Source organism: Chlamydia abortus, assembly GCF_002895085.1.
In the GTDB taxonomy this organism is placed as follows: domain Bacteria; phylum Chlamydiota; class Chlamydiia; order Chlamydiales; family Chlamydiaceae; genus Chlamydia; species Chlamydia abortus.
Window position 1 is genome coordinate 346,029 of sequence record NZ_CP024084.1, and the last position, 57,671, is coordinate 403,699.

Genomic DNA, 57,671 nt, shown 5'->3' on the forward strand with positions numbered 1-57,671 from the left:
GTCAAAAGCAATGTGATTGAAAATCAATAAGATGAAGATCTTTTGTTATTCGTTGTTTAAATTGAAATCAAATTAATTAGAATTATAGCTTTATATATAAGTAATTTAATAAAAATTGAACGATAAAATCATATTAAAAGTACATTTTTTGATCTAAAATGGAGTATAGATTTTTGGTTTTTTTATTTTATCATGTCGCAGCCGCTATATACGAACAGACTTATTACTGAAAAATCACCGTATTTGCTTCTTTATGCACATACGCCGGTCAATTGGTATCCTTGGTGTAGCGAGGCTTTTGACCTGGCTATGAAAGAAGATAAGCCGATTTTCCTTTCTATTGGTTGTGCACATTCTCGATGGTGTCAGGTTATGCTTCAGGAAAGCTTCGAAAATCCTGAAATCGCGGCCATACTCAACGAACATTTTATTAATATTAAGGTGGATAAAGAAGAATTACCTCATGTGGCGAACCTGTATTTTGATCTCGCACAAATGCTGTCGATATCAGAAGAGCATCAAAGTTCTCCTTCTTGGCCATTAAATGTATTTTTAACTCCAGATCTCCTGCCTTTTTTCTCCGCAAATTATTTGGCAGCAGAAGGAAAATTAGGGCTACCGTCGTTTTCACAAACGATAGAGAGGCTCCATTTGATGTGGAAGAACCCCGAAGAAAGAGATGTGCTGGTTCGTCAAGCGCATAAGATTCTTGAGATTGCTTCGTTTATAGAGAGATGCGCAAGAAAAGAAATGTTAGAAGAGGGTATCCTCCGAAAAACAGTCGAGGCCATATATCATGATATCGATCCCCATTATGGAGGAGTAAAAGCGTTTCCCAAAACCCCACCAGCTTTGTTGAGCCAGTTTCTCTTGCGTTATGGTGTAGAGTACCAAGATAATAGAAGTTTATTTTTTGTCGATCGTTCTTTGCACATGATGGCACAAGGGGGGATTTTCGATCATTTGGGCGGGGGATTTTATTGCTACACCATTGATGATAAATGGTTAATTCCCTGTTTTGAAAAACGTCTGATCGATAACTCTTTCTTGTTACTAGATTATTTGGATGCTTGGGTCTGTATGAACAAACCTGAGTATCGTTCTATAGCTAAGCAAACGCTCCATTATATTCTTTCTGAACTCTATGATCCTGAGGTGGGGGCCTTCTATACTTCAGAACATGGAGAACGTTGGGGGGATACTGAGGGAAGATACGCCACCTGGTCCGGAGAGGAAATCCGCGAAGTGCTGGGAGAAAATGCCGAGATCTTTTGTGAATACTACGGGATTTCTAGAGAAGGGTTTTGTAATGGAAGAAACATTCTTCATATTCCTTCGCATATTGATATCGAAGAAATTACGGATAAGTATGGTTGCACAATAGAAGAATTCCACGAGATTATCGATAGGCTTAAAGAAAAATTGCTCCTACATAGAAAGAAAAAAGCACGGCCTTTCAAAGATGACCAATCTCTTGCTTTTCAAAATGGTTGGATGGTTTACACACTAGCGTATACCGGGAGAATCCTCGGTGATTTCTCTTACATCGGTGTTGCTCAAAAGTGTGGCGAGTTTATTTGTAAAAATTTATGCAAACACTCCATGTTATTGCGTAGGTGGCGCGATGGCGACGCCAAATACTCCGGAGGATTGGAAGATTACGCCGGGGTGATTCTAGGAGCCCTAGCTCTTTACGAAACCGGTTGTGGAGCTCGGTGGTTATTACTAGCTGAAGATCTTATGAAAGAGGTCATCGTATCCTTTCGTTCGGAAAGTGGAGGATTTTACACCACAGATGGTAGAGACTCGGCATTACTGTTAAAACAGGAAAATCTCTCTGATGGTGAAGCCATTTCGGGAAATGCTCTTGTTTGCCAGGCTTTGATCAAATTGCATATGCTTACAGAAAAGAAGCATTACCTTACCTATGCGGAAGATATCCTACAAATTGCCCAAGCCCGATGGCATACCCATAAGTTTTCTTCTTTAGGGAATCTCATGGCCGCACAAGCATATTTTTCGCGTAATCATCAAAAAATCCTTATTTCTTTAGCTAATGAACAGGATCGTGAGAAAATTTTATCCTGCTTAGCAGGATTGTTCCTGCCCCATATCTCTATTGTTTGGATGCGGGAAAAAGAGCGTGAATCATTAGAAGAGATTCTTCCTGCATATGAACACTGTCTGATCCCTAAAGAAGGGCAAACATCCACAGTGATTTGCTTATTAGAATCGGGGGTAGGGAGAAAATTCTCCAACATTGAAGAGTTTCGCACCTATATGAATTCAAAATAATTCTTTGTCTTTCATTTATTTGTGAGAAGATTTCTTCTCGAAGTGGTCAAAATTTGGTCAATTTCTTATAGTTAGTCCCTAGACATGTCAACTAGTAGGGAGTAGCAAATCATGAAGAACAAAACACACAGCGTTTTCTCTTTGGTCGGTTTGGTGTGTTTACCGGGATGTTTACTAGGGTATGAAGGCTCCCTTCCTACTAACCAGCGCGAGTATCCCTACCATAATGAAAAGATCCTTGAGGAGCCTGCAGGAATAGCTATTCATGATCGTGTGTTATTTAAAATCGATGACGATACCGTTGTCACGACTTTAGATGTTATCCAGAAATTAAATCTTCTTTTTGCTTCTTCCTACCCGCAACTTCTAGAGTCCTACCCCGCACGTTCGCAGTACTACACAGCTATGTGGCCGGTAGTTTTAGAATCTGTCATTGACGAATTTCTTATGGTTGCCGACGCTAAAGCGAAAAAAATCCAAGTTGACCCTACTACAGTCAATCAGGAAATCGAAGCGATGTTTGGTAGAGATTTATCTTTCTTTTACGTGCATTTCGATATGACTCCTGAAGATATATTTAAAGTCGTGCATCGTACATTGATAGCTCAAAGAGTGATGGGCATGATGGTGCGCTCTAAGGTCATGTTGAAAGTGACTCCAGGGAAAATCCGGGAGCATTACAACCAGTTGGCTGAAGAAGCGGCAAAAACTACACTATGGAAATACCGCGTAGTCACGATTAAAGCCGCGACAGAATCCTTATCTAGTCAAATTGCCGATAGGATATGCGCACGGTTAAATGAAACACAAAGTTGGAATAAAGAGCGCTTATCTGCTCTAGCTCTATCTCAGGGGGGACAATTTGTCTGTTCCGAAGAGTTTATACGTAATGATAAAGAGTTGTCAGATGCTCATAAAATGGAATTATCTAGTGTGAACTATCCCTTGGCTATCTGTAGTCAACCGAAAGCTCATAAATCAGGGCATAAGCTCTATGTGCTTCTTGAGAAGTCAACACTGCCTATGCAGCCTTTGGAAGAAATAGAAACTCAGATTAAGCAAACGTTATTTATGCATTATGCTGAGACTATAGAAAGTCAGTATAAAAAGAAATTGCGTGCGCGCTACGGCTTTGACTCATCGATGATTGCTAAGTTGCTTTCTGAAGAAGCTCCACCTCTATTTTCATTACTTTAGGAGATCATTTGTCACGCAGTTCTCCTGAACAACTTAGCCGCTTTTTAGCTGAAGTTCATGGCCGTCCGAAAAAAGGCCTGTCACAGAACTTTTTGATAGATGGGAATATTCTAAGGAAGATCCTTGCTGTTTCTTGTGTACAGGCTGGGGATTGGGTCTTGGAAATCGGCCCCGGATTTGGAGCTCTTACCGAAGTCCTCGTGAATCAAGGAGCTCATGTCGTTGCTTTAGAAAAGGATTCTATGTTGGAGGAAACATTAAAGCAACTTCCCATACATCTAGAAATCACAGATGCTTGTAAATATCCTTTATCACAACTTCAAGATCAGGGCTGGCAAGGAAAAGGACGGGTTGTTGCTAACCTGCCCTATCATATTACCACACCTTTATTAAGAAAATTATTTTTAGAAGCTCCTAACCAGTGGAAAACGGTTACGGTCATGATCCAAGATGAAGTCGCGCGACGTATCACAGCGCAACCCGGAGGTAAAGAATACGGATCATTAACTATCTTTTTACAATTTTTTGTTGATGTGCACTACGCTTTTAAAGTGAGCCCAGGATGCTTTTTACCTAAACCGCAGGTAGCCTCCGCGGTTGTTCATATGACAGTAAAAGAGAACTTTCCTCTTGAAGAACCTCTCCGTACGAAATTCTTTTCTTTAACTCGAGCTGCATTTGGGCAGAGACGAAAACTCTTAGCGAATGCTCTTAAAGATCTTTATCCTAAAGAACGTGTTTTTGAGGCTTTAAGCCAACTACATTTTTCTGACAAAACTCGTCCAGAGACCCTGTCTCTCGATGACTATCTCAAACTCTTTTATCTTCTCTCCTTGCCTGCCTAAGTGCACCTCAGGTTAGTGTTAAAGCAGACTTTTTCTATACAAGAGAAAATATAAATTAAATGCAGAAGATTTTAATTTATCTTTTTTATAGGAGATTTTTTATTTTTATAAAGGCGTTTTTTTTAATAAAAAAACAAGAAATTGAAAGTCTAATATGGTATTATTTCTCGTCAAGATTCACAGAAGAGAGGGGGATTCCCTGCAATTCTATGGGTCAGCAAATATTTAGAATACATACTCTAGGAATCTTTCATGGAGACTTGGTTATACTATTGCAAAGTGCGTACACGTAATTATATTCCTTGCCTTCCGGTGTTGTCGCCAGTCATTTTGCAAGCGGATCAGTGTCTTCCTACGTTATACCTATCACCGTTTAGCCGCTGCTGCAAGGAAACTAAATTCGTCGCTTCTGTCACAGGTTAAGTAAGGAAAAAATCACACATCATCCCTTGGAAGGACTAGACAATACTCAACTTGTTAGACGGAGCCTTCTTTGTACGGAAGTTAAAGTACGTGAGAATCCGTTTAACCATACTGTCTACATCGAGTCCTACTCTTTGTAATAAGTTCTCTTTATCTCCATGAGAAAAGATACTATCGGGAATCCCAAAGTGTAAGACGTCCACTTTGAAGTTATAAGTAGCTAGAAAATCGTTAAATTCTGACGCCAAACCTCCACGAATAGAATGTTCTTCTATAATGATCACTTTGGAATGGTGCATCAATAAGATGCTAAAGAGATTGTTATCAAATGGCTTAATGAATATAGGATCTACGACAGTAGCAGAAATTCCATGGCTAAGTAACTGCAATTTTATAGATAACGCCGCGCTACACATGTGCCCCAGACCTACGATCAAAACATCTTCACCCTGACTTAAGATTTCTCCTAATCCTGGATCACGATACAGGTTGATATCAGTAGCGATAGGGTCACCTTGCAGTGCTGGAATGTTGGGGTAACGAATCGCGGAAGGCCGTTGCCAATGTAGAGAAGATTGTAGCAGTTGTTGGAACACTATAGAGCTTCTCGGCTGACAGATAATCATGTTGGGCATAGCACGAAGAAAACTCAAATCATAAATACCATGGTGGCTACAACCATCTCCATAGGCTAAACCTGCACGATCTATACCAAAGATCACCGGGAGATTTTGTAAACATACATCGTGAAAAACGTTATCCATAGCACGATGCAAAAATGTCGAATAAATCGAACAAATGACAGGAGTATTCGCTTTCGCAATTCCCGCTGAAAACGTCACAGCATGACCTTCAGCAATGCCTACATCGATAAAACGCTCTGGAAATGTTCCTTTAAACGTTTCTAACCGTGATCCTAAGGACATCGCCGGTGTAACCACATGTAAATTCGGAGAGATTTCTCCAAGTTTGCATACAGTTTTCCCAAAAATATCAGGATAAGTCAGCTGCGGTTGAATCGTCGGAAGTAACTTATCTTCCGCTGTAAGTTTGAAATTCGCCTTGACTCCATGGTATTTTGTAGGATTTTCCTGAGCTATCTCTAAACCTTTTCCTTTTTTTGTACAGACATGGATAAGAATAGGGAAGGGTAAGTCACGTACCTTCTGAAATAAAGAGACTAATGCTTTTATGTCGTGACCGTCCACAGGACCCATATACGCTAAGTTAAACTGCTCAAAAATAGGAATCGGACAAACTAAAGACCTTAAACACGTGGAAATCTTATGCGAGCACTTAGCGATACTTTTGCCGTAGCGGGGAATCTTGGATAATGATCTTTCTAGTTTGCGCGAAAGCAAACTAAATTTAGGGTGGTGAATCCATTGTGATAAGCTTTTGGACATGACACCCACGTTTTTAGAAATCGACATGTTATTGTCATTTAAAATGACAATAAATTTAGATAGATCCGTATGAATATTATTTAAAGCTTCGAAGGTTAATCCACAGGAAAAAGCTGCGTCACCAAGAATAGGAAGCACGTGTGTTCGAGATTTCTCAGTAGCTTTTGCCATGCCTAAAGCTAAAGATAAAGCGTTGCCTGCATGACCAGAAAAGAATAAATCGTGAGCACTTTCTAAAGGCGAGGTAAATCCACTTAATCCTCCATCATGACGAATACGCTCGAATTCTTCTATGTTTCTCCCTGTAAGCAGTTTGTGCGTGTATGTTTGATGCCCAACGTCAAAGATAAATTTATCTTCTGGAGAAGAAAAGACATAATGTAAAGCTATCGTTAATTCAATAATTCCTAAATTAGAAGCTAAATGTCCTCCTGTTTTAATAAGGACAGAAATAATTTTATGACGTATTTGCTCAGCAAGAAGAGAAAGCTCAGAACAAGAAAGCTTCTTAAGATCTTCTGGAGAAGAAATTTGACTTAAAATAGAGGAAGTATAAGAAGTCATGGTTGTGTAGTCATAGAAAATGTTTGTAGAACAGGTTCATCTAATGCATCTTTTAGAAGAGTTCCATTAGGCTGAACAGAAAGGAGATAACATTGTTGATCTTTGACTAAGATCTCATCTAAACCCTGATGTATCAGGGAAAACATTTTTTCATATACAACTAAAATAGTATCAAGAGAGTCGAGAGTGCTTAAATGATCTTGTAACGAACTTAGCTCTTGAATTAGGGTATCTACATCATTACAAGGCATCGCTCTCTCTACAGTTAGTGTACGAAAGACTCTTCTTCTGAAAGAAAATCTTCATTTCGTTTTTCAGACAACTCACGTACACGCTCTTCCGCTTTACGGATCCGTGATTCACATATACGCATTAGGGCATCTGCTTCTTCATAAAATTTTAAAGAAGCATCTAAAGATGTCGAAGGTTGATTCATGAGATCTACGATCTCTTCTAACCTTTCCATAGCCTTTTCAAAGGTAATTTCTTCCATAGTCTAAAACTCTTGAGTTTCAAAGTTCTGAACATCCGTCACAGTAAGAGTGGCTTCTCCATCTTGTAGTCTTACCCTTACACAACTATGTTTATGTAAACTTTTGGCCGAAATGATAGCCGAATTTTCATTAAAGTCAAAGAGCATAGCATACCCGCGTTTTAAAACATTTTTAGGATTTAATGAAATTAACTGTTGGGAAACAGTGTGGTATTTTGCTCGATGTCTTTCCACAAGATGGTTGAGGGAAAGGAAGAGATTTTCTTTAGCGTATAAAAAATGCTCCCTACGTTCGCATACTGTATAAACGAAAGCTTTATTTAACCGTTTTTTTAAGAGGTTAAGGGCAGATGTTTCTTTTATAAATAATTGATTAATTTTGGTTGTAAAATGTTTTAATAACGTTTGCTTGTGAGCTAAAGATTGCTGAAAATATCCTAAACGCTGAGATAAAGCTCTGTGAATTTGATCTCTACAAGGATCGAATCTCTGCCTATACTGCTGCGTGTTGTGAATAACAAGATTTTTTTTAATATGCACACAGTGGTGTTTTAAAGCCAGCAAACGATTTTGGAAAGCGAGATTGATCATTTTCCAAAGATCTTGGAGACGGTACGTCATACGTTGTAAAATATCACTTTGCAACCAGCGCGTATATTGCCTATAGCGTTGCTTGCTTTGTGAAAGTGTTGTTTGTATTGACCGTTCTATAGAGACACGAAGATAGTCTAAAGATTGATGGGGAGGACGGAAAAAATCTACGTGATCTAAGTACCGCTTCCATTGCTGAATTTGCTTTGCTTTCCCTGCAAGCAGTTGCTGTGCATGAGCATTCAAATAGCGTAAATGACTTTTAAATATTTGAATTTGTTCTTGACTACTTTGACAGACAATTTCTCCAGCAGCTGAAGGGGTGGGCGCACGTACGTCAGCAGCAAAATCACATAATGTATAATCTGTTTCATGTCCAACAGCAGAAATAATAGGGATTGTGCTGGCGTCTATGGCCTTGACAATGATTTCTTCGTTAAAAGCCCAAAGATCTTCAATACTGCCACCACCGCGAGCTATGACAAGAACATCAACAAGCTTATCTCTATTCATTACTTCAATCGCTTGAGATATTTCTTTTGCTGCTGTAGCTCCTTGTACTGTCACAGGATAAATTAGGACCTTATACTGATAACAACGACGAGAAAGAATACGTAAAATGTCTTGAATTACGGCTCCTGTGGGGCTGGTAATCACGCCAATACATTTTGGAATTCTCGGAAGGGGTTGTTTTTTTTCTATAGAGAAGTACCCTTCGGCTGCAAGACGCTTCTTAGTTTCTTCGAATTTTTGTAAGAGATCACCTTCCCCAGCATAAACTAAGGCGTGGGCTACGATTTGGTATTGACCTCTCGGTGCATAAACGGTAAGTTTCCCGTGAATGATCACCGAGTCACCATCTTTAGGGCGACGGTCAAAATACTTACTTTTAAAATGAAAAAAAGCACCGTTTAAAAAAGATTTACTATCTTTAATACCAAAATAGAGATGCCCGCTCGGCTGTAAAGAGACGTTACTTAATTCTCCTTTAACCACAATATGGCAAAAATTTGACTCGAGTAGATTTTTTATAGATTCGGTAAGAGTCGTTACCGCTTGAGGAGGAGATGAAGTTGCCATGCCCTAGAATACAGAAAGGTTTCAAGTTCTATTATTTTAAAATAAAGCACCTTCCTAGTAAAAAACTAGCAAGAATCGTGAAATCATGTCTATAGTGGGAGATGAACGAGCTAACAAATAGAGGACGTAGATGGAACGTAAGCGTTATATTTTCGGTAATTGGAAAATGCATAAGACAGCTAAAGAGGCTAAAGATTATTTGTCTGTTTTCTGCCCTCTCCTTGAAGAAGTTGCTCCTGTATCTTGTGTGGGTATCACCCCCGCATTCACAGCGTTACATGCTTGCTGTGAATCTATAAAATTTTTTCACAGTCCTCTGTGGCTGGGAGCGCAAAATGTACATCAGGATACCTCGGGAGCCTTTACAGGTGAAATTTCCTTGCCTATGCTCAAAGAATTTGATGTCAATTTTGTACTTTTAGGTCACTCCGAATGCCGTCATATTTTTCATGAAGAAGATACGACCATTGCGCTTAAGGTTGGTGCCGCAGCTCGTGAAGGCATTATTCCCGTTCTGTGTATCGGAGAAACTCTAGAAGTTAGAGAAAAAGGCGCGACGGAAGCTATGTTATCTAACCAGTTGATGTTGGGGCTTGCGCAACTTCCGGAAACTGCCTCTGTAATCATTGCTTATGAACCCGTATGGGCAATTGGTACGGGTAAAGTAGCTTCAGCGGTTGATGTGCAAGAGGCACATGCCTTTTGTCGAGAGGTGCTTGCGAATATATTTTCCAAAGAGAAAGCTGAGGAGATTTCCATTCTTTATGGGGGATCTGTAAAGGCAGATAATGCTGAAGGATTTGCTCGTTGTCCTGATGTAGACGGGTTGTTAGTAGGGGGCGCTTCCTTAGATCCTAAAGTTTTTGCCGATGTTGTCGCGAATTTTCATCGTTAGCTAGTAAAAATTATATTAGCTTTTTGGCCATGTTGTGTGAAATATTTTCATAGAATTTACACCAAGGTTTTGTTTGAGAACAGTGTTCCAAATCAATAAAATGTTTTTCAATATGGTGATTAATTTAGTTTTATATGAGAATACTTCCAGGGCCTTTTTAGGGATTTTTACAGTTTATAGAGACACTGGCTTAGAAAGAAATTTTTAAGATCCTAATGAATTAAAGGGCTAGGAATTCACCTCAGATAGGTTTTTTGATTTAGGAGAAGCATTGTGACCGCCTTGTTTTATTCGTTTTTATTTATCTTTCTTCTTTTGTGCGTAATTCTTTGCGGACTGATTTTGATTCAAGAAAGCAAGAGTATGGGACTCGGTTCTTCTTTTGGCGTGGATTCAGGAGATTCCGTTTTTGGTGTATCTACCCCGGATATTTTAAAGAAAGTCACTGCTTGGTTGGCAGTAGTTTTCTGCTTTAGTTGTTTGTTTCTATCTTTTGCGACAACATACTTGGGGAAAAATTCTCAAGAACCTCCTGTACATGTTCTAGAACAAGTTTCTTCAGATGGAGAAGAAATCTCTAGCGAATAGAAAGCTTCGCTAGAGGTTATCGACTTTTACCTAAAGCACATTATCTATTTTTAGGAAGTAAAATTAAAACAGTCACTATCTTATGAAAAAAGTCTTTTATATATTTTGTCTCTATGGTCTACTACCTGGCTCTACAATATTTTCAGTAGAAAAAGTTCAAAAAGAGATGGAGAACCCTTCGCCGTTGCCTACAGTCTGTCCCTTTTATTTAATAGAAGATGCGAATGAGTAGCCAATCTGCGGGGTGATATAAATCATGATTAGAGAATTAGAATATTACGGTAGCCCTACGTTACGTAGAAAGGCGGAGGCTATTCTTGAAATTACTGATGAGATTCGTCAGTTGGCTCAAGATATGTATGAGACTATGGTCGCTCATAAGGGAGTGGGTTTAGCAGCTCCTCAGGTAGGGGAAAGCGTAAGTCTTTTTGTTATGTGTGTTGAGGGAGAAACAGAGGATGGGGATCTGATTTTTTGTGACTTCCCCAAGGTATATATTAATCCTGTACTTTCTAATGTTTCCGAGGATCTTGTTTTAGGTAGGGAAGGATGTTTATCAATTCCCGGGTTGCGCGCTGATGTCTATCGTCCGCGTTCCATTACCGTAAAAGCGATCAATCTCGATGGTCAAGAATTCACGGAACATTTAGAAGGGTTTCCTGCGCGTATTGTCATGCATGAAAATGACCATCTCAATGGAATTTTATACATTGATAAGATGGAAGAACCTAAGGATTATAAGAAGTTTAAGTCTGCCTTAGAAAAAATTCGCCGTCGTTATAATAATCATATCACAGATAAAGCTTCTTAGTGGTATCGTCTCAAGCTTGCTTGTCTTATTGATTTCTCCAAGTGCAAAAGAAGCCGTAAACCCTTTGAGCACAGGATTACTGGTGGCTTAGGTGTTTGGGCTTATCTAGTTTCAGGTAAAAGAAGAAGCGGTTATCCGCTTCTCTTTTCTCATATACCGAGTATAGCTGCCAGTGTTCAAAGAGTTTGGTGCCTAAAACCATTTGATATTCGAGATAGCTAGGTGTCTGGGCTCTATGCCAGCCGTAGCGTAGTGTCAGATGATAGTTCCAACAGGGATGCGGACGAATAAAGACCTTCCCTAAAATGAGATTCCGACGATCTGATAAAGGAGAATTGAAAAGTTCTTCAGGAGAGCGACTAACATCTAGGATATAGTTTTCCTTATCACATTTAAGAAGGCTATACTTGCTTCTATGCAGGAATTCTAATGTTAAACCGATATTATCACTCCCTACCCATTGCCACAGCAGATTCATATGATCCCAGCAATATTTTTTCCATATCCATTCGGCATCTAGAGATAAGGTATTCTTCCGATCCAAAGGTAAGGAAATCACGCATGTTGTTTTGGGAAATGTCGATCTTGCAAATGTATTTTTAAAAATTTGTGTTGTCCAGACTTTGGCGGAAGCTCGTGGAGCACTAGGAGACACACGATTGAATATGAAAGATTCCATACCTATCTTACACAAATGTAGAGAAGAGAAAGCATCGTTAATAGAAAAGATATAGTGTTCGTGGTTCTTTGCTAATGGATGTGTGGCCGATGTAAATGAAATAAAAGGCTCTACAATATGCTTAGTGTGTAGATAATTCTTATACGCCGAAAAACGATAATCTATATTTATTTGCGCAGAAGCTTGGCAATGACGTTGGGAGGTTTTGGGGACGTTGCTGTAATAAATCGCTGATGCGGATACCGTGGGTGTTAACGTCCCTATAAGTAAGGGAATAGCACGGTATACCTTAGGAGAGGCCGCTGCCCTCAGGGAAGAAAAATTGGAACCCGCAATGTTATTGCTAAAAGCAAAGTTTAAATAACCACATTCAAACAGATTCTCAATGAAAATCCCCGTATTTTTAATATTCACAGGGTGTTGTTTCAAAGAAAGATAGGGAAGTTCTTGATTCACATTCTGGAACGGATTTACCTTCACAGAAGAAGAGAGTCGGCCGTCTACTAACGCATCATGCCAGGTAAGGCGAACTTGTGTGGGACCCGTATTTTTTAAAGAGAAATTATTAGGAAAGATGTCAGCAACCGTTTCCCAGCTGTCGCTTAAATGATATTCCCCGGATAATGTTGTCTGTTTATGTGCTAGAGAAAAATCTCCATGGAAGCGGTAGCGATCTCGAGGTTCTGCCATATCAATCGCTAAGCGGTGGGCATAGTAACTTTTCATATTAAAGACATTTTCAGGTTTCTCTTTCTGAGAAAAGTGCATGTTATAGCCAACCCCGATACCATGCTTGAAAAAGCTATCTAAAAAAAACGTAGATGAAAAATGCTTTTTAGAAATAGGTGAGTAACTAATCCCTAAATACGAACCTAAAAATCCTCCTGTACCTCCTCGGAAATTAATCGGAGGTTTAGGAATTTCCATGGGCATAATAGAAAATTTCGGGAGGAATAATATAGGAACATTGCAAATACTGAATGTTGTTTTCCCTATAGAAAGTACACTGTCGGAAGAGTATTCTAAGTAGTCTCCAGAAAGACAAATATGTTTTTTAGGGCCTTCTGAGGTAGATATGTAGCCTTTGTGGATAATTAAGGTTTCAGGAGTCAACGTCATCATAGACCCACCTAAAAACCAAGGATACATGGCAAATCTACCATTGGTCAAAAGACACGAATCCGTATCTTCATAGTATTCTAAGTAGTCGCAAACTAATGTCTTTCCTCGGTAATTGACCATGACATTTCCATGAGCAATTAATTTCATACCCCGTTCGGGAACATTCTCTACGTAGGCACGATTTGCTTGTATGCGCAGATTATTATGAATATTGAGGACGCCATCTTCGATATCTAAAGTTCCGGATAACCCTTTAAAATGGCTGAGGTAGGATACCTTTTTCTTTGCAGCTTCTTTATGAGTTAACGCTTCTGAAGAAAATGAACACGACAGTAGTGCTGATAGAAGGAAGTAGGGGAAACAACGTTTCATATCTCTTCCACTATTCTATCATTTTCATTAATAACCCAGCTAAGATATGACAATTTTTTGCTTTTGTTTGTGTCATTAGCTGAATAAGTAAACGAATATCCTCATGTGTCTTTGATACCACAAGAGTTTCAAGAATATCTAACATGAGTTTTGCTCGTATTTCTGGAGTAATTTGATAACGAAGATAAGGAGAATCCGGGTGGGGTTGTCTATCTTCTGTATCAATAAACAATAACGTTTCTTGGATGAGCTCCTGAGCATAACGATGTAGGGATAATTTTTTCTCAGGATCTTTAGTCAGGTTGTATAATGCTAAATCGGCATAAGCACGGATCACAGGCTCCCCAGGAAGTTGGGACGCTCGTGAAAGGATATCTAAAGCTTGTTGATGAGAAGAATGGGCTAAAAACGAGATGGCTTTGGAAGCCAGCGCGGTTTTCTGACTTAAGAGTATTTTCTCGATATAAGGGAGATACGCTTCTTTAGGTAGTTGTAAAAGAGAAACAAGGATCTGTTCTTCAGTATGTTGCATAGCGGATAAGGCTTTAGCACGCTCTGTAGGATTTTGAGGGAGGATCACTGCTCGGCATTTCCACGCTTGTGTCGCACGCCCTTTAGAAAATGCGGGTACTAATGCTCGGGTATACTGTCGCTGAACTAACCATTCTGTAATGTATTCAAGAAGTTCTGGATGATCACAACCTAAATGGATCAAAGCTAGAGCAGCATTTAACTTGGCTTCACTGTTTTGAGTATGTAAAAATACAGGAAGTACTAAGGGAATCCCTATCTCTTTAGAGAGTAATCGTGCTGTGTATAAAGCTCTAGAATGTTCTTCTTGTATCTGCTTTTCGAAAATAGGAAGCGCATCCTCTTCTTTACCAATAGCCAGCAACGCTTGAGCCGAGGCTAACGATAAATCGGGATCATGTTGCTCGGAAAGCTTTTTTATAGCGTTATAACTCTGACCATCTTTTAACATTCCTAAAGCATATACGGCAGCTTCACGATCTAAAGGGGAAGCACTTGTTAATAAATGCCGGAGTGTCGGTAAGAACCGTTTTTGTTGGTATTCCCCTATCAACAGAGCGGCATAGTTTCTTGTAGTACTTTTTGTTGAAGAGAGCAGCTGACGGATATACGTATCCGCTTCTTCAGTTTCTAATCTTAGGAAAATCGCAGCCGAGAGACACTGGATTTCTTCAGGAAGCTTATAAATAAAAGAATGAAGATGATCGATGACTTTAATATTTTTTAATCCCGCCAAACGGTAAGCAGCTTCTAAACGAATTACAGGATAGGCCGAGGTCAGAGCTTTGAATAACAGTTCGTCAGAGCTTTTCCCTAAATGTGAAGATGACGCGGATAATACCAACAATTGTTGCAAAGGATCGTTAGTTTCCATGGCTTGCGAGAGAATCTCGAATGCTTCTGCAGAACCTACAATACCCGCGCCAATAATCGTGCTTTTTCGAATATAGGGATCATCAGAGCGTAATCCCTGTTTTAAACAGTTCTCAGAGATTTTTCTTAATAACGCAAAGTCATGGTCTCCTTGCGTTTCTAAGGCCTCGAGATAGGCGGTAAGAGCTTGTTCTACAGATTTTTGGCTGGTATAAAGGATCTTATGACTTACAGGATCAGGGAAACTACTAAAAACCAAACTAGGAAAACTTAAACATAGCCCTAGAGGGATGATTAAACGAGATAATCCCATAAGTCAACGTTGAACTCCAACAAGAGATGTTTCAGTGTTTTAATCGGAAGACCTTGGACATTATATGCACATCCTTGGATATTATGAATAATCAAGCTGCCGCCTTCTTGAATACTGTAGGCTCCACATTTGTCTAGGGTAGAAAATGCTTTGATATACCTTCCCAGGTACGCCTCGGGTAGTTGGGTAAATGTTACCTGTGTGGTCTCTTCTCCGGTTACTAATTTCCTATCTTGCAAAAGCGCGATACTTGTAATTACGGCATGGGTTTGACCGCTTAATGTTTTTAACATTTCAATAGCCTCATCATAAGAACCCGGCTTATTGAAAATTTTCCCCTGATACGCCACAACGGTATCCGCAGTAAGAATGAGACCTTCAGGATTGTGGTCCTTGACTATAGACTCGGCTTTACCTATAGCCAATTCTTGAGAATACGCTACAGGATCACCATGATAGGGAACCGAATGTTCTTCAAAATTCGAGGGAATACAGGTAAAAGGAATACGAAAGTATTCTAATATCAATTTTCTTCGTGGAGAAGAAGAACCCAGGATGAACTTTGGTTCCATACGCCCTCAATACAATATATCCTAGACTTACACGACTTAGGCTACAGCTTGCTGCTGCTTGTATAGTCCGCCATTGTCCCGTCAAAGAAAGTAATCTTACCTTTTTCAAAAATCAATAGTTTCGTTGCGCATTCTTCGATGAGGGTTCTGTCATGAGAAACAAATATGGCTGTCCCTTTGTAATCATTGATAGCCCAAGCGAGTGCAGAAACAGACTCTAAATCTAAATGGTTATTGGCTTCGTCAAGAATCAGCGTGTTGTGGTTTTCCAACATCATTCCCGCCATAAGCAAACGAGCTGTTTCCCCTCCGGATAAAGCCTTAATCTGCTTGAAAGCGTCATCACCACCAAATAACATCTTACCTAAAACACTACGGATCTCTTGGTCGTTAATTCCCGTTTTACGATTACGTAACCATTCGAACAGAGTTTCATCTCCACAATCTTTTAAGACGTCAGAGTGATTTTGAGGAAAATAGGAATAAGCAACTTGATGACCAGTCTTTATCGATCCTTGCGTAGGGGACTCTACACCGGCTAACAGTTTCATTAATGTTGTTTTCCCCAGGCCATTGTTCCCAATAATGCCTAACTTATCTCCTTGATATATCTCTAAAGAGAAAGGCTGAAATAGGGGAGTTTCATCATTGTAACTTTTCGTAATACCTTCGAGAGAAAAGACAATCTTACCAGAAGCTTTTTCTGATAAAGGGAAACGTATGTAAGGGCGCTGAATATTGGATTTCTTTAATTCTTGAGGCTGGAGCTTTTTAATTTCTCGTAAGCGTGATTGCACTTGACTTGCACGAGAACCCGCTCCGAATTTAGCCACAAACTCTTTCAGCTGGGCGATTTTCTTTTCTTTGGATTTGATATCAGCTTTCTCTTGATCTCGAGAAGCTGTTTTCATTTCTACCATAGCGTCGTAATTTCCAGGATAGATAATGACAGTGTCATAGTCAATATCCGCAATATGGGTAGTGATGGTATTTAAAAAGTGCCTGTCGTGGCTAACAACAATCACCGTCCCATCATAATCCTTTAAAAAGTTCCCTAGCCAGTTGATAGAGTGAATATCCAGGTGGTTGGTAGGCTCGTCAAGAAGAAGAGCTTCCGGATGACCAAACAATGACTGACATAAAAGCACACGAAATTGTAGGTCTATAGGCATCGCAGACATTTTACTGTTAAACAAGGCTTCTGGAATGCCAATTCCTGTAAGTAGCTCTTCCGCCTCGGATTCCGCTCGGTAACCATTTTCTTCGCCAATGATCTCTTCCATTTCACCGAGTTTAATGCCAATAGCATCAGTGAACTCTTCAAGATACAAAGCATCTCTTTTTTGCAAAGCATCCCATAACCGTGCGTTACCCATGATTACGCAATCTAAAACGGAAACATCACCAAAGCTATCTATATTTTGGCGTAGGATTCCTACTTTCTTAGGTAAAGAAATAGAGCCACGCGTAGGCTCAACAGAGCCCGTGATAATTTTTAATAAGGTAGATTTTCCAGCACCGTTGGGTCCTGTGAGCCCATAGCGATTGCCAGGGTTAAAGACCACAGATACGTCGTCGAAAAGTACGCGCGTGCCTAAAGTTTTGCCAATTTTGTCAAGTACAATGCTCATAGCGCATAGCATAACAAAGAGGGGCTTAGAGCACAAGAGGTTTGCCTAAGGTTTAGCTATGGGGGTGGGACTCATTATGTGTTTGCTTTTTAAGCTTCATAGATACATGAGTATAAATAGTTGTCGTTTCTAAAGAACTATGACCGAGAAGAGCCTGAATGGTTTTTAAATCCATGCCATTCTCTAGCCAATGTGTGGCAATGGTATGGCGGATTGTATGGGGAGTAATGTGCCCTGATAAACCGGACTGGCGCAGGTATTTTTGAAATTTTCTATCAATAGAGCGCGTAGTTAATCTTTTCCCAAAACGATTTAAAAAAATTGCTTGCGCATCTTTTTCAATACTTGTTCTTGCAGGATGGGTTAGGTAGTGTTGTAGCCATTGAGCTGCATGAGGAGTTATAGGAACAAGACGTTCTTTTTTTCCTTTCCCTCGGATGCGAATAAGATGGGAAGTAAAGTCAATATCCCAGTGGTTTATAGCCACAATTTCGCTAATACGTAATCCTGAGCTATAGAATAATTCTAATAAGCAACGATCACGCAATCCTGTGTATTTCGATAGGTCCGGAGTTGCCATGAGTATTTCTACTTGCTCATAGGTGATGGGTGAGGGCAGTTCTTTAGGTAATCTAGGTCCTTGGATTGTTTCGGTAGGATCGTCAGGGAGAATACGCTGTTTCACACAATACTGTGAGAAGCTTTTAATTGCTGAAAGTCGACGTTTTATTGTGCGTTTTGCTTTGTTTTCTTGCATGAGTTTTAAAATGTAGAGACGCACAGTATCTTTTGTGAGTAGAGAAAAAGGAAGCTCAGCTTCCTGTCGTTCTTTTGTGAGTAAACAGATTGGCGGGGAGGGGGTGAGCTCACCGTGTTTTTCTAAAAAGGTTTTAAAACTATTTAAATCGATACAGTAGTTTCTTAAAGTATGAGGGGAGGCAGTTTTTATATTTTTTAGATAATCAAGAAAAGCATAAAAAGCTGAGACCATAATGTTCTTAAACACTTTTTCCGAAGTATTCCCTATATAGGGATTTATTTAGAAGAAGGGTTTTTAGGGAAGGGATAACTACGGAATTCTTCAGCTGCAGTCACATTAGGGAAAATTTTCCCTGCTTCGATTTCAAACTCTTTAGAATTTAAGTAGCGTGCAGAAAAGTGTGTAAGCACGAGCTGTTGTGCTCCAGCAGCTAAGGCTTGCGTGGCTGCTTGCTTGGCCGTCATGTGGTAGTGACTTTCTGCTAAATGGCTATGCTCTTCAAGATAAGTACTTTCACACAACATAATTCGTGCATTTTTCGCCAAGTCTACAATGGATGGACAGGGAAGCGTATCTGCTATAACAGCAATGCTATCCCCCTTTCTAATATAGCTTAGGTCTTTGAGGTATAAGGTTTTTCCGTTGACTGTGACGTGTTCATTACGAAGAAGGTCTTGCATAATAGGGCCGCGCAATCCCGCAGCCTTGATCTTTTCTGGAATGAATTTTATAGTGTCGGGTTCGGTGATGCGCCATCCTAAAGTATCAACAAGATGATTGAGTTTACGCGCTTCGATACGGAAATTTCCAAAATCTTCAACGATCCCTTCTTTATCTATAGGATGTTCAATCACACGGATAGTCTCATGATAAATCGTGCCGTAGCGTAACCTATCGAAATACTTTTTTCCCGAAGCTGGATAATAACAATGGATGGGATGGGTAACCTTATCCAAGTTTAACCTCATCAGCATAGAGCCTAAACCTAGGCAATGATCACCATGAAAATGGCTAATAAAGATCCTAGAGACAATAGTGGGAGCAATATTGGCAAAAATGAATTGTCTTTGTGTTCCTTCGCCAGGATCAAAAAGTAAACCTTCGTTATTCCATCGAAATAAGTAGGCACCTTGATTGCGAGTGCGCGTCGGTTGTTGACTGGAACAACCTAAAATAACTAATTCTCTACAGCTCATAAATTTAGGAGAAAGTGTTCGGGAAAAGAAATAGAATAAACCAATCTAGTAAAAATACTCTACTAGAACTTACCCGAGGGTGTGGTGAATTTTATTTTTAATTTAATCTATGCAATGCATGTAATTTTCATATTTTTTCGGGAACACGGGTCGAGTGACTACCATGGGTTGTTGAGTTTGGTGCTCACCAGAAATGGAATCTGAATCATGAGAAGACGAATGAGAAGATGCAGATGAAGAGCTTCTAGGACGAATCAGATTTAAGACTGAGGAGGTTTTTCTGCGAGGTTTTGGTGCTTCATCGGATGAAGATACCTCGACTGGCCTCCGTTGAGGAAGGGATCTCAAACTTCTCCTTTGTCTTCTTTGTTGTTTTACTTCTTGTTCTTGCGCATATTTTTTCTCATCTTCTTTGATGATTTCATGAAGTAAGCGATTGTGTCGTACATCTAATTTAGAGAGATCTAAATCTCTAGGCCGTACATGAGTAGATGGTTGGGGTAAGTAGCTGATGACTAAAGGAAATACGACCATACTAATGAGAAGGGAGGCTAGGGCAGCCATGCCAATATACATTCCTGCAGCAAAGAATGGGGTAGCTAGAAACCCTCCGACCATGATCAAAGCGAGTAGAGCCATGATGAGCAGACAGATCAAAGTAATCAGTTTGTTTCTTTTTAGGACTGCTGTGTTGTGTTCTGAATTTTGGGTGATGGTATGGCTAGTTTGATTTTTGGAAATAGCGGCATTGGGGACTAGTCTAGACGAGGTCATGAAAACTACAACACAGGGTTATTTTAAGAGTGCTTAGTCTAGAAATTTTAATGGCATTTGTAAATATACAGTTTTTTTTGTGTGATGATAATTTAGAGCCGTTAATTGAAAAAAACGGTTCTAAATTATCTTGTGAGAGCTAATTCATATGTGGAAAGGCAACTTTGAAAACATCATCGTAATGCGCTACAAAATGAATTTTCAGTCCTTTTTTTAGATAAGCCGGAAGTTCCTCATAGTCACGACGGTTATCTTCTGGGAAAATTAACACGTTAAGTCGGGATCGACGAGCGGCGATGAGCTTCTCTCGAATGCCCCCGACGCCTAATACACGACCAGTTAGGGTAATTTCCCCTGTCATCCCTAAGTTTTCTAAAATAGGCGTATCTAAAAGCAGAGAAAGCAACGATGTGACCATCGTTACACCTGCTGAAGGGCCGTCTTTAGGAGTTGCTCCCTCAGGAATGTGGATATGTACCTGAGACTTCGAGAAAAAGCTATAACCCGGAGCATAGCGTTCTAAGGCACTATGCAGATATGTCCACGCAATTTGTGAAGACTCTTTCATAACATCTCCAGCCTGCCCTGTGAGATGCATGTCTGTTTTCATTGAGGGCACTTGAACACTTTCAATATATAAAGTTGCGCCGCCTAGGGATGTCCAGGCTAACCCAGTAGCCACACCTACAGGTGTATGATCATAAAAACGGTCACTGGAAAAAATAGGCTTGCCTAGGTAGTCCTGAAGGTTGTTTACATTAATTTTATATTGCGTGTATTTTGGATGTGCTTTTTCCTGATTTTTAACTATCTTAAGCGCTACTTTTCTTAGAACTTTTTTAATATTGCCATTCAATGTACGCACACCAGCTTCTCGAGCATAGTTGTTAATCATATGCTTTAAAGCTTCGGGTTGAAAGACAATCTCTCGCGCTGTTAATCCCATTTCTTTGCGTGCTCTAGGCACAAGATACTTCGTAGCGATTTGAAGTTTCTCTTCAAGGATATAACCAGAAAGCCGCAATATTTCCATACGATCCAAAAGGGGATCAGGAATAGTATCTAAAACGTTAGCAGTTAAAATGAATAAAACATTCGATAAATCAACACGTACATCTAGGTAATGATCTAAAAAATCTTTGTTTTGTTCTGGGTCTAAAACTTCTAACAAAGCTGATGCGGGATCGCCGTGATAGCTGGCTCCAATTTTATCAACCTCATCGATCATAATAACCGGGTTCATCGCTTGGCTTTGTTTTAAAGCTTGCACCATTTTCCCAGGCATAGCACCAATATACGTACGTCGGTGCCCTTTGATTTCAGCTTCATCTCGCATTCCGCCTACTGAAAAACGGAAAAATTTACGATGTAAGACTTTTGCTATGCTGCGACCAATACTTGTTTTCCCCACACCTGGAGGGCCTACTAAGCAAATGATACTGCCTTTAAGACCTTTGGATAACTTACCCACACTGATCAGTTCTAAGATACGTTGCTTAATATCTTCTAAACCATAGTGATCCTTGTTAAGAATAATCTCCGCTTTTTTGAGATCGTGATACTCCTTACTTTGGATGCCCCAAGGAATAATGGTTAACCAGTCTAGATAGTTGCGGCAAACAGTATACTCAGCAGACGATGTTTCTAAGGTTTGAAGCTTCTCTATTTCATCTTGTATCACTTCCATCGCATAATCAGGAACCTGACGTTTTTTTAACCGGTTCATGAATTTCTCTAAGTCGATGGCCCGATCTTCTTTTTCTAACCCCAGCTCTTTTTTGATCGTTTTTAACTGTTCTTTTAAGAAGAACTCTTTCTGGCTTTTTGTGATTGTAGCTTCGATTTTTTGATTGATGCTACTTTGCAGACGACTAAGATCCAGTTCCTTTTTTAGAAGAATCAGAGCTTTGTCAATACGATCATGCATGTTTGTTGTTTCAAGGACTTCCTGGAGTTCTTCCCTCGTTGCTGTAGTTAGAGCTACAGAAAAATCGGCAAGCTTCCCCGGTTCTGTAAAATCGGAGTGGCCAAGAAAGATTTGCAATTCCTCTTTAAATAGAGGATTGAGTTTTAAAAGATCCTTAATTACGGAAACAATGCTAATAGAATACGCTTTTAACTCTTCAGTGAGCTCTTTGTTGTCTTTATGGTAGGAGACACGAGCTTTAAGATATTTATCTTTAAGAGGCTCTACAATGCGGATACGCTCTTCTATACTTAATAGTATTTGCGCGCTGCCTCCCTCTATAGGCATAATACGAAGAATACGCGCAGCAACGCCGACACTATACAGTTGGTTGAAACCCACTTTTAAAATATCAGCGTCTTCTTTTTTAGTAAGAACTAAACCGATGTATTTTTGTGAGGATTTCGCTAGAAGTTTTAGAACTTCGTAATAAGGGCCCGATTCTATAAGAATCGGAGCCGCCATACCCGGGAAAAAGGGACGCTTGTTTAGCGGAAGAATAAATAAATCGGCAGGCAAGGAGCGATCATCTGATTTTTCTTCGACTTCCTCGGATTCATCTAAGAGTTTTTCTACTTCTTCAGGATTAGGATCCAAGATCTGAGAGTCGTTATTTATTGTAGAGTCCACAATTGTCCTTATACTAAAATCGTCGGATACTTTTATCTAAGTTGCTCTGATAACTTATTGATAGTAGCACTTTCAACAATAAAGATCCTCTTTTCGATATATTACAAAATCATCGAAATTCGTGCACCTACACAACCACTAAAGGAAATAGCAGAGCTAGGGAATAAGAATTAAAAAAGACGGGGGTTTAACGCAAATCGTTTTTCCTGATTTTAAAAAAAACAATCACTAAATGTTTCTACCTATATGTTTCATATTAAATAATTTCTCATGTTTTTTTATCAGATTTTAATTTAGAATGATTTGCAAATTGTCGGGATCACCTTTGTTACTAATGACTTGGATTGTGGAGAGCTCATAAAAAGTTTTCTGATCATTCGCAAATTTTTTATCGGTTTTCTAGCAAGTGCGCGGTGTTGCTGAATTTTCTCTACAAAGAGAATACGCGATCGTTCAAGCAAAAATACTGGTCTTTTGAAGATCAAAAAAAGTTTTTAATTTTTTGTAAGTATAACGCATCTATCTCGTGTTTGTATTTAGAATTTCCATAGTTCTAAATCTTTAAAAGTTACTTATTTGTTATTTTTTTTGATTAAAAGTTTTTTAGTTGATATAGTTTTTTTTGTTCGATTCTAATTTGGATTATGTATTTTCATAGATACGTTATTATTGATACATCAGGGTATCAACCATTTTTAGCTTATGTAGATCATCAGAAGGTGTTAAAACAATGGGATCTACCTGTCGGTCCTGACCAAGGATTAGTTTTAGAATTTATTTTTAAGAATAGTTCTTTAAGTTTCCAAGGAATCGGAGTGGCCGTAGGGCCTGGAAACTTTTCTGCAACCCGTGTGGGATTATCCTTTGCTCAAGGGTTAGCGTTGTCTAGAAAAGTTCCGATGATAGGCTATAGTTCTTTAGAGGGATATTTGACTCCTAAGGATAAGGGGAAAGCTTTGATGCTTCCTTTAGGGAAAAAGGGAGGAGTGTTAACTCTGAGTTCGGATCTTTCAGAGGATGGGTTTATTCATGAAAAGAATGGGGTGGGTCCTGGAATTTTGCTGCCTTACGGAGAGGCCTCCAAGTATTGTGTAGCCAATAACTGTTACCACGTGATCTCGCCTAATCCAGAACTGTTTATTGAGAGTTTCTCAAATAGAATCCGTATAGAAAAAGCAGCGCCCTCTGTAGACCACATTAGAAGAAACGTTGTTTCTCAACTGATGATTTTAGAGTGTAGTCAGCAATTGACCCCAGATTACCGCAGTTGTTCTTGTTTTTTTTAGCTTTAACAGAATTTTCATTGATAGGGGAGTGGATGATGAAATCCATCAGCCCGCTTTTTCAGCACCTTGCGAGTCAACTAACTCTTGAAGGGTAATAGATCGGATGATACAATCGGGGCGCCTCTAACATCGCAGAGTAAGACGTATACCTGTGTTGTTTTAGGCTTAACAGTGATTATTATGCAAAATAAGGTAATGCATGCCCAGTGTTAAAGTTAGAGTTGGTGAGCCTGTAGATCGAGCTCTGAGAATTTTGAAAAAGAAAGTCGATAAAGAAGGGATCTTAAAGGCCGCTAAAGCTCATAGGTTTTATGATAAACCTTCAGTAAAGAAGCGTGCGAAATCTAAAGCCGCAGCTAAATACCGCAGTCGTTAGAAAATCTCTTCTCTAGTGGTGTTTGATTTATGGATTACTATGATGTTTTAGGTGTTTCTAAAACTGCTTCTCCTGAGGAGATTAAAAAATCTTATCGTAAGTTGGCTGTTAAGTATCATCCTGACAAAAATCCAGGGGATGCTGAAGCTGAGAAACGTTTTAAAGAAGTTTCAGAAGCTTATGAAGTTTTAAGTGACCCTCAAAAACGAGAGTCCTATGACCGTTACGGTAAAGATGGGCCTTTTGCCGGAGCCGGTGGTTTCGGTGGTGCAGGCATGAGCAATATGGAAGATGCCTTGCGCACTTTTATGGGGGCTTTTGGTGGAGAGCTTGGTGGTAGCGGAAGCTTTTTCGAAGGTCTCTTTGGTGGCCTAGGTGAAGCTTTCGGTATGCGGGGCGACCCAGCAGGAGCTCGTCAGGGAGCTAGTAAGAAGGTTCACATCACTTTAACATTTGAAGAAGCCGCTCGCGGTGTAAAAAAGGAACTGCTTGTTTCTGGATACAAGACCTGTGAAACTTGTTCCGGTAGCGGTGCCTCGAGTAAGCAAGGAATCAAGTGTTGTGACCGTTGTAAAGGTTCTGGGCAGGTTGTTCAGAGTCGCGGTTTCTTTTCTATGGCCTCGACATGTCCCGAATGTGGTGGGGAAGGCCGTATGATTACCGACCCTTGCTCAAGTTGTCGAGGACAAGGAAGAATCAAGGATAAACGCAGTGTTCATGTACAAATCCCTGCGGGTGTAGATTCGGGAATGCGTTTAAAGATGGAAGGCTATGGAGATGCTGGACAAAATGGTGCTCCTGCCGGGGATCTTTATGTTTTCATCGACGTAGAAGCACATCCTGTTTTCGAGAGACGAGGGGATGATTTAATTTTAGAATTGCCCATTGGCTTTGTTGACGCTGCTTTAGGAATGAAGAAAGAAGTGCCCACTTTATTAAAAGAGGGGGCTTGTCGCCTCACAGTGCCTGAAGGGATTCAAAGCGGAACAATTCTTAAGATTAAAAATCAAGGATTCCCTAACGTCCACGGTAGAGGACGTGGAGACTTGCTGGTACGAGTTTCTGTAGAAACTCCACAAAATCTTTCAGAAGAACAGAAGGAATTACTTCGCAAGTTCGCAGCTACGGAAAAAGCAGAAAATTTCCCTAAGAAACGCAGTTTCTTGGATAAAATTAAGGGTTTTTTTTCTGACCTCACCGTATAGATAAGGATAGCACAGATCTATCCGAGGAGCACATATGGTAGCAATACAGCATGAATTAGGATCTTCGATTAAAGAAGTTCTGAAATTGGTCTGGAGTTTAAGATTTGCTGAAAATAAGATGCTCCTTCTTTCCCGCCAGAGCGATTCTGGAGGAACTTTCCAGTTGTCTTGTGCTGGTCACGAGCTTGTTGGAGTGGTGGCCGGGAAAAGTCTCCTTCGAGGGAAGGATTGGTCTTTCCCATATTATAGGGATCAAGGATTCCCTGTAGGTCTAGGGTGTGATCTTTCTGAGATTTTTGCTTCCTTTCTTGGGCGATTAGCTCCGAACCATTCTTCTGGTAGGATGATGCCCTACCACTATTCTCATAAAAAACTCCGTATTTGTTGCCAATCGAGTGTAGTAGGTTCCCAATTTCTTCAGGCAGCGGGGCGCGCATGGGCTGTAAAACATACCAAATCTAACGAAGTCGTTTACGTCTCTGGAGGGGATGGATCCACTTCTCAAGGTGAATTCCACGAGATGTTAAACTATGTTGCGTTGCATAAGTTGCCCTTAGTCACCGTCGTACAGAATAATGCTTGGGCGATCTCCGTGCCTTTTAAAGATCAGTGTTCTACAGATTTAGTGCGTTTAGGGGAGAGTTATCAAGGTCTCTCTGTTTATGAAGTTGATGGCGGGGATTACTTTAAGCTTGTAGATACTTTTTCTAAAGCTGTAGATCAAGCTAGACATACCTCGGTTCCTGCGTTAATTCTAGTCGATGTTATGCGTTTAGAGCCGCATAGCAACTCTGATAATCATGAGAAATATCGCAGTCGTGAAGATTTAGATCATTGTAAGAGTCATGATCCTTTAATCCGGTTAGAACGGCTGATGATAGACGAATGCGGCATTTCACCTGCGGAGATTTTAGACATAAAAGCAGAGGCTGAAGCCGAAGTCACTCGTGCTTGTGAAATCGCTGAGGGGATGCCCTTCCCCAGTAAAGGTTCTACGAGCCATGATGTATTTTCTCCACATACAACTTCTTTAATTGATTATGAAAATTCTTTAGAAGCTCAGCGTTTGCGTGACACTCAACCCAAAGTTATGCGAGATGCCATTACAGAAGCGCTCATTGAAGAAATGAGCCGAGATTCTGGTGTGGTTGTTTTCGGTGAAGACGTGGCTGGAGATAAAGGTGGGGTTTTTGGTGTCACTAGAAATCTTACAGATAGGTTTGGCAGCGAACGTTGTTTTAATACACCGTTAGCAGAGGCTACCATTATAGGCACAGCTATTGGTATGGCGATGGATGGGATCCATAAGCCTGTTGCTGAGATTCAGTTTGCTGATTATATCTGGCCCGGCATTAATCAATTATTTTCTGAAGCTTCGAGTATTTACTACCGTTCTGCTGGTGAGTGGGAAGTGCCTTTAGTTATTCGTGCTCCTTGTGGAGGTTACATACAAGGTGGCCCTTACCATTCACAAAGTATAGAAGCGTTCTTAGCCCATTGCCCGGGCATCAAGGTGGCTTATCCATCCAATGCCGCAGATGCAAAAGCCTTGTTAAAAGCGGCGATTCGCGATCCTAACCCTGTGGTTTTTTTAGAACACAAGGCGCTGTATCAACGACGTATTTTTAGTGCGTGTCCGGTATTTTCTTCGGATTATGTTTTGCCTTTTGGTAAAGCAGCGATCACGCAAGTCGGTTCAGATTTGACCATTGTTTCTTGGGGAATGTCTTTAGTTATGAGTATGGAAGTAGCTAAGGAATTGGCAGCTTTAGATATTTCTGCAGAGGTTATAGATTTACGTACGATAGTACCTTGTGATTTTTCTACTGTTATAGAGTCTGTTAAGAAAACTAGTAAGTTACTTATAGCTCATGAAGCGTCGGAGTTTTGTGGGTTTGGTGCAGAGCTTGCTGCAACTGTAGCAGAGCAAGCATATGCATACCTAGATGCACCTATTAGGCGTGTTGCGGGATTACATGCCCCAGTTCCTTACTCAAAAATACTGGAAAACGAAGTTCTCCCTCAGAAGGAGAAAATCTTTCAAGCAGCGAAGAGTTTAGCCGAGTTTTAATTGCGATTTTTATTAAATGCTTCCTGTAAGACCAATAATAGTGGAAGTTCTTTTAAGTGATTTACAGTAATTTGTACTACTGTCCTTTTTTTGTTTTTTTCTTCTATGTCTATGGCCTCTAATAAGGCGAGAGCACATTGAGAATACCAGGAGTCGTATTCTTCTTGAGAAGGGCGAATATCGCCGAGTCCTAGAAGCTCTATCTGTATAGAGGAAATCCTATTTTCTCGACAGATACGGAAACATTTCAGGTACGCATTTACTATATTGTCAAAAGCTTTCTCGTAGGGAACATCTTGCCAAGTCATGGCTGTGGGCAAGTGTGCATCAGTGTTTCTATAGTGGGGGGATTGATGAAGATCAGATAAGAAGCAGGGGCTGTGATCTGTGATTTATTTACCCAGGGGCCGTGGGCTATCGTTCCAGGAGGGAATGTTCTAGAACCTGGTTGTGTGATCTCCTCCCAACAATCTTTGTCTATGCGCCCGATTAAAGCGAGCGTTCTGTTAATCACATAGGTGAAATTTCTTTCTGAATTTATGCATAGAAGTATAGCAGAGTCTTTATTCTTTAATAAAGGATCGTTCAGAGGGTGACCTTGATGAAGGCAGAGCTGTAGGTTTGCGTTTTTATGCCGGAGATATACACACTCCGTATTTTTATTGATTTTGTTTGCTCGGGATACAACTTGTTCCAGTGTAAAGGTATGCCTCAAATGATCAGCAACGCCTGATAAAGTCAAGTCTGTCTTTGGAATCGAGCGGATAGACTGACGTTTTCTTAAGGCTATTAAAATTATCCCACCAAGAACCAGAGAAAAGATCCATGATGGTTCTACAGCTATTATGACTATCCCGCCAAGCAAACATGCCATACTCAAGATAACCATCCATTGGAGAATACAAGACTGCGTTACCTTGCAGCTCAACAAGCACTCATAATTTAAATTTAATGAAGGGATATAATGATGTTTATCTGTGTTATGCACCACAGGCATGGATACCACCTAAGCTGAACAACATAAAAGATTTATCTCAAAATGATGGAATACGGCTACTTTATTTATAATAAAGTTTTGACAGGCAGCAGAGTGGAGACATTTTTTATAACTCAGAAATTGAGCGTAAAGATGGATTTTCTAAGGTATGTGTTTTTTCTAAATGCACTCCGATATGGAACAAGAAAATAAGAAATAGAGTGAGTTGCCCAGGGGATAGGGGTGAAGGGGTAAAAGATATTAGGAAATTGTGACTATGAAGACATGGCTGTCCTATATGAGCCAGGAGATACATAATTCTGTTATAGGGGCGAGGCATGGTAGGACAAGAGAAAGGAGAATAAGAAAGAAGATCGGAAGGACGAGCAGAGGGAAGAAGAGGTTAAAGATCAGACCATCTAAAGGGAGGGACCCGAAAAAATTTACCGTGGGGAACAAGAGAAAGATTTGTGAGGTTAGTCCTAGCGATAAGGCTCCCCAAAGATAACGAAGGAAAGGAAGCAGGTATTTTGGAGCGATTTGCTTCCACGGTGTATAGAAGAAACGGAAAAAGTGAGAAAAGAAAAGTAAAATACCCAAAGTTGCTAAGAAGCTTAAAGCGAATGCAGGAGTAAGCGGGGAGAAGATGAAGGTGCAGAGAATACAGCCGCTACCTAAACGATTGAGGCTCGAGCATACCCCAGAAGAAAAAGGAGAGAGGCAAAGTAAAGATAAAGAAATCCAAGCTCGCCATACTGAAGGAGTCCCGGGAAACAATAGGGTGAATCCCAGAAGCGTAATAAAGGTAAGAAAATATTTTATTTTTATTGGAAAGATATAGAACAAGAAAAACAACAATGAAGCACATAGGGAAAAATGCCACCCAGAAATGGCAAAAATATGAGCCAATCCCTTCTTTTTGAAAATGTCTTTTAAGTGTTTGGGTAAGGGAGTGCCAAGAAGAAGACTAGATGCAAAAGTTCCTGAGTCTCCAGAAGAAAAAAGGTTTAGAATACGTCGATGACAGGTTTCTCTTAGTTTATGGTGCACTAGTGCTATTTTTGAAGGCGGGATTTCTTTATAGCAACCATTAGACTTAAAAATAATTTGGGATGTATGATTTAACGTCGTTCCTTGTAGATGGTATTTTTTATTTAGTTCTAAGTGCGCATCTATAAGAATAGTACAGGGAACATGACGGTGTTTTTGTCCACAGGGATACGACAGGTGAATAGCTTCTCCAAAATATCGATTTTCTTTCCCCGCTTGAATGACAAAGCTCCCCGATGCTACTCCTCCATGAATCATGGAAGGAGGTTCCGATAGAATGATTAGAGGGATAAACCAACAAGCTCCTATAAAAAGTCGTTGTTTCAGTTGTTTGGGGATAAATGGGTGAAGAGCTACAAGGAGTATAGCCCCACATAGAGGGTAAGGACGTGAGATGCTCCCCGTTGTCTCATACAAGGCACTAATCAATAAAGGATGTTGTTGTTGAAAGTATCTGCAAGAATGGATTAGCTGTATCCATAGGGAGTGTAAGGTGTGAACAAGGACAGAGGATGAAAAAGTTTCAAAACGTATTAGCATCAACTCATTCTTTCCCTCAGCTCGAAGTCTATTCTGTAGAACAATTACGAGAGGAAATGTCTTGGGAAGAAATTTCCAAGAAGGCCCCGCGCTTGCCCCGAGGCTGGTACGAGCTCATGGGACTATCGAAAAAAGATAGATTAGACTTTTGCCAAGAGTATTGGCTGACTATTCTGGGAATAGAGGATAATCAATTTCCAGGTATTTGTCGTTTTTTTTCTCTCTTAGATAGTTTAGATGTCTATATTTATCGCTCTGCTAATGAGCCCTATGGCGTCAAAATGCTGTACACTTTTAGTGATGGGCGTTGTGGATTCCAAGGTGAGCCCCCCTTGTTAGATATGCAGGGGTATTGTTTCCCTAGTTTAGGAGATGACGGTTATCACAGATTTTTTACCATTCATAATGGATTTGGTAAATGGGAAGATGAAGGGATTTTTTCTTACCGTTCTTTGGCTAAGGTACAACATAAATTACAGCAGCTCCTCCTCCGTATGGGCAAGATTCTTCATGATGACAATTGCGCGTCTTTAGGGATTTTTCCTTTTTGTGGTTATGAAGAGCCCTTGACTTACCAGTGTTTTCTTTTTGATCCGGAAGTGCGTAGGGATTTTCCTTCTCCTAACATATTGTTAAGTCAGGAAAGTCTACAGCATCGAACTTTAGGAAGTATTGAACTTTTACATTTAACTACAAGTCACTATCCTTCTTTCATTTCTTGGCTAGAAAATTACTTGCATAGCGAGGAGGTGTATAGTGGATGAATGTAGAGACTGTGTTTTAGATATCGAGAATCCGGAAGAGCCTGTGGATTTTGCTAACGAGGAAGAAGAAGTCACATGTATCTGTGTTGTAAAAAACACTTCGGGAATCCATGTGCGTCCTGCGGGAGCTATCGTCAAGTTGTTTGAGGGTGAAGAATGTGAGGTAAATTTTACCTACGCAGGGAAGACGGTAAATGCCAAAAGTATCATGAGCATACTTATACTAGGAGCTCCACAAAACGGAGAGATTTTAGTGCGTATTAAAGGGAAAGATGCAAGTCGGGTATTGCAAAAAGTGCAGAATGCCTTTGACTCAGGTTTTGGAGAGTTGTAAATGAACACACCCACGCCTTCTCTAGAGCAAAATAAGGAATGGCGAGTTCCTGGAATGACTTTAGTTCCTGGGGTAGCTATAGGAAAAGCATTTTTCTTAGGTACTTCTCCTCTGCAAATTCATGAACTTACCCTACCTCAAGAAGAGGTGGAACACGAAATACACCGGTATTATAAAGCATTAAACCGTTCTAAATCTGATATCGTTGCCTTAGAACAAGAAGCTCAGGGTAAGCAAGGTCAACAAGAAATCTCTTCAATACTCCAAGCACATCTGGAGATCATTAAAGATCCTATTTTGACAGAAGAGGTTGTAAATACCATCAGAAAAGATCGTAAAAACGCCGAATATGTCTTTTCTTCTGTTATGGAAAAAATCGAGGAGTCATTAACAGCAGTTCAAGGGACTTCTCTAGCTGTAGATCGTGTTCAGGATATCCATGATATTTCTAATCGTGTGATTGGTCATTTGTGCTGTCAGCATAAGAGTTCTTTAGGTGATGCAGATCAAAATATCATCGTTTTCTCTAAAGAACTCACGCCTTCAGAAGTGGCTAGCGCTAATCCCTCATATATCCGTGGATTTGTTTCTTTTATTGGGGCGCCGACATCGCATACAGCTATCGTTTCTAGAGCGAAAAATATTCCCTATTTAGCGAATTTTTCTCAGGAAAACTGGGAGCGTATTCAAGGGTATACCGGGAAACTGGTCTTGATAGACGGTATTCGTGGTGAGATTATTTTTAATCCTAAATCCAAAACTCTTGAAAATTGTTATAAGCAAAAGAGTACCGCATATAGTGTAAAATCGTATCCTCAACCGTCTCCACACGCGATAGTCTCTTCTCATGCTGCTAGCCTCGAAGAGCTTCGCATGCTTTCGGAGTTCTTTCCACAAACTTCTATCGGGTTATTTCGTTCTGAATTTCTCGCTATAGCTGAAGATCGTTTACCTACAGTAGAAGAACAAGCGGCTGTTTATAAATCTTTAGCCTTGTTTCCTGAGCGGGTTTCTGTATTACGTTTATTTGATTTTGGCGAAGATAAGCTCTGTCCCGGTCAAAAGCCCATCAAAGAGCGCTCCATACGTTATTTATTGAAAAACTCGCCTGTGCTTGACGATCAGCTTTGTGCTATTTTAACAGCTTCAGTATCAGGTTCTTTGAAAGTGTTAATTCCTGGAACTGCTGATGTTATAGAAATTATCGAAGTGAAACGTCGGTTAGAGAATATACGCCGTTCTTTTAACAAAGATCATGCCATAGAAAATATTGCCTGGGGCAGCATGATAGAACTTCCTTCGGCCGTATTGATGATTGATGAGATCCTTCAGGAATGTGATTTTATTTCCATAGGAACGAATGATCTCATGCAATATACCCTAGGGAATAATCGAGAAACTCTACTTCCTCATTATCTTGATAATCCACTACACCCTTCGGTCATGCGCATGATTCGTCATGTAGTGTCTAGTGCGAAACAGCGCGATGTTCACGTATCTATTTGTGGGGAGGCTGCAGCAAATCTTTCCTTAACACCATTTTTCTTAGGCTTGGGAGTCCAAGAACTCTCAGTGGCTATGCCAGCAATTGTAGAACTGCGAGAAAGAATAGCATCTCTAAATTTCAGTGATTGTGTAGAACATACTGAAAAGTTATTAAGAGCCAGGACCTGTGCAGAAGTTCAGGCCCTGTTAGCTTAAAAAGGCATGCTGGCACGCATTACAGACAATTCTTTGTCCATCGCCTCTTTAGCCTCTTTAAATGCTGAATGGAAAAGATCTTCAATAACTTCAGGATCTTCAGGATCAAGACAGGTAGGCTGTACCTTGACAGAGACAATATCACATTTACCATTGATCACTATGGAGACCAGTCCATTACCGGCTTGTCCTTCATAGTGCTTTTTCTCTAAAGAAGCTTCCATCTCTAGAAACTGTTGCTCCATCATTTTTGCTTCTTTTTTCTTTTTTGCATACCCACTTCCCATGCATTTACTCCTTGGTTAAAATTCCGGAAAACTCAACAACAGCAAATTGTAAAAGCGTATCTATAGTAGCTGATCCCACTAAAGAAGGGGAAGCTTCTTTTTGATGCTGAACTTTTGGCGTGGGAGAAGGTGAAGTTAAGAAACTCTGATCTTGATAGTGTTTTTCAGGTTGTATACTCGGTTTCGAGGGTTCTTGCTGCTGGGGTACGTTTCTCACTGTATCAAACGTGGATGTTTTCAGTTGAGAAAACAGAGTTTCTAAAGAGGGACGTTGGCATATCCGAATAAGATGGATGATGACTGTTTCTAAAAATGTTTTTTCAAAAATAGTTTGTTGTAGATGTTTGGCCGCTTCACCAAGGAAATCAATGATTTCTAATAAACATTCACTGGAATAGTGCATGGCGATGGCCGATAGAGGAGAATTTCCCTGATCTTTGTTTAGCAGTACATCGCGATAAAAAACAGTGAGGTCATGGAGGAAGGTGATAGGCGCGACTCCAGAATTGATCGCTGTCGTGACAGGAAGCAAAGCTTCAGCGTATTTTTGCGTGCGAATACATTCTGATAATGTAGCTAAGGTGTCTTGAGATAATAAACCTAATGCGTCTGCAACCAACTCTGGGGATAAAGATGTAGGGAATAACCCTATGACATAATCATAAAGAGATTCAGCATCGCGTAAGCTTCCCTGTGCTGCTCTAGCAATAGGAAGAAGAGCTTCTCGAGAGGTTTCTATCCCACCTGCTTGAGATATGGATGCTAGCTTATCTACAATCATTGTCTCAGGAATTCTCTTTAGGTGCATTTTTTGACAACGACTTAAAATGGTGCTGGGTATTTTATAATTTTCTGTAGTCGCTAAGAAGAATTTTACATGGCTCGGAGGCTCTTCTAAAGTTTTGAGTAAGGAATTAAACGCCTCCTTAGTCAGCATATGGACTTCATCTATGATATAGATTTTATATTGTGATTTGGCAGGAGTAAAGAGCACGGTTTCATTGATTTGACGGATATCTTCAATACCTCGGTGCGAGGCACCATCGATTTCGATCACGTCTAAGGAGGTTCCTGAAGAGATTTCTTTACAAACACAACACTGGTTGCATGGTTCATGTTCAGGAGTCAGCTCTTTACAGTTTAAGGCTTTTGCAAAGATTCTTGCTAAAGTTGTTTTTCCTGTTCCGCGAATCCCTGAAAATAAATACGCATGCGCGACACGTTGAAACTGCAAAGCATTTTTTAAAACAGTGACCACGGCATCTTGCCCCAGCATTTCGGCAAATGTTTGAGGGCGGTATTTTCTAGAAGAAACTTGGTATGTTGCTGATGTCATTTGTTGTGCCTCTAAAAATGATTGCGAGGAGTTTTTTTTTATTTAATTCAGGTGACTATTTTTTCTAGGATTTCTAGACTGGGTATCCCAAAAATCCACAGGTTAACACATTCACAGTAGGAAAAGATCATTTTAACGTTCACTATAGTATACGGGGTGGAAATTGTCCCTCTTTAATACACATATTCGTCGATTAGACACGAAGATCATATTTTCTAAGGAAACAGTAGGATCCCCTCAATAGGCGTCATTTTTCTTTGTTATATATTAAGCTATGGTCAATAGTATGAAATCCTTAATTGAAATAGAGCAAAGTTCACGACTTAGATAATACACTTTAAGTGATGTCATTTGTTATAAGATTTTTAGAGTTTTCTTATTTGCAAGTGACAGAGGTTGTTTGTGAAGAGAATGAAAAGTTGGTTTTGAATAAAAAATAGCGTTTTGTTCTTTGGTGTGATAGCTAAAAAAAGAATAGATATATCTTGAATTGAGCGTATGATCAAGCAAATGGAAGACCGTAGGCAAGTTTATCGGAGTTGCACTACTGCTGAAGTAGATCGGCCGTGGTCAAGGTATCTTTTATGTTTTGGTATTACAGGGATTTTTGGACTCACATTATTCTCTTTTATTTATCTTAGAGTTCTTCATGTCCCTGTCTATAAGGAAGGGGATTTTGCTCAGGTATCTTTGAACTCTCCTATAGATTTTTCTATCAGTTGGAATGTGCACGCGTTTTACAGTAAGAGAGCCGCCATCCCAGAAGTATTTGGAAAGGTCTATCGCATTTGTGAAACTACGTGTTTTGAAGATCCAGAAGAAGAAGAAACTCGTCGGTGGTTAAAAAAAACTCAAGATTTTCTTGGGTCTGTAGGATTTATAGATAGTTCTACAGAAACTTGTCTGCGAGATCTCCGTTTGCGCCCCTCAGCTTTAAAAGAACGAGATCGTCTATTAGGGATTCAGGTCAGTGCCGATTCTAGAGAAGTCATTCATCAATGCGTAGAACATGTGGATAATTTTCTCAAATCTGAAAACTGTCCAGAATCATGTAGATTACTCATTATCAATAACCTCAAGGACAAACCTTTAGATATCGCCGTGGATAAGGAAAAGTCAGGCTATGTTAAAGGAGACTTGTTAGGAACACGGCGCATAGAGTATTTTCGTAAAGGCAGCCCTATCATCCGACAGTATCAAAGAATTAGTGCTAGAGATGCAAAGATTCTTCGTTGCTTACGTCAGCAGCTGGTATCTTCAACAACCTTGTTTTCTTATCGCGGAGCCTTAGGCGTTCTTCTGTTAGTTGCCATTATTTTAATTTGGGGATACCGCCTATTGGTAACGTTTTGTCCAGAGTTACTGAAATCACCCAAACGTTACACTCTTTACATTGCTATCTTTTCTCTATCTTTAATTGGAGCAAAAATTACAGAGACTCTTTGTGCTCTAGGGCCTCAAAGCTGGGAAGTTTATCTTTCTTATCCTTTAATTCTTCCTTTTACCGCTATTCTTCTAGGTCATCTTGTGGGCATTCCTCTAGCTGGAGTTTCATGTACATTGCTTGGGATGCTCTATACTCTAGAATCAGATATTTGGAATAACAGCTGGTTTCTTGTTATGAACCTGCTGAGCTCGTGGAGGATTTTATTCACGCTAAATCGAGTTACGCGTTTATCTTCTCTATTTTGGTGCTGTATGAAATTGTGGTGGGTATCCACGGCAATTTTAACAGGATTGCGTTTATTCTTTGATGTTGCCTCTATCACGGCTTTCCGTGCAGATTGCTTGGGGAGCTTTGTCTATAGTTTAATGACCGCATTAGGTGTAGGTGCGTTGATCCCTGTTTTTGAGTCCTCATTTGGTGCGTGTACCCATAACCATTTATTAGCATATTTAGATTCTGATTATCCTTTATTAAAACGCCTCTTTGAAGAAGCTCCAGGGACTTACCAGCATTCTGTCTTGGTGGGGATTCTTGCAGAATCCGCAGCTAACGCTATTCATGCCGATGGGCTTTTCTGCCGCGTCGTAGCGCAATATCACGATATTGGGAAGTTGATTAATCCTGGGTTTTTCCTGGAGAATCACCAGATGCTGGGAACTTCCGTAAGTCATCTTTCCCCTATAGAAAGTGCGAAAATGATCATGCGGCATATTTCCGAAGGGGTAGAGTTAGCAAGAAAAGCTGGCCTCCCCGATTCATTTATTCGTATTATTGAAGAACATCATGGTACGTCAGTTATCCTTTCCACGTACTATCGTCACCTACAAAATAATCCCAATACAGGGGCTTCAGATGAGGAGCTCTTTCGCTATCCAGGAAGAAAACCTTCCTCTAAAGAATCCACAATTATTATGATTGCAGATTCCTTTGAAGCCGCAGCGCGTTCTTTAGAAGGGACAAGCATGATAGCTTTAAGGGAGCTGGTAGACAAGATTGTATCCGCAAAAATGCATGATGGACAGTTTGCAGATTCTCCAATCACTTTAGATGAGTTAACAACTATCTGTGAAACTATGGTGAAGACTCTGTATAGCGCCTTGCACTCTCGTGCAAAATATCCCGAAATGGCCTTAAAACCCTGTGTGTAAGATAAATTTTAACGAGGGTTTATTTTTTTTTAAGCAGCATTTCGTGATCCCTACTATATATGTTCCTAAACCTATAAAAGCTTTGGCTAGACCAACAATTAAAAGAATAGGAATAAGAAGAATAAGCAGGGGGGTCATAAGCCCTAAGCCTCCAAGGATAGAGAAGATTATAGGCGACCACATAGTGTAGAATGTGTTGCGGCATTCCGGGCATCTGCCGTTTGGTGTAAAGTTATATATCTTGTTGATGTCGGCTTGAGCTTTGGTGTATCTATAACAAAATATCCCAGCATAAATTAGACCAATCACCGGGATTAAAATCATAGGAAGATGTTGTAAACGACGTAATACGCCATGCAGAGCCATAGGGCATCCATGAATCACTTCTGGAAATATCGCCGTAGGGACTTCACAAATACTCCCGTTATAGTTTACATGTGTATGTCTAGGAATTTCGACAGTGCTCATGATCATTACTTAATTGAAAATATAAAAGGATTGTGATTAAGTTTTTCAATTATTAATGTTTAAATTAGAAACAATATCATATTATCGTTTATTAATTAGTTCTATTCGTTTTTTTATCAAACAAGAAATCTTAACTTTTGAGACGGCATGTCGAAAAATGTGCACCGTCTTGTTTAAGGGCTTTTGATCAAGAATATAAATTAAACTCTGAGCTTAGAAGAAACACCTGAGTTGTCAATGTAAACAGTGGATTCTTGGGCTAGGCTATACTCACCCAGGTGTTTTGATAAGAGTATCAACATCGATTATACGAGATTTTGGGTACAGAGGGATTTCCGTATATCAAATTAAGTAGATCATGTAGAGCTAGAGACCGGAGCATGGACAACAAGACATTATCTTAGAAACTAGAGCTATAATTAAGAAGACAAGACCACACAACCCCATGATAGGGAATAAAAGACCTAATCCGCTAAGTACAGATACGGTAATCGCAAGGTTCAAATTTGAAGGATCCAGGTGTGAACATGTCGGATGTGAGCATTTTTCATTGGGTGAGAAATCTAATTGTTTATAGGCTTCTTTCATCACACTTTGTTTTTGATAGAGAAGATAACCTGCAACAAATAAACCAACCACAGGAAGCAGAGACAAGACTTTTTCTACGCGAGCTTGCGTGGTCCCCGGGTTCAGACGGTTGTGTGGCACGCGAAGACTGGGAGAAGGTGGTAGATGGATGTGATTGCCATTTTTTAACGTATGCATGTGTGCTGGAATGAACGTACTGACTATATGCACAATAGAAATACCTTAGTTAAATTTTTAGTTTTTGTGGGTTTATTAAAGATTTTTACCCAAGATCGTATTCTCTAATTTCCATTGAGGAGAAGGGTGTTTCAATGTAAAGAAAAAGCCTTTGCAAAATCGATATAATAGAAAAATAGGACAGTAAATTATCTCATGAAGTCACATAAAAATAAAGCATTTTTTTAATCAGGTATATTGTGATTCCAAGGATAAGCAGAGGAATTAGCACCCCTATACCTCCTAAAATCCCGAAAATAATCAAAGATTTGTAGTATTGAGGATGTAGACGAGAACAGAGTTTGTCCTCACAGTGTTTATTCGGGGTATAGTGTAAATGTGCATAAGCAGTGCGCATTACTGTAAACCTACGATAAATTACGACAATACTCCAAGCCAGTCCTAGAATAGGAAGGACTAAGACACGCCTACTCATTTCCGGAAAGTATGCTGTGTTGCACACCGTAATTTGTGCTTTTGGAACAGATATATAGGTATTGTGCGTTTCTGTATGGATATGGCTAGGCAGGATAACCGATGAAGTCAATCTCATCATACCTCAAGAATGGTATAACTTATATGGTACATGATTTCATTTCTCCAAAAACAAGAGCTAATGTTCATGCTGTAGAAGCCATGATCAGTCGTCATAGCAGATCAAATTAGAGCTCAAAAGAGTTTCCTGATTTGTGGTTGCCGTATTTAGAGGAAGCAAAAAGGTTTTCCAGGCTTCTATATCTTTCCCTGCAGTAATCGCTAAGCGACCTTGAAGCGGATGGTAGGGGGGAGGAAGTACTTTGGTATAGGGTAGCTGTAAATGTAGTCGGAGAACAGCTGCTTTCGCAACAACAATAGCATCATATTTTCCATTCTCCAGCTGTTCTAGCCTTTCTTCTATAGTTCCACGAATATCAAGAATCCGTCCTGTAGGAAACAGCATTTTTAGTGTTTCTCCACGACGTGAAGAAGAACTTCCTAATCTAGGGACTTTAGGAAAACGTTGCCACAAGTAGCGTTCGGCGTAAACTAAGAGATCCGATGGGTCCAAGCCCTTGGTGATGGCTACAACAGGGGTGGCAGGAGGGTCGGGAAGATCTTTCGCAGAATGCACAGCAAGATGGCAATTGCCACGAATGACAAGCTTGTCCACCGTATCTGTGAAAAATTGTGAATTCTCTACAAGACGTATGGGAGTGGTTTTGTCTTTATCTCCGCGCGTGCTTATCGTGTGTATTTGAATCCAAAGTTTAGGAAACCATGAACGCAGTAGACGCACACATTCATGTACCTGAGCTTGTGCTAAGATCGACTTTCGAGAAGCTATGCGCAAGGGACGTTTTCCTAAACAAAAATCAGAAAGAAAAGGATTATTGTAACAATCGGATAGCATCTTTTATCGTTTTTACCTCTCGAATATCTAAGCTATTTTTCATTTCTGAAGATAATCCTGCGATTTGCCCTTCAGGAATTACAGCACCCTCAAAACCCATGAGTTTACTTTCTTTAAGACGCCTCTCTAAATGCGTAACATGACGGATTTCGCCTCCTAGGCCGATCTCCCCCGTAAACGTATAATTTTGGGGAGAAAGACGATTATATAAAGAAGAGACTACAGCAAGTCCTGCTCCTAAATCTGCAGCAGGTTCAGTAATTTTTAATCCTCCAGCTATCGAAAGAAAAACATCAGCAGTATGCAATTTTATTTGAGCGCGCTTTTCTAGGACAGCTAAGAGTAATAAAAATCGATTTTGATCGAATCCTGAGGTTTTCCTAATAGGATTGGCAAAAGGAGAAGATGAAGCTAAAGCTTGCATCTCAATGAGCAGGGTTGCCGAACCCTCAATAATAGGAATAATCGCCGAACCTGTGGTCTCCGTAATTTTTTCTTGTAGAAATAGCCCAGAAGGATTAGTGACTTCCTTTAAACCCTCAGCGTGCATAGATAAAATCAGTAATTCATTTGTGGGGCCGAAACGATTTTTCACAGAACGTATCATACGATAATTTGCATGTGAGTTCCCTTCAAAATACAAAACAGTATCCACAAGATGTTCTAAGACTCTAGGACCGGCAATTTCTCCAGATTTTGTTACATGACCAATAACAAAAGTTGTGATTTGGGATTGCTTAGCCATGTGCATCAGCTCAGAAGTCACTTCACGTACTTGAGCTACAGATCCTGGAGAAGAATGTAAGGTAGGAGTAAATACAATCTGAATAGAATCAATAATTAAGATGTCAGGCTGGAGTGTCGCGATTTGCTGTTTGATATCATCAAGATTCGTCTCAGGGAAAAGGTAGATATTCGTATGAGAAATTTTTAAGCGACGTGCGCGTAATGATGTTTGCGTTACAGACTCCTCACCACAGACATACAGGACTTTATGACCGCGATCAGCAAATTTCGCTGCTGTCTGTAAAAGCAACGTAGATTTGCCTATGCCAGGATCCCCACCTAATAGAGTCAGACTTCCACGAACAGCACCCCCACCCAAAATGCGGTCCCATCCAGGATCTCCTATACACAAACGTTCCTCCTCTCGCAGCTCTACAGTATGCAAAGATACTGCCGTGGCTTGCGGTTCGAGTCTTTTCTTACTTCGATGAGGAGAAACCTGTTCTTCAATCAGTGTATTCCATTGTAAACATCCTGGGCATTGACCTAACCATTTAGGCGTCTGAGTGCCGCATTCATTACAAGTCCATTGTATTTTTATCTTCGTAGTCATGGGCATCTAAAGCTTGTTGAGCAGCAAGTTTCTCTGCTTCTTTTTTTGATAAGGCAAATCCTTCACCCCAAACCTCATGATTCACTAGTACGCGAATATGATACCCTGAAGCACCTTGTGGTGATGTCCACGGCTCATATTGATATACAGGTAACGTACGTAAGTGTTTTTGTGTAAGCTGTTGTAAACGATTTTTAGGGTTTCCAAGCATCAGGGGAAGAATATCCTTTTTTGAAGGCAATAAAGGCACAGTGATTTGTCTTGCTGGAGCTAAACCACCATCTAGATACACCGCACCTAAAATCGCCTCGAATAAATTTGCATAGGCTGAAGTTTTGCCTCGCTCATTTTGGATTCTTTCCCCCTTACCTATAAGTAGATATTCTCCTAATCCTAATGCGTCAGTATATTGACAGCAAGAAACAGCATTTATCAAAGCTGCGCGTGCCGTGGATAAAGTTCCCTCATCCATAGAAGGGAATAATAGGAATAAGTGTTCAGTTACGATTAAACATAACACGGCGTCTCCTAAGAATTCCAAACGCTCGCTGTCTTCGGTAATAGTTGCAGTCTCGTTCCTATAAGAAGGGTGAGTGAGAGCTGTAACTAAGAGTTTCGGTTGAGTAAATGTAAAATTTAATTTAGCTTCAACTTCTTTAATATTGATCAGATTATTCATAAAATTATGAAATGTTGCCCTATTAACATATAACGCATTAGTTGTCGGAGTTTTTTTATAGGCGGAAAAGGGCTTAAAGTCTATAGTACTTTTGGTAGAATTCTCTTAAATGGATGAGTATGAGGTTCGTTCTACATTTAGAACACCTGCGCCATTTTCAAAATCAAGGTAGTATATTATTCGAAGATCTGGTCTCTAGCAACGATTGTTTTGCTTTAGAAATAAAACTAAAACATTTCGTAGAATCAGTTTCTAAAAATACAAAAGATGTGCGCTGGAGAGAAAATATATTCCGTTCCCTTCCTGAAGTGTCCACTTTAGTTAAAAAGCGGCGGTTGGATGTTTTTGCCGCAAATCTCGTTCATCGGCCACGGCTATCTTTGGTTGCGGATTTCTGGGTTTTCTCCGGAGATAAAATTGTAGAGAGAGAAGAAGATTGTCAGCTACTTCTGTGTTTATCTGGAGAGCAAATAGGACAGGGAGTCTTTTTTACCGGATCTTATCCTACAGAGCTTTATTTTCCTCAAGCAAACGAAACCGCCTTGCTTCTTTCTTTCTCTTCTGCAGGGATTCCAATTTCTTAAAGCAATTTCCTTCTTTCCATACACGAAATTGTTTGCCTAGAGCTAGTTTTATGTTATGACGACATAAGATCGCGATGTGTTTTTAGGAACTTTTATGCAGCATCTTCAGAAGAAAATAGAAGCTCTTTGTAGCCCCATTACAACAAAGAATATCCTTACCTGGTTATCTAACGATTGTAATGAACAAGATAAGGATACCATAGCTGAGCTTCTAAACAATGATCCAAAACGTCTTGAAGAGCTATTCGGAATGACTCTTTCCTTTGGTACAGGTGGGCTGCGGAGCCCTATGGGATTAGGCACCAATAGAATCAATGTTTTTACTATAAGACGTGCGACCCAGGGATTGGCTCAAGTATTAAAAAAACATCATCCCCATTCTGGAGATCTCATTCGCGTCGTTGTAGGCTATGATACGCGCCATAATTCTTTCGATTTTGCCCAAGAGACTGCTAAGGTTCTAGCAGGAAATAACATTCACGTTCTCCTATTTAAACACCCTGAACCTTTGGCTCTTGTCTCTTTCACTTTAAGAGCAGAACGCGCTTTGGCAGGAGTCATGATTACCGCTTCTCATAATCCTCCAGAGTATAACGGGTATAAAGTGTACATGGCATCGGGAGGCCAGGTGCTCCCCCCTTGGGATCAGGAAATCATGCACGCCTCAGCACATATAGAAGAGATCGCCATGGCTAGCTCATTACAAGATCCCTATATTCATTTTATAGGGGAGGAATATGAGCAGCTCTATGTCGAAACTGTACATACACTGCAGCTCTATCCCGAAGATAATCGGATTTCTGGACCAGCAATCCGTGTCAGCTATTCTCCACTACACGGAACAGGAGTCGCCATGATTCCTCGAGTGTTACGAGATTGGAATTTTCCTATGGTCAACCTTGTCGAAAAACAGGCGATTCCTGATGGCGATTTCCCTACAGTACACTTGCCCAACCCTGAAGATCCTGAAGCACTCACTTTAGGTATTGAGCAAATGCTAAGAAATCAAGACGATATTTTTATCGCTACCGACCCGGATGCAGACCGGTTAGGAGTGGTGTGTCTGCATGAGAATCAACCCTATAGATTTAACGGAAATCAAATAGCCTGTTTGCTTGCAGATCATATTTTACGTGCTTTGTCTGCGCGCGCTCCTCTAGGAAAGGAGGATAAAGTAGTGAAAAGTTTAGTCACTACAGAGATGCTCTCCGCCATCGTAAAATTTTATGGCGGCGATATCGTGAATGTAGGGACAGGATTTAAATATATCGGTGAGAAAATAGAAGCTTGGCGAGAGAGTGTAGTAAGATACATATTTGGTGCCGAAGAATCTTACGGCTACCTATACGGCACACATGTAGAAGATAAAGATGCAATGAGTACATCAGCATTAATTACAGAGGCGGCTTTGCATCAGAAGCTCCAAGGAAAAACTCTTCGCGATGCGATTTTAGACTTATATGAAACCCATGGATATTTCATGAATAAAACACTTTCGTTGTCCTTTGAACAAGGACAAGAAAGTCTCATGAAGTCTCATATAGAAAAGTTGGCAAAGCTCGATCCTTCCACCATGTCCTTAAGAGGCTATTCCATTCACACGTGTGAAAATTATGATCAAGGGACAGGAATCAATATTCCCTGCGGGATCACGTACAAATTGCCTCTCCCTAAGATGGCCATGTTGTGTTATTACTATCAAAATGGAGGAAAAATTATCGTGCGTCCTTCAGGAACAGAACCGAAAATCAAACTCTATTTTGAGCTTGTCAATCATTACGAAGTCATCACAGGAAACAAAAAAGAACAAAGACAACGAGAAGAGGAAAGCAGGGAACAATTAGAGAAATTCATTGCTGAATTTAAAGAGAAATTTTTCTCCATAGAGTCGGAAGAATAAAATGAAAATCATCTTGTAGTAATATCTTCAGCGCATCTACACTGGCCTACATCGATGAAAAAGAATATCACTAAACAATGTTCTTGATATAACTCAAGACAGATATAAAGGACTTTCTTATGACCTTTGTTCCCTATACTTTGCCCCCATTGCCCTATGATTATTCTGCTCTAGAGCCAGTAATTAGTGCTGAGATTATGCATCTACATCATCAAAAGCATCATCAAGGTTATATAAATAATTTGAATGAAGCTTTGAAGAAGTTAGATCTAGCTGATGTACAACAAGACCTTACGCAGTTGATTGCTTTAGAGCCTACTATACGATTTAATGGGGGAGGGCATATTAACCACTCCTTATTTTGGGAAATGCTCGCTCCGATAGGTCAAGGTGGAGGCGTCCCTCCTAAGCACGGCTTACTTAAGCTTATTGAGAAATTCTGGGGAACTTTTGACAACTTTTTAAAAGAATTTATTAAATTTGCCGCCCCGATTCAGGGTTCCGGGTGGGCTTGGCTAGGTTTTTGTCTCGAAAAACAAGAACTTACGCTACACGCGACAGTAAACCAGGATCCTCTCGAAGCCACCACAGGTAAGGTGCCTCTTCTCGGAGTCGACGTCTGGGAGCATGCGTATTACCTCCAATATAAAAATGTTAGATTAGATTACTTAAAAGCAATTCCTCAAGTAATTAATTGGGGATATATTGAAAAAAGATTTTCTGAGATAACTAAAGATAACTAATTAAAAGAGTATTTTTAATTGAAGAGTTAATAACTTTAATTTAAAATTACTTAAGCTAAAAAAATTGGATTAGGTAGCTTGTGCGTTTATTTTCTTACGATAAACCTAAGATTAAAGTGCAAAAGATAAAAGCTGATGGTTTTAGCGGGTGGTTAAAATGCACGCATTGCCATGAAATGATTCATGCAAATGAATTAGGACAAAATTTTAATTGTTGTCCTAAGTGCTCTTACCACTATCGTATTACCGCAACTGAGCGCATCAAATTGCTCACGGATAAAGATTCTTGGCGTCCTTTGTACGCAAATCTCAAATCACAAGATCCTCTAAAGTTTGTCGATACCGACACCTACACAAATCGTTTGGCTAAGGCTAGAAAAGATAACACAGAAAGCGAAGGCGTTCTTGTGGGTATTTGTACCATAGGGGAGCATCCTGTGGCCTTGGCCGTGATGGATTTTAATTTTATGGCAGGCTCTATGGGCGCTGTTGTCGGTGAAAAATTGACGCGCTTGATAGAAAAAGCGATAGAATCCAAGCTCCCCGTCGTTATTGTATGTGCTTCCGGAGGCGCTCGGATGCAAGAATCCGTCTTCTCCTTAATGCAAATGGCAAAAACATCCGCAGCATTAGCCAAGTTGCACGAAGCGGGTCTACCCTATATTTCCGTGTTGACTAATCCTACATCCGGAGGGGTGACAGCTTCTTTTGCCTCTTTAGGTGATGTCATTATTGCAGAACCTAAAGCTCTTATTTGCTTTGCCGGTCCTCGTGTTGTCGCTCAAGTGATTGGTGAAGATCTTCCCGAAGGTGCTCAAAAGTCTGAATTTCTCCTCGAACACGGAATGATTGATAAAGTGGTAGAGAGAAAACAATTAAAGAGCACGTTGCAGAGTTTACTTGATTACTTTTGTTCTCAAGAATACACTGGCGGCCAGGATAAAGCCCCTAGGGATTTATCCAAGACAATTAAAGAAATTTTTTTGTTGACAGATGACAGTGAATAAAACATCATACCCGCTACTCGTAGTAACCACGGCGCTGTTCCTATGACTATATTATGTGAATTAGAATCTGGAGTATCTCTTCCAGAATATGCTACCGAAGGGGCTTCAGGAGCAGACCTTCGAGCGAATATTAAAGAGCCGATGGCTGTCTTGCCAGGACAACGTGTACTGGTTCCTACAGGAATAAAAATGCAGATCCCACAAGGCTATGAAGTTCAGGTGCGTCCACGCAGTGGGTTCGCACTGAAGCATGGGATTATGGTTGTGAATTCTCCGGGAACAATTGATGCAGATTATCGTGGTGAGGTTTGCATTATACTTGCAAATTTTGGAGAGAGTACTTTTATTATCGAACCCAAGATGCGCATTGCTCAAGCTGTAGTTGCTCCCGTAGTCCAGGCAAAGTTTATCGCCGTGGATCAAGAAGAAGGACTAACAACAACGTCTCGGGGAAGTAGAGGTTTTGGGCATACCGGAGAGAAGTGACATGCCTTTCTATTGCGAGAATCAATCTGATTTTTCCTTGTTTTCTCTTTTATCTCCTAACTTGATTATGTTTTTGAATAAAACCTCACGAGAGGAGATTCTCCAAGATCTTACGGACCTTGCTAGTACTGCCGGTTTACTTGAGAATAAAGAAGAATTTTTTCAAGCACTGGTAACTCGTGAAAATATTATGTCTACCGGTATTGGTATGGGCGTGGCAATTCCTCACGGGAAATTGCCTAGTTGTTCTGACTTTTTTATCGCTATCGGTATCCACCCTCAAGGAATTCTCTGGGATGCGATAGATGGGGCTTTAGTGCGTTTGGTCTTTCTGATAGGGGGGCCCGATCATGCTCAAGCTGAGTATCTCAAATTGTTATCTATATTGACTCTTTCGCTTAGAGATGAATCTCGACGTCAAAAGTTGCTTCAAGTGACAACTATTGAAGAAGTTATGAATGTGTTTTTAGGAATGTAGTGTTATGGATTTGAAATTAGAAGAGCTAGCTTCTTTGTTGGATATTTCTGAAAATACGGTCCGTCGGTGGCTAGATGAGGGAGCTATCCCTAGTTACAGGATGAATAATGAACATAGATTTAATCGAGAAGAAATAGAAGATTGGATCCTCAATAATCAAGCGCTACTAGGATTAGAAAAAGAAGAAAAAACAGACAAAGATTTTCGTGACCTGTCTTTGAAGTACAGCTTATATAAAGCCATTTATCGCGGAGGCGTGATTCGCAATGTATCGGTAAAAAATAAAGCCGAAGCTTTGCAATACGCTTCTTCATACATAGCTGAGAAATTTAATCTCGATGCGAGTGTTCTTTTCGAAATGCTCACTTATCGAGAAAGTCTTATGTCGACAGGTATCGGAGAAGGCATCGCCCTCCCTCATGCTAAAGACTTTTTAATCAACGCGTACTACGATGTTGTTGTTCCTATGTTCCTAACCCACAGTATTGACTTCGGTGCTCTTGATGGGAAGCCTGTGTGTGTTTTGTTTTTCCTTTTCGCCTCCCAGGATAAAAGTCATTTAAATTTAATAAATAAAATCGTCCATCTCGGTATGTCTTTGGAAGCACGCAGTTTCCTGACAAATTATCCAGAAAAAGACCAGCTCCTTGCTTACATTAAGAATTGGGAATCACAAATTCATTAACTATCAATCTCTATAAAAGATTTGCAAGTCCAAGTTGTGAAAAAAGTCCTATTGTTGTTATGGTGATCTCATAGGCTGATCTAGGAGATTATAGCAGCATGATGAGTTCTAAGCGTACTTCGCAACTTGCAATGCTTTCCATTTTGTTAACTTTCACTCACTCTGTTGGTTACGCAAGTGCTACAGTTGCTCCTTTTGAAGTTAGCTCCACGTATTCTGAAGCTTCTTTAGTTGCTTCGGAAAGTCTAAAAAGTAGGAAAGAAATAAGAATTCAGAAGATACAAGAACGTAGACTTGCAAAAAAGAAATTAAAAGAATCCTCTGAAGAGCAAAAAAATACCGAAGATGCCGCAAGTCAGCCTAAAAAATTCGGTAAAATTACCGCCTTATTCACCAATAAGTTCAACAAGGAGCAAAGAGCTCGTTGTCAAGAACGTAAGAAACAGCGCCTTTCTTTTGCAGAGCGCTATCGTGCAAAAACTCAAGAACATAAAGAAGAGCAACGTTCCTTCGCTCAACAACTTAAGCAGAGTATCGACCTTTGCTGTGAAGAACTTCTGCAGCATGGAACGGAAAATCTTTTAACTCGCAGTGGGAAATATTCACAAAGATACAATAAATTACGTAATTGTGAACAAACTGCCCAAGCAACTCATCCGTCCGCGAGTTCCGTACCTCATTTGTCAGCAAGACAAAAAGCTAAACTTAGAAAAAGAGCAGGTACATTAGTTCGCGCAGCTCCTCGGAGTGAGACACCACAGTCTTTGCTAAAAACAATGATTGTGAGTGGAGATGCCAAGATTTCTTCAGATAACGAAGAAGAAATTCGCGTTGTGCACAATATAAAAGATGGTCCTGTATTGCCTATTTTTGTTCGTCCTGATGTAAAAACAGTGGCGCAAGAAAAAAGAAATAAGCTGATACAAGATTTAGCTAGAGAGCAAAGAATTGCCAAGAGGAAATCTTCAAGAGAAGCTCTAGAAGCGCGCGCAAAAGAAAATAAAATCCTTAGAGGTGGGAAGATTACCTCTACCTTACGTTATGATGTTGAAAAAGCTGCAGCTGTTAAGGTTAGACGTAATTCGTCAGTTAATTCTCAGGTGCGAGCTCAAAAAGCATCAAATGAACGAAGAAACTCTCGTAACGAACACAACCCCCAAGACGCGGCTCAAAACTCTAAGCCCCGTTCTTCTGATAAGCAAGATCAACTGGCTAGCCATACGCCTACCGATGATTACTATGGCGTAACTTCGGCAGCAGGAAATACCAACATCAATAGCTATCTAACTGCAAAACAGTATAGTTGTGACTCTTCCGAAACGGATTGGCCTTGCTCCTCATGTGTGGCTAAGCGTCGTACGCATACAAGCATTTCTGTATGTACCATGGTGGTTACTGTGATTGCTATGATCATAGGAGCTATCATTATTGCTAATGCTTCAGATTCTACAACCGCTAACGGTGGTGGAACAACAACTCCACCTGCGCCATCACCAGCTCCCTAAAATGCATTTAGGGTACCAGGTATAGACGTAAGAGACAGAACTTCATTGGGTTCTGTCTATTTTTTTTCGTCTATGTACTTGGTTTATTCAATAGTTTGTTTATTTAATTTTGTAGTTAATTAATTCCGGTTGGATAATTAGTTATATAATTAATTATTTCTTTTATTTTTATTTTAATTATGTCTGAACAATATCCAATATACCATAGCCCTAGGTTAAACCAGATCGAAATTGGAAAATCCTTTCTAGATCATCATCCTAAAGCGGCTAGATCTCTTCAGATTGTGGGCATCGTACTCGCTATTTTAGCTGTAGTTTCTTCTGTATTTTTGGTCGTGGCAACTCCCATAGGTTTGCCTATTTCTATGGCGTTAGGAGGAGTTTTTCTCGGTATAGGCGGAAGTATGCTTTTTACTTCCATCAACTCTTTGGCTAATAGTATGAAAAAGGCGGCGATCGAGAAGAAACGTCAGAATCTCTTAATCCAGCAAAGATCTCAAGAGATAGAGATAGAAGGACATCAGACACAGGAAAACATTTGGTCTAAGTACAATAAGATGGTGGATAGGTTTGCTCATTTAAACATGAGCGTAAGCCAGCATGAAAAAAGCGTCCTAAAACACCTGGGTAGAGAAGAAGGACGTGAATTGATGGAAAACTTAGACCAGATTACCGGAGATTATATCGCGTGTACAAGCTTACTAGAAGGACGCCAAGAAGTCTATTCTGAAGAGGATTTCGCACAAAAAGAGGATAGCTATCCCACTTCTATGAGAAAGAATGATCTCCTGATCAAATTAGGCAATAGTATTGTATCTAAGTTGTCTCAGGGCGGCGGTGTCTTTGCTTTAAAATTACAGCCACTCAGTAAGACGATGTCGAAAGTTCATGCTGGAGTGACGCTAGGTTTAGTAGCTGGAGGTATTGCTGCTGTTGGTGTGATTGCCGCATGCATTCCTGGGGGCATATTGGCTCTTCCGTTAATTGTCGCCTCCGCGATCGGCATAGGTTTAGCCATTCTGGGATTATCTTACGCCATAAAAACAATATTAAAGAGATCCAAGACAAATAAAAAACAGTTACTCAAGGATTTAAAATCAGAAATCGATATCGATGCGCTTAAAGATGTGGCCCGTCATCAACATGTTCTTCTGGGCATGTTGAAAACGTCGTTGCAAACCGATCAAAGAATGACCTTGGGTCATAAAGATTTTTATGAGGATTACAACAAAGTCCGTGATACCTTACAGAGGTTAAATGAACATCTTGATGAGATGGAATTTAAATACAAATATGCAAGTGAAAGTTATCAGAGACGTGCGGATAGTTTGGAAAAAACTATACAGCAACTTTCGGATAATAAGAATGCTTTAGAAGAAGAGATGTACTATCCTCAAGTTCCTGTCGCTGATCGCGCAGGCTTGTTGAGCGATACAGCAGGATTTGATGAGCTGGTCGCTCAAGGTGTAAAAGCAGCTCGAGAAAGACGGCAAAAAGATCAAAGAGGGGAAGTTTTCATAGGCGATTATTCTCAATATTTAGAGGAAGATGACCTAGCATTTGGTGATGGGTGGAGCCCTTCTGGTAAACGTGCTCTTGAGACTATGTGGTCAGCAAAGCCAACCGTAATGAATGAGGAAGATTATCTCATCTTAAATGAAGATGTAAATAAAGTCCTTCGCTCCTATCGAAGTGATATACTACGTATCAAAGAAGATATTGCTCCCATTGACAATCTTTTTAAAGAGCTTAAAGCAGGAAAACAACGGATTGAGGTATTTTCAGAAGAGATAATTAATGTTTGGTATAACGTATCCAGCAATTGTCAGGAAATTCTTAATCATTTAGTTGGCATGCAAATGCGATTGGTTTCATTAGTAGAACAGGACCTAACGGAATATTCATCATAAAGCATGAGAAAGAAAGTATCCTGTTAGTGTACCGGGGTACTTTGTTGTTCGTAAGAATGCCAATGCCAACGATTTAACTGCTCTCGTAATGTTTGGGTTTGATAAGCATGGGGATGTTTTTCTATCCAGCTTGCTAACTCCTGCTGTTTATCCTGCACCAGGGCATCCAGACTGCTAGAGAGATTACGAATTTGATCTTCTTTTGTAGAGATAACCGTATCATAGTCGTTTAATAGCTTGTTATGCAAATCTCGCATATTGGGAATACACGTATTGCGTATATTCGCGAACGCAACACGAAACTTTTCAACAGATTCTACACCTACATTCGATATGTCTTGAGAAATTTCGTTGGTTAATGTAGTTCCAAAACACTTATTTTTCACCGGTAAATCCAAAATAAGAGCAACGGAAATGAGCATGAGAATGATGCCTAAGCTCATTCCAAAAAATAACCAATTTCCCTGGATGATGGCATAGCTCATCAAAGCAATCGATCCTAAACATGTGAGGACGGCGATAGTAAAACAGACTGTAGTACGTAGTATGAGACTCGTGCGATAATTATCCCAGGGAAGGAGAAGAACAGTTTTATTTTCTGAAGCTGTGGGCAAGAGTATCATGACAATGAAAATCAACTGATGAAATTATGGTTATTCGATGGTGAAGAAGGCATTCCCGGAGTTGCATGAGCAATTTCTTGCCATTTTTGCAATCTGAGTAGTAAGCGGTACTCTTCTTGTTTTAGCCGTTCTATGCGTTGTTCCTTATCTATAATTGAGTAAATCAGTTTTGCATAGGCGTTTTGAAGTAGCTGAAAAGAAGAAAGCGACGACGTTTTGTTATTCACGAGCGTGATTGTTTGTTGTACTTTCGACGGTAAACACTTGATCAGATAAATCATGCTAATGAGTAAAAGTATACAGACTAAGGACGCCACTATCACAGTCACCCCGCCAATCATTTCAGGAAGACTTAAGGAAAGACAGCCAAAAGCCACAACCACACTTCCCGCTATCATGGTGCCAAGCAAAAGTATAATAGCTAAAATATAAGACGAAGAGCTTTGCTCAATGAAAATAGCAACTTTTTTTTGTAAGACAGTCGCATCTCTTTCCGCATTGAAAAGAAGAGAATTTTGGTTGGGTAAAGAGAGAAGTGTTGCGGGAATAGAATTAGAAAGACTTAATACCACAGAATTCCTTAAAATGTAGTAGCAAAATCTAAAGAAAGTATTCATTTTATTCAACACGTAACATAAAGTAATTCTTTTGTTTTCTAATTATTTATGAATAAAACTGTTGTTGTTGCTATGTCTGGAGGAGTTGATTCCTCCGTAGTTGCTTATCTTTTAAAAAAATATACCTCCTATAGGGTCCTAGGGATTTTTATGAAGAACTGGGAAGAAGAAGATAGCAACGGTTTATGTTCCACCGCTAAAGATTATGAAGATGTTGAAAGAGTCGCTGAGCAGCTGGACATTCCTTACTATACGGTATCTTTTGCTAGGGAGTACCGCGAAAGGGTATTCTCACGTTTTCTTAAAGAATATTCTCAAGGTTATACACCAAATCCTGACGTTCTTTGCAATCGGGAAATAAAATTTGATTTACTTCAGAAGAAAGTTGTCGAGCTGGGAGGGGATTTCCTTGCCACAGGACATTACTGCCGATTAGATGTCAAGAGTCAGAGAGTAGGATTACTTCGTGGAAAGGATCCCCATAAAGATCAAAGTTATTTCCTGTGTGGCACGCACCCAGAGTCTTTGAAAAATGTACTTTTCCCTTTAGGTGACATGACAAAAAGAGAGGTACGCTCCATAGCTGCCCAAGCCGGACTGGCAACAGCTCAAAAAAGAGACAGCACGGGCATCTGTTTTATAGGAAAGCGGCCGTTTAAAAGTTTTCTTGAACAGTTTGTCCCCAATGTCGAGGGGGAGATTATAGATTATGATTCTCAGAAGATTGTAGGGAATCATGAAGGCGCCCATTACTACACGATAGGCCAACGCAGAGGTTTAGATATTGGCGGCTCTGAAAAACCTTGTTATGTTGTGGGTAAGGATATGGAGAAGAATATTGTGTATATCGTACGAGGGGAAGATCACCCACTACTTTATCAACAAGAACTTACAGCTAAAGAATTGAATTGGTTTGTCTCTCCAGAATCTATAACGAGGTGTAGTGCTAAGGTACGCTATCGTTCCCCAGATGAAGAATGTGAAATTTTACATACAGGAACACAGGATACCGTACGCGTGCGCTTTACGTCTCCTGTTAAAGCCATCACCCCAGGACAAACCATCGCATTTTATGATGGGGAGAGATGCCTGGGGGGAGGGATCATAGAAGTCGCTATGACTCCACATTCGGTATAGTAGCCGCAACATTTTCCGCTTGTTCTTCATAGCGCTCGAAAGTCACACGGTCGTCAACGAGGTTCGCACGCAGTTTTCTTGCTTCTTGACGGCAAGATTCCTTCAGCAAGAGTTCGGCAAGCGGATCTTCAAGATACTGTTCAATAACCCGACGTAAAGGCCGCGCCCCCATCTCTGGAGAATGCCCTTTTGTTACTAAGAAAGAAATCACAGAATCTGGAATACTTAATGCCATCTGGTAATTTTTCAAACGAGAATCAAGTTTGTTAATTTCCAAATGGATAATTTCAGATAACGCTGATTTTTCTAAAGGACGGAAGATCACACTTTCATCTAAACGGTTGATAAATTCCGGCTTTAAATGTTTTTTCACGGCATTTTCGATTTTTTCTTGAATCACTTTGTAATCAAAATTGGAACGAGAACCAAAACCGATTTCTCCGCTTTTCTTAATTAAGTCTGCGCCTAAGTTTGACGTCATGATAATAATCGCATGACGAAAATCAATCTTGCGACCAAAAGAGTCTGTGAGACGCCCTTGCTCTAAGATCTGCAACATTAAATCCATGATGTCAGGATGAGCTTTTTCAATCTCATCGAATAGCACAACACAATAAGGCCGACGGCGTACTTGTTCTGTAAGATGACCGCCTTCCTCATGACCAACATAGCCTGGAGGTGATCCCATCATTTTTGTAGCCGCAAATTTTTCCATGTACTCAGACATGTCTACTTGAATTAAAGCATCTTCACCACCAAACATCTCAATAGCGATTTGTTGCGCGAGTAATGTTTTTCCCACTCCAGTAGGTCCTAGGAATAAGAAGGAACCTGTAGGACGGTTAGGATCTTTAATTCCTGTTCTTGAGCGTCGAATGGCTCGACAGATACTCGCTACCGCTTGATCTTGACCTATGACTTTCCTACGTAGAGTATCTTCAAGTTTTAAAAGCTTTTCGCTCTCAGCTTCAGTAAGTCGTGCCGAAGGGATGCCTGTTTGTAACGAGACCACTTGAGCAACAGCTTCCTCATCAACAGGAATTTGATGTTCTTCTTTGTGGTTCTCCCATTCTTGCTTCATATGGGAAAGACGTTCACGAAGCTTTTTCTCTTCGTCACGCAATCCTGCAGCTTTTTCATATTCTTGAGTGCCAATAGCTTGCTCTTTAGCTAATTTCGTGGTCTCAATCTCAGCTTCAAGCTTCATTAACTCTGTAGGCTGATCCATGGTATTTACACGTACTCGCGCTCCAGCCTCATCAAGTAAATCAATCGCTTTATCGGGGAGGAAGCGTCCATGCACGTATTGATCGGATAGCGTAGCTGCCGCTTTCAATGCTTCTTCTGTAATAGAAACATTATGATGCTCTTCATATTTCTTTTTTAAGCCACGTAGAATTTCTATAGTTTCGTCTACACTAGGCGGTTGGACAAGAATTTTCTGGAATCTACGTTCTAAAGCAGCGTCTTTTTCAATATGCTTGCGGTATTCATCTATTGTTGTCGCCCCAATACACTGGATCTCACCACGTGCTAGTGCTGGCTTCAAAATGTTAGAAGCATCAATAGCTCCTTCAGCAGCGCCTGCACCGACAATTGTATGCAGCTCATCGATAAACAAAAGAATGTTGCCATGTTTACGGACTTCGTCCATAACTGCTTTGATACGTTCTTCAAATTGTCCGCGATACTTTGTTCCCGCGATCATTAGAGCTAGATCTAAAGTGATTAAACGTTTTTTACGTAAAGTATCAGGCACTTCATTAGAAATAATTTTTTGTGCTAAGCCTTCAACAATAGCCGTTTTACCTACACCGGCTTCACCGATGAGTACAGGGTTGTTTTTCCTTCTGCGGCACAAGATTAAAATCAAACGTTCAACTTCCGTAGAACGGCCAATCACAGGATCGAGTTTAGACTCTCGAAACATCTCGGTTAAATCATAACCATAGGCTTTTAATGCCGATAATTTATCGCTCTTGTCTCCACCTAAAGTGTGACCAAGAGAGGAAGATTTGGAAGATGAAGACGTGCTCCCTCTGGGATTAGACGAAGATGCAGGTGGGAGCTGAAGATTAAATGTCTCTAATTCTTTAAGAATTTCTTTGCGAACTTCTCTAGGATCAATATGTAAATTTTCTAAAACTTGTAAAGCGACACCATCAGCTTGGTTTAAAATACCTAGAAGCAGGTGTTCTGTACCGACGTAATTATGCTCTAAGATCCCAGCTTCTTCATTAGCTGATTCAAAAGATTTTTTCACTCTGCCAGTCAGAGCAGGATCGCCGTAAACTTGAATTTCTGGTCCATAACCGATCAAGCGTTCGACTTCTTGCTTAGCGGTGTCAAAGTCTACCCCTAAATTACGCAATACATTCACAGCTACGCCTTGACCTAGTTTGAGTAGGCCTAGAAGTATGTGCTCTGTGCCTAGATAGTTATGATTTAACCTCTGAGCTTCTTTTTTAGCCAATTTAATGACTTGTTTTGCTCTGTTAGTAAACTTCTCAAACATAAAAACCTAAAAGACCGGGTAGAACTTTCCTTAAGCATATACGAAATTTAAAATAATGATGCAACTCTTCGATAGACGGATAGAGTATTCCCGAGACCAAAGAATTTTTTTCACAGAAATAGCAAAGAATCCACACCAATGTTATACTATTCCTACATTTTTAACGAATGCCCACCTTTTTAATGATGACCGTTCGCATAGTAGATTCTGGAAAAGGGAGTGCTGAGACTCACATGGCCAGGGATAAGTATTTACTCGAACACTTGAAACAGGGGGAGGTCATTCTTCACCTATATGAGTGGGATAGTCTCTACCCCCTGACTTACGGCCTCTTCATGCGTCCAGAAAAATTTTTAGTTGATAATAGAGCTGCTCTCGGTATGGATGCCGCTATCCGCCCTACCGGAGGAGGGTTTGTTTTTCATCATGGAGATTACGCCTTTTCTTTACTTGTATCGTCGGAACACCCCCTATATACACCTACAGTATTAGAGAACTATTATACGGTCAATCAGATGGTATTAGAGGTTGTGCGTAGGGTTTTCCGCATACAAGGATCTCTTTCTTTTGATGAGGATATGCACCACCCAAAAACTTCGAATTTTTGTATGGCTAGAGCATCAAAATACGACATTTTGATGGGAGATAGGAAAGTCGGTGGCGCAGCTCAGCGTACTGTAAAACAAGGATTTTTGCATCAAGGGTCCGTGTTCCTATCGGGAAGTTCTTTAGAGTTTTATGCAACATTTCTTTTGCCAGAGGTGATTGATATTATAGTCCCTGCGATTGAGCAGCGGGCCTTTTTCCCTTTAGGTTTGTCAGCACCTGCCTCAGATCTTTTAGAAGCAAGAAGAGAAATTAAAGAGGGGTTAATTCACATATTTTCAAGTGGTTGTTTATGAATAAAACGCGATGGAGCTTAGTTATAGCCTTCTTTTTTGTATTTATCGCAAAAGATGCTGCGGCTTTTATGGTGCATTTTCCTGAATCGAAAGAATCTGTGGGTGTGGTTATTCATGATAACAGTGTGGAAGTTTATGAAAGTGTTTTATCTGCTATAGATGTTGCTAATCATTATATTGAATTATCTCCTTGTATGGCAGGAGGAAACCTATTAAAAGAGATAGTCGAGCATATAGATGCACGTATGGATCTCATTCCTGGACTACGCGCCTATCTTCTTATCCAACCCACATTCATTGATAGCGAGGATAAGATTGTTCTTGAGGGGATAAAATCGCGTTGGCCTAACCGTTTTTTTTACTTATTTACAGGATGTCCTCCTGGTCCCAGCATCCTTTCTCCTAATGTTATAGAAAGTCATGTGAAGATTTCCATCATCGATGGCAAGTATATCTTTATGGGAGGGACAAATTTTGAAGATTTTATGTGTACCCGAGGGGATACTATTCCTGAACCTGTAGAGTCTCCTCGGCTGGTTATCGGGGGAATTCACAGACCGCTAGCATTTCGCGACCAGGATATTACCGTGAGTTCTGCACGACTCGGTACCGAGTTAAGAAAGGAATTTCATGCGCATTATGCACTGTGGCGTACATATGCGGAGAGGCCCTGGTTTAATAAAAATCTCGATGATTTTCGCGCTCTTCCTTTTCCACAGCTGTCTGTAGAAGAAGCTCAAGCCACGTATTGTCCTAAAATCGAAGAAAACT

General features: G+C 40.2%; 50 protein-coding genes and 2 pseudogenes (1 of these 52 only partly in view). 27 read left to right on the forward strand and 25 right to left on the reverse strand.

What is annotated here, in order from left to right:
• Window positions 1-192 precede the first annotated feature (192 nt).
• The 4 genes from CHAB577_RS01600 to CHAB577_RS05180 all read left to right on the forward strand — a co-directional run bounded on the left by CHAB577_RS01600 (window position 193) and on the right by CHAB577_RS05180 (window position 4,760).
• Window positions 193-2,295, forward strand: coding sequence for a thioredoxin domain-containing protein (locus CHAB577_RS01600; protein WP_011096965.1), 2,103 nt, complete (start codon window positions 193-195; stop codon window positions 2,293-2,295).
• Between the two features lie 111 nt (window positions 2,296-2,406).
• Complete coding sequence (locus CHAB577_RS01605) at window positions 2,407-3,492, forward strand: hypothetical protein (protein WP_011096966.1); 1,086 nt, start codon at window positions 2,407-2,409, stop codon at window positions 3,490-3,492.
• Between the two features lie 8 nt (window positions 3,493-3,500).
• On the forward strand, window positions 3,501-4,337 hold the full coding sequence (gene rsmA, locus CHAB577_RS01610) for a 16S rRNA (adenine(1518)-N(6)/adenine(1519)-N(6))-dimethyltransferase RsmA (RefSeq protein WP_011096967.1): 837 nt from the start codon (window positions 3,501-3,503) through the stop codon (window positions 4,335-4,337).
• Window positions 4,338-4,589: 252 nt separating this feature from the next.
• Window positions 4,590-4,760 carry a hypothetical protein gene (locus CHAB577_RS05180; protein ID WP_167382213.1) on the forward strand — a complete coding sequence of 57 codons (171 nt, stop codon included), beginning with the start codon at window positions 4,590-4,592 and terminating at the stop codon, window positions 4,758-4,760.
• 35 nt (window positions 4,761-4,795) lie between these two features.
• Here CHAB577_RS05180 and CHAB577_RS01615 read toward each other — a convergent pair whose 3' ends face one another.
• The 4 genes from CHAB577_RS01615 to xseA are packed head-to-tail and all read right to left on the reverse strand — an operon-like array spanning window position 4,796 to window position 8,894.
• Window positions 4,796-6,730, reverse strand: a complete 1,935-nt coding sequence (locus CHAB577_RS01615; protein WP_011096968.1) for a 1-deoxy-D-xylulose-5-phosphate synthase — start codon at window positions 6,728-6,730, stop codon at window positions 4,796-4,798.
• Window positions 6,727-6,981: a hypothetical protein gene (locus CHAB577_RS01620; protein ID WP_006343951.1), complete on the reverse strand. Its 255-nt coding sequence runs from the start codon at window positions 6,979-6,981 to the stop codon at window positions 6,727-6,729. The genes CHAB577_RS01615 and CHAB577_RS01620 overlap by 4 nt, the downstream gene beginning before the upstream one ends.
• Window positions 6,982-6,995: 14 nt before the next feature.
• Window positions 6,996-7,223 (reverse strand): exodeoxyribonuclease VII small subunit, encoded by a 228-nt coding sequence (locus tag CHAB577_RS01625; RefSeq protein ID WP_011096970.1) that lies wholly within the window; start codon window positions 7,221-7,223, stop codon window positions 6,996-6,998.
• Between the two features lie 3 nt (window positions 7,224-7,226).
• On the reverse strand, window positions 7,227-8,894 hold the full coding sequence (gene xseA / locus CHAB577_RS01630; RefSeq protein ID WP_011096971.1) for an exodeoxyribonuclease VII large subunit: 1,668 nt from the start codon (window positions 8,892-8,894) through the stop codon (window positions 7,227-7,229).
• A 130-nt stretch (window positions 8,895-9,024) separates the two neighbouring features.
• Between xseA and tpiA the strand changes: the two genes are divergently transcribed.
• The 3 genes from tpiA to def all read left to right on the forward strand — a co-directional run bounded on the left by tpiA (window position 9,025) and on the right by def (window position 11,188).
• Window positions 9,025-9,789 carry a triose-phosphate isomerase gene (tpiA, locus tag CHAB577_RS01635; protein WP_006343954.1) on the forward strand — a complete coding sequence of 255 codons (765 nt, stop codon included), beginning with the start codon at window positions 9,025-9,027 and terminating at the stop codon, window positions 9,787-9,789.
• 273 nt (window positions 9,790-10,062) lie between these two features.
• Window positions 10,063-10,377: a preprotein translocase subunit SecG gene (gene secG / locus CHAB577_RS01640; protein ID WP_006343955.1), complete on the forward strand. Its 315-nt coding sequence runs from the start codon at window positions 10,063-10,065 to the stop codon at window positions 10,375-10,377.
• Window positions 10,378-10,633: 256 nt separating this feature from the next.
• Complete coding sequence (gene def / locus CHAB577_RS01645; RefSeq protein ID WP_011096972.1) at window positions 10,634-11,188, forward strand: peptide deformylase; 555 nt, start codon at window positions 10,634-10,636, stop codon at window positions 11,186-11,188.
• 76 nt (window positions 11,189-11,264) lie between these two features.
• Here the strand turns inward: def and CHAB577_RS01650 are convergent, their stop codons facing one another.
• From CHAB577_RS01650 to lon, 8 genes are all read right to left on the reverse strand, one after another.
• The gene (locus CHAB577_RS01650) at window positions 11,265-13,361 is read right to left on the reverse strand and encodes a CT351 family outer membrane beta-barrel protein (protein ID WP_011096973.1); all 2,097 of its coding nucleotides are present in this window, start codon (window positions 13,359-13,361) and stop codon (window positions 11,265-11,267) included.
• A 10-nt stretch (window positions 13,362-13,371) separates the two neighbouring features.
• Window positions 13,372-15,078 (reverse strand): HEAT repeat domain-containing protein, encoded by a 1,707-nt coding sequence (locus CHAB577_RS01655; RefSeq protein WP_011096974.1) that lies wholly within the window; start codon window positions 15,076-15,078, stop codon window positions 13,372-13,374.
• Window positions 15,060-15,650 carry a Maf-like protein gene (locus CHAB577_RS01660; protein WP_011096975.1) on the reverse strand — a complete coding sequence of 197 codons (591 nt, stop codon included), beginning with the start codon at window positions 15,648-15,650 and terminating at the stop codon, window positions 15,060-15,062. The genes CHAB577_RS01655 and CHAB577_RS01660 overlap by 19 nt, the downstream gene beginning before the upstream one ends.
• Window positions 15,651-15,691: 41 nt before the next feature.
• The gene (locus CHAB577_RS01665) at window positions 15,692-17,281 is read right to left on the reverse strand and encodes an ABC-F family ATP-binding cassette domain-containing protein (protein WP_041461354.1); all 1,590 of its coding nucleotides are present in this window, start codon (window positions 17,279-17,281) and stop codon (window positions 15,692-15,694) included.
• Between the two features lie 52 nt (window positions 17,282-17,333).
• Window positions 17,334-18,272 carry a tyrosine recombinase XerC gene (locus CHAB577_RS01670; protein WP_011096977.1) on the reverse strand — a complete coding sequence of 313 codons (939 nt, stop codon included), beginning with the start codon at window positions 18,270-18,272 and terminating at the stop codon, window positions 17,334-17,336.
• A 44-nt stretch (window positions 18,273-18,316) separates the two neighbouring features.
• The gene (locus CHAB577_RS01675) at window positions 18,317-19,237 is read right to left on the reverse strand and encodes a ribonuclease Z (protein ID WP_011096978.1); all 921 of its coding nucleotides are present in this window, start codon (window positions 19,235-19,237) and stop codon (window positions 18,317-18,319) included.
• Between the two features lie 102 nt (window positions 19,238-19,339).
• Window positions 19,340-20,011 carry an IncA family protein gene (locus CHAB577_RS01680; RefSeq protein ID WP_086393195.1) on the reverse strand — a complete coding sequence of 224 codons (672 nt, stop codon included), beginning with the start codon at window positions 20,009-20,011 and terminating at the stop codon, window positions 19,340-19,342.
• Window positions 20,012-20,150: 139 nt separating this feature from the next.
• Entirely contained in the window at window positions 20,151-22,607 is a 2,457-nt protein-coding gene (gene lon / locus CHAB577_RS01685; protein ID WP_045071810.1) for an endopeptidase La, read from the reverse strand.
• Window positions 22,608-23,251: 644 nt separating this feature from the next.
• Here lon and CHAB577_RS01690 point away from each other — a divergent pair.
• From CHAB577_RS01690 to CHAB577_RS01705, 4 genes are all read left to right on the forward strand, one after another.
• On the forward strand, window positions 23,252-23,893 hold the full coding sequence (locus CHAB577_RS01690; RefSeq protein WP_011096981.1) for a tRNA threonylcarbamoyladenosine biosynthesis protein TsaB: 642 nt from the start codon (window positions 23,252-23,254) through the stop codon (window positions 23,891-23,893).
• Window positions 23,894-24,092: 199 nt separating this feature from the next.
• A complete protein-coding gene (rpsU, locus tag CHAB577_RS01695; protein WP_006343002.1) occupies window positions 24,093-24,269 on the forward strand; it encodes a 30S ribosomal protein S21 in 177 nt (58 codons plus the stop codon).
• A gap of 29 nt (window positions 24,270-24,298) precedes the next feature.
• On the forward strand, window positions 24,299-25,474 hold the full coding sequence (gene dnaJ / locus CHAB577_RS01700; protein WP_011096982.1) for a molecular chaperone DnaJ: 1,176 nt from the start codon (window positions 24,299-24,301) through the stop codon (window positions 25,472-25,474).
• A 34-nt stretch (window positions 25,475-25,508) separates the two neighbouring features.
• A complete protein-coding gene (locus CHAB577_RS01705; protein ID WP_011096983.1) occupies window positions 25,509-27,545 on the forward strand; it encodes an alpha-ketoacid dehydrogenase subunit alpha/beta in 2,037 nt (678 codons plus the stop codon).
• Here CHAB577_RS01705 and CHAB577_RS01710 read toward each other — a convergent pair.
• Window positions 27,542-28,542, reverse strand: a pseudogene (locus tag CHAB577_RS01710) (macro domain-containing protein). The gene CHAB577_RS01705 and the pseudogene CHAB577_RS01710 overlap by 4 nt on opposite strands.
• Window positions 28,543-28,648: 106 nt before the next feature.
• Window positions 28,649-30,111 (reverse strand): annotated as a pseudogene (locus CHAB577_RS01715) (ComEC/Rec2 family competence protein).
• On the opposite strand from CHAB577_RS01715, the gene CHAB577_RS01720 reads away from it, so the two are divergent.
• From CHAB577_RS01720 to ptsP, 3 genes are read left to right on the forward strand one after another with little or no spacing between them, the layout of a single operon-like run.
• Entirely contained in the window at window positions 30,084-30,875 is a 792-nt protein-coding gene (locus CHAB577_RS01720; RefSeq protein WP_011096985.1) for a hypothetical protein, read from the forward strand. The pseudogene CHAB577_RS01715 and the gene CHAB577_RS01720 sit on opposite strands and share 28 nt — an antisense overlap.
• 43 nt (window positions 30,876-30,918) lie before the next feature.
• Window positions 30,919-31,209 (forward strand): HPr family phosphocarrier protein, encoded by a 291-nt coding sequence (locus CHAB577_RS01725; RefSeq protein ID WP_370737482.1) that lies wholly within the window; start codon window positions 30,919-30,921, stop codon window positions 31,207-31,209.
• Window positions 31,210-32,910 carry a phosphoenolpyruvate--protein phosphotransferase gene (ptsP, locus tag CHAB577_RS01730; RefSeq protein WP_006343972.1) on the forward strand — a complete coding sequence of 567 codons (1,701 nt, stop codon included), beginning with the start codon at window positions 31,210-31,212 and terminating at the stop codon, window positions 32,908-32,910.
• Here the strand turns inward: ptsP and CHAB577_RS01735 are convergent.
• Window positions 32,907-33,197 carry a YbaB/EbfC family nucleoid-associated protein gene (locus CHAB577_RS01735; protein WP_011096986.1) on the reverse strand — a complete coding sequence of 97 codons (291 nt, stop codon included), beginning with the start codon at window positions 33,195-33,197 and terminating at the stop codon, window positions 32,907-32,909. The two genes, ptsP and CHAB577_RS01735, sit on opposite strands and share 4 nt — an antisense overlap.
• Window positions 33,198-33,201: 4 nt before the next feature.
• Window positions 33,202-34,533 (reverse strand): DNA polymerase III subunit gamma/tau, encoded by a 1,332-nt coding sequence (gene dnaX / locus CHAB577_RS01740; RefSeq protein ID WP_011096987.1) that lies wholly within the window; start codon window positions 34,531-34,533, stop codon window positions 33,202-33,204.
• 498 nt (window positions 34,534-35,031) lie between these two features.
• On the opposite strand from dnaX, the gene CHAB577_RS01745 reads away from it, so the two are divergent.
• Window positions 35,032-37,128 carry an HDIG domain-containing metalloprotein gene (locus CHAB577_RS01745; RefSeq protein WP_011096988.1) on the forward strand — a complete coding sequence of 699 codons (2,097 nt, stop codon included), beginning with the start codon at window positions 35,032-35,034 and terminating at the stop codon, window positions 37,126-37,128.
• Here the strand turns inward: CHAB577_RS01745 and CHAB577_RS01750 are convergent.
• The 6 genes from CHAB577_RS01750 to rnc form a co-directional block, all read right to left on the reverse strand.
• A complete protein-coding gene (locus CHAB577_RS01750) occupies window positions 37,111-37,596 on the reverse strand; it encodes a hypothetical protein (RefSeq protein WP_173024155.1) in 486 nt (161 codons plus the stop codon). The genes CHAB577_RS01745 and CHAB577_RS01750 overlap by 18 nt on opposite strands.
• 366 nt (window positions 37,597-37,962) lie before the next feature.
• A complete protein-coding gene (locus tag CHAB577_RS01755) occupies window positions 37,963-38,394 on the reverse strand; it encodes a hypothetical protein (protein ID WP_011096990.1) in 432 nt (143 codons plus the stop codon).
• Between the two features lie 160 nt (window positions 38,395-38,554).
• Complete coding sequence (locus CHAB577_RS01760) at window positions 38,555-38,953, reverse strand: hypothetical protein (RefSeq protein WP_173024172.1); 399 nt, start codon at window positions 38,951-38,953, stop codon at window positions 38,555-38,557.
• Between the two features lie 87 nt (window positions 38,954-39,040).
• Entirely contained in the window at window positions 39,041-39,790 is a 750-nt protein-coding gene (locus CHAB577_RS01765) for a hydroxymethylbilane synthase (RefSeq protein WP_011096992.1), read from the reverse strand.
• On the reverse strand, window positions 39,768-41,129 hold the full coding sequence (radA, locus tag CHAB577_RS01770; RefSeq protein WP_041461321.1) for a DNA repair protein RadA: 1,362 nt from the start codon (window positions 41,127-41,129) through the stop codon (window positions 39,768-39,770). Before radA ends, CHAB577_RS01765 begins: the two co-directional genes overlap by 23 nt.
• Window positions 41,095-41,808, reverse strand: coding sequence for a ribonuclease III (rnc, locus tag CHAB577_RS01775; protein ID WP_006343981.1), 714 nt, complete (start codon window positions 41,806-41,808; stop codon window positions 41,095-41,097). The genes radA and rnc overlap by 35 nt, the downstream gene beginning before the upstream one ends.
• 119 nt (window positions 41,809-41,927) lie before the next feature.
• Between rnc and CHAB577_RS01780 the strand changes: the two genes are divergently transcribed.
• The 9 genes from CHAB577_RS01780 (at window position 41,928) to CHAB577_RS01820 (ending at window position 51,106) form a co-directional block, all read left to right on the forward strand.
• Complete coding sequence (locus tag CHAB577_RS01780) at window positions 41,928-42,392, forward strand: DUF5070 domain-containing protein (RefSeq protein ID WP_011096994.1); 465 nt, start codon at window positions 41,928-41,930, stop codon at window positions 42,390-42,392.
• 94 nt (window positions 42,393-42,486) lie between these two features.
• Window positions 42,487-44,292, forward strand: a complete 1,806-nt coding sequence (locus tag CHAB577_RS01785) for a phospho-sugar mutase (RefSeq protein WP_011096995.1) — start codon at window positions 42,487-42,489, stop codon at window positions 44,290-44,292.
• A gap of 119 nt (window positions 44,293-44,411) precedes the next feature.
• Window positions 44,412-45,035: a superoxide dismutase gene (locus CHAB577_RS01790; protein ID WP_011096996.1), complete on the forward strand. Its 624-nt coding sequence runs from the start codon at window positions 44,412-44,414 to the stop codon at window positions 45,033-45,035.
• Window positions 45,036-45,115: 80 nt separating this feature from the next.
• Window positions 45,116-46,042, forward strand: coding sequence for an acetyl-CoA carboxylase, carboxyltransferase subunit beta (gene accD / locus CHAB577_RS01795; RefSeq protein WP_011096997.1), 927 nt, complete (start codon window positions 45,116-45,118; stop codon window positions 46,040-46,042).
• Between the two features lie 42 nt (window positions 46,043-46,084).
• Complete coding sequence (gene dut, locus CHAB577_RS01800) at window positions 46,085-46,528, forward strand: dUTP diphosphatase (RefSeq protein ID WP_006343986.1); 444 nt, start codon at window positions 46,085-46,087, stop codon at window positions 46,526-46,528.
• A 1-nt stretch (window position 46,529) separates the two neighbouring features.
• Window positions 46,530-47,006 (forward strand): PTS sugar transporter subunit IIA, encoded by a 477-nt coding sequence (locus tag CHAB577_RS01805; protein WP_011096998.1) that lies wholly within the window; start codon window positions 46,530-46,532, stop codon window positions 47,004-47,006.
• A 4-nt stretch (window positions 47,007-47,010) separates the two neighbouring features.
• The gene (locus CHAB577_RS01810) at window positions 47,011-47,691 is read left to right on the forward strand and encodes a PTS sugar transporter subunit IIA (protein WP_011096999.1); all 681 of its coding nucleotides are present in this window, start codon (window positions 47,011-47,013) and stop codon (window positions 47,689-47,691) included.
• 98 nt (window positions 47,692-47,789) lie between these two features.
• Window positions 47,790-49,196: a hypothetical protein gene (locus tag CHAB577_RS01815; RefSeq protein WP_011097000.1), complete on the forward strand. Its 1,407-nt coding sequence runs from the start codon at window positions 47,790-47,792 to the stop codon at window positions 49,194-49,196.
• Window positions 49,197-49,375: 179 nt separating this feature from the next.
• Window positions 49,376-51,106: a stage II sporulation protein M gene (locus CHAB577_RS01820; protein ID WP_011097001.1), complete on the forward strand. Its 1,731-nt coding sequence runs from the start codon at window positions 49,376-49,378 to the stop codon at window positions 51,104-51,106.
• 23 nt (window positions 51,107-51,129) lie between these two features.
• On the opposite strand, the gene CHAB577_RS01825 is transcribed toward CHAB577_RS01820, so the two are convergent.
• Window positions 51,130-51,729 carry a hypothetical protein gene (locus tag CHAB577_RS01825; RefSeq protein WP_041461322.1) on the reverse strand — a complete coding sequence of 200 codons (600 nt, stop codon included), beginning with the start codon at window positions 51,727-51,729 and terminating at the stop codon, window positions 51,130-51,132.
• Between the two features lie 11 nt (window positions 51,730-51,740).
• A complete protein-coding gene (locus tag CHAB577_RS01830; RefSeq protein WP_173024173.1) occupies window positions 51,741-52,301 on the reverse strand; it encodes a hypothetical protein in 561 nt (186 codons plus the stop codon).
• A 93-nt stretch (window positions 52,302-52,394) separates the two neighbouring features.
• Between CHAB577_RS01830 and mnmA the strand changes: the two genes are divergently transcribed.
• Entirely contained in the window at window positions 52,395-53,483 is a 1,089-nt protein-coding gene (gene mnmA / locus CHAB577_RS01835) for a tRNA 2-thiouridine(34) synthase MnmA (protein WP_011097004.1), read from the forward strand.
• Here the strand turns inward: mnmA and CHAB577_RS01840 are convergent.
• Entirely contained in the window at window positions 53,461-55,998 is a 2,538-nt protein-coding gene (locus CHAB577_RS01840) for an ATP-dependent Clp protease ATP-binding subunit (RefSeq protein WP_006343994.1), read from the reverse strand. The two genes, mnmA and CHAB577_RS01840, sit on opposite strands and share 23 nt — an antisense overlap.
• A gap of 185 nt (window positions 55,999-56,183) precedes the next feature.
• Between CHAB577_RS01840 and CHAB577_RS01845 the strand changes: the two genes are divergently transcribed.
• Both CHAB577_RS01845 and CHAB577_RS01850 read left to right on the forward strand, forming a co-directional pair.
• Window positions 56,184-56,900 carry a lipoyl protein ligase domain-containing protein gene (locus CHAB577_RS01845; protein WP_173024174.1) on the forward strand — a complete coding sequence of 239 codons (717 nt, stop codon included), beginning with the start codon at window positions 56,184-56,186 and terminating at the stop codon, window positions 56,898-56,900.
• Window positions 56,897-57,671 carry the 5' portion of a phospholipase D-like domain-containing protein gene (locus tag CHAB577_RS01850; RefSeq protein WP_045071823.1) on the forward strand. It continues 650 nt past the right edge of the window, so the window shows 775 of its 1,425 coding nt (coding positions 1-775); it begins with the start codon at window positions 56,897-56,899; its stop codon lies beyond the right edge, outside the window. Before CHAB577_RS01845 ends, CHAB577_RS01850 begins: the two co-directional genes overlap by 4 nt.

Coding starts and splice junctions, on each gene's coding strand:
- CHAB577_RS01600 (WP_011096965.1), top strand. CDS start 193: ATGTCGCAGCCGCTATATACGAACAGACTTATTACTGAAAAATCACCG.
- CHAB577_RS01605 (WP_011096966.1), top strand. CDS start 2,407: ATGAAGAACAAAACACACAGCGTTTTCTCTTTGGTCGGTTTGGTGTGT.
- CHAB577_RS05180 (WP_167382213.1), top strand. CDS start 4,590: ATGGAGACTTGGTTATACTATTGCAAAGTGCGTACACGTAATTATATT.
- CHAB577_RS01615 (WP_011096968.1), bottom strand. CDS start 6,730: ATGACTTCTTATACTTCCTCTATTTTAAGTCAAATTTCTTCTCCAGAA.
- CHAB577_RS01620 (WP_006343951.1), bottom strand. CDS start 6,981: ATGCCTTGTAATGATGTAGATACCCTAATTCAAGAGCTAAGTTCGTTA.
- CHAB577_RS01625 (WP_011096970.1), bottom strand. CDS start 7,223: ATGGAAGAAATTACCTTTGAAAAGGCTATGGAAAGGTTAGAAGAGATC.
- xseA (WP_011096971.1), bottom strand. CDS start 8,894: ATGGCAACTTCATCTCCTCCTCAAGCGGTAACGACTCTTACCGAATCT.
- tpiA (WP_006343954.1), top strand. CDS start 9,025: ATGGAACGTAAGCGTTATATTTTCGGTAATTGGAAAATGCATAAGACA.
- def (WP_011096972.1), top strand. CDS start 10,634: ATGATTAGAGAATTAGAATATTACGGTAGCCCTACGTTACGTAGAAAG.
- CHAB577_RS01650 (WP_011096973.1), bottom strand. CDS start 13,361: ATGAAACGTTGTTTCCCCTACTTCCTTCTATCAGCACTACTGTCGTGT.
- CHAB577_RS01655 (WP_011096974.1), bottom strand. CDS start 15,078: ATGGGATTATCTCGTTTAATCATCCCTCTAGGGCTATGTTTAAGTTTT.
- CHAB577_RS01660 (WP_011096975.1), bottom strand. CDS start 15,650: ATGGAACCAAAGTTCATCCTGGGTTCTTCTTCTCCACGAAGAAAATTG.
- CHAB577_RS01665 (WP_041461354.1), bottom strand. CDS start 17,281: ATGAGCATTGTACTTGACAAAATTGGCAAAACTTTAGGCACGCGCGTA.
- CHAB577_RS01670 (WP_011096977.1), bottom strand. CDS start 18,272: ATGGTCTCAGCTTTTTATGCTTTTCTTGATTATCTAAAAAATATAAAA.
- CHAB577_RS01675 (WP_011096978.1), bottom strand. CDS start 19,237: ATGAGCTGTAGAGAATTAGTTATTTTAGGTTGTTCCAGTCAACAACCG.
- CHAB577_RS01680 (WP_086393195.1), bottom strand. CDS start 20,011: ATGACCTCGTCTAGACTAGTCCCCAATGCCGCTATTTCCAAAAATCAA.
- CHAB577_RS01690 (WP_011096981.1), top strand. CDS start 23,252: ATGTATTTTCATAGATACGTTATTATTGATACATCAGGGTATCAACCA.
- rpsU (WP_006343002.1), top strand. CDS start 24,093: ATGCCCAGTGTTAAAGTTAGAGTTGGTGAGCCTGTAGATCGAGCTCTG.
- dnaJ (WP_011096982.1), top strand. CDS start 24,299: ATGGATTACTATGATGTTTTAGGTGTTTCTAAAACTGCTTCTCCTGAG.
- CHAB577_RS01705 (WP_011096983.1), top strand. CDS start 25,509: ATGGTAGCAATACAGCATGAATTAGGATCTTCGATTAAAGAAGTTCTG.
- CHAB577_RS01720 (WP_011096985.1), top strand. CDS start 30,084: ATGAAAAAGTTTCAAAACGTATTAGCATCAACTCATTCTTTCCCTCAG.
- ptsP (WP_006343972.1), top strand. CDS start 31,210: ATGAACACACCCACGCCTTCTCTAGAGCAAAATAAGGAATGGCGAGTT.
- CHAB577_RS01735 (WP_011096986.1), bottom strand. CDS start 33,197: ATGGGAAGTGGGTATGCAAAAAAGAAAAAAGAAGCAAAAATGATGGAG.
- dnaX (WP_011096987.1), bottom strand. CDS start 34,533: ATGACATCAGCAACATACCAAGTTTCTTCTAGAAAATACCGCCCTCAA.
- CHAB577_RS01745 (WP_011096988.1), top strand. CDS start 35,032: ATGATCAAGCAAATGGAAGACCGTAGGCAAGTTTATCGGAGTTGCACT.
- CHAB577_RS01750 (WP_173024155.1), bottom strand. CDS start 37,596: ATGAGCACTGTCGAAATTCCTAGACATACACATGTAAACTATAACGGG.
- CHAB577_RS01760 (WP_173024172.1), bottom strand. CDS start 38,953: ATGAGATTGACTTCATCGGTTATCCTGCCTAGCCATATCCATACAGAA.
- CHAB577_RS01765 (WP_011096992.1), bottom strand. CDS start 39,790: ATGCTATCCGATTGTTACAATAATCCTTTTCTTTCTGATTTTTGTTTA.
- radA (WP_041461321.1), bottom strand. CDS start 41,129: ATGACTACGAAGATAAAAATACAATGGACTTGTAATGAATGCGGCACT.
- rnc (WP_006343981.1), bottom strand. CDS start 41,808: ATGAATAATCTGATCAATATTAAAGAAGTTGAAGCTAAATTAAATTTT.
- CHAB577_RS01780 (WP_011096994.1), top strand. CDS start 41,928: ATGAGGTTCGTTCTACATTTAGAACACCTGCGCCATTTTCAAAATCAA.
- CHAB577_RS01785 (WP_011096995.1), top strand. CDS start 42,487: ATGCAGCATCTTCAGAAGAAAATAGAAGCTCTTTGTAGCCCCATTACA.
- CHAB577_RS01790 (WP_011096996.1), top strand. CDS start 44,412: ATGACCTTTGTTCCCTATACTTTGCCCCCATTGCCCTATGATTATTCT.
- dut (WP_006343986.1), top strand. CDS start 46,085: ATGACTATATTATGTGAATTAGAATCTGGAGTATCTCTTCCAGAATAT.
- CHAB577_RS01805 (WP_011096998.1), top strand. CDS start 46,530: ATGCCTTTCTATTGCGAGAATCAATCTGATTTTTCCTTGTTTTCTCTT.
- CHAB577_RS01810 (WP_011096999.1), top strand. CDS start 47,011: ATGGATTTGAAATTAGAAGAGCTAGCTTCTTTGTTGGATATTTCTGAA.
- CHAB577_RS01815 (WP_011097000.1), top strand. CDS start 47,790: ATGATGAGTTCTAAGCGTACTTCGCAACTTGCAATGCTTTCCATTTTG.
- CHAB577_RS01820 (WP_011097001.1), top strand. CDS start 49,376: ATGTCTGAACAATATCCAATATACCATAGCCCTAGGTTAAACCAGATC.
- CHAB577_RS01825 (WP_041461322.1), bottom strand. CDS start 51,729: ATGATACTCTTGCCCACAGCTTCAGAAAATAAAACTGTTCTTCTCCTT.
- mnmA (WP_011097004.1), top strand. CDS start 52,395: ATGAATAAAACTGTTGTTGTTGCTATGTCTGGAGGAGTTGATTCCTCC.
- CHAB577_RS01840 (WP_006343994.1), bottom strand. CDS start 55,998: ATGTTTGAGAAGTTTACTAACAGAGCAAAACAAGTCATTAAATTGGCT.
- CHAB577_RS01845 (WP_173024174.1), top strand. CDS start 56,184: ATGACCGTTCGCATAGTAGATTCTGGAAAAGGGAGTGCTGAGACTCAC.